This window comes from Pseudacidovorax sp. DMC4, assembly GCF_056314265.1.
Map to the genome: position 1 here is coordinate 282996 of NZ_JBQUYR010000005.1, position 56637 is coordinate 339632.

Consider the following 56637-nt stretch of genomic DNA (forward strand, 5'->3'; position numbering starts at 1 on the left):
CGCGCTCGCCACCGCCTCCTTCCTGCCCATCGTCCGCACCTTCGCGCAGGCCGCAGGCGTCGACGTGCAGACCAGCGACATCTCGGTGGCCGCCCGCATCCTCGGCCAGTTCCCGGAGTGCCTGACCGAAGAGCAGCGCGTGCCGGACAACCTCGCTGCGCTCGGCAAGCTCACGCTCAAGCCCGAAGCCAACATCATCAAGCTGCCCAACATCAGCGCCTCGGTGGCCCAGCTCAAGGCCGCCATCAAGGAGCTGCAGGACAAGGGCTACAAGATCCCCGACTTCCCTGAGAACCCGCAGACCGACGAAGAGAAGGACATCCGCGCGCGCTACAACAAGTGCACCGGTTCTGCCGTCAACCCCGTGCTGCGCGAAGGCAACTCCGACCGCCGCGCGCCCAAGGCCGTCAAGGAATACGCCCGCAAGAACCCGCACAGCATGGCGCCGTGGAGCCAGGCCTCGCGCTCGCATGTGTCGCACATGCACGCCGGCGACTTCTACCACGGCGAAAAGTCGATGACGCTGGACCGCGCCCGCGACGTCAAGATGGAGCTGATCACCAAGAGCGGCAAGACCATCGTGCTCAAGCCGAAGGTGTCGTTGCTCGACCGTGAAGTCATCGACTCGATGTTCATGAGCAAGAAGGCGCTGCTGGCCTTCTACGAGAAGGAGATCGAGGACGCCCGCGAAACCGGCGTGATGTTCTCGCTGCACGTCAAGGCCACCATGATGAAGGTCTCGCACCCCATCGTGTTCGGCCACTGCGTGAAGATCTTCTACAAGGACGCCTTCGAGAAGCACGGCAAGCTGTTCGACGAGCTGGGCGTGAACGTCAACAACGGCATGGTCGACCTCTACAACAAGATCGCGACGCTGCCGACGGCCAAGCAGGACGAGATCAAGCGTGACCTGCATGCCTGCCACGAGCACCGGCCCGAGCTGGCCATGGTGGACTCCGCCAAGGGCATCACCAACTTCCACTCGCCCAACGACATCATCGTGGACGCCTCCATGCCCGCGATGATCCGCAACGGCGGCAAGATGTGGGACGCCAACGGCCGCCTGAAGGACGTCAAGGCCGTGATGCCGGAGTCGACCTTCGCCCGCATCTACCAGGAGATCATCAACTTCTGCAAGTGGCACGGCGCCTTCGACCCCAAGACCATGGGCACCGTGCCCAACGTCGGCCTGATGGCGCAGCAGGCCGAGGAATACGGCTCGCACGACAAGACCTTCGAGATTCCCGAGGACGGCGTCGCCAACATCACCGACCTGGCCACCGGCGAAGTGCTGATGAGCCAGAACGTGGAGCAGGGCGACATCTGGCGCATGTGCCAGGTCAAGGACGCCGCCATCCGCGACTGGGTCAAGCTGGCCGTCACCCGCGCCCGCAATTCCGGCATGCCCGTGGTCTTCTGGCTGGACCAGTACCGCCCGCACGAGGCGCAGCTGATCACCAAGGTCAAGATGTACCTGCATGAGCACAACACGACCGGCCTGGACATCCAGATCATGAGCCAGGTGCGCGCGATGCGTTACACGCTGGAGCGCGTGATCCGCGGCCTGGACACCATCAGCGCCACCGGCAACATCCTGCGCGACTACCTGACCGACCTGTTCCCGATCATGGAACTGGGCACCTCGGCCAAGATGCTGTCGATCGTGCCGCTGATGGCTGGCGGCGGCATGTACGAGACGGGCGCTGGCGGCTCGGCCCCGAAGCACGTTCAGCAATTGGTGGAAGAGAACCACCTGCGCTGGGATTCGCTGGGCGAGTTCCTGGCCCTGGCCGTGAGCCTGGAAGAGCTGGGCATCAAGAACAGCAATGCCAAGGCGAAGGTGCTGGCCAAGGCGCTGGACACCGCCACCGGCAAGCTGCTGGACAACAACAAGGGTCCGAGCCCCAAGACCGGCCAGCTGGACAACCGCGGCAGCCACTTCTACATCGCGCTGTACTGGGCCCAGGCCCTGGCCGAGCAGACCGAGGACGCCGAGCTGGCGGCCAAGTTCAAGCCCCTGGCCGAGAAGCTGGCCGCCGACGAGCAGAAGATCGTCGCCGAACTGGCCGAGGTGCAGGGCAAGCCGGCCGACATCGGCGGCTACTACAAGACCGACCCGGCCAAGACCGAAGCCGTGATGCGCCCCAGCAAGACCTTCAACGAGGACCTGGCCAGCGTCGCTGCCTGATCGGGTTCCGGGCTGCAGTGCAGCCCCGGCCCATCAACGAGAAAGCCGTCGCATGCGACGGCTTTTTTTCGCCCCGCCGAAGCAGCGCGCAGGCGGGCACCCATGAAAAAAGCCGGGCTCTGCCCGGCTTTTTGATCTGACTTGAACAGAGCCAAATCGAGCGCGCAGCAGCGCGCTCGATTTGAATTACATGTCCATGCCGCCCATGCCACCCATGCCACCGGGCATGGCAGGCGCTGCGGACTCGTCCTTCGGCGCTTCGGCGACCATGCACTCGGTCGTCAGCAGCAGGGCAGCCACGGAAGCGGCGTTCTGCAGGGCGGTGCGGGTCACCTTGGTCGGGTCCAGGATGCCCATCTCGATCATGTCGCCATAGGTGTCGTTGGCGGCGTTGAAGCCGTAGTTGCCCTTGCCTTGCAGCACGGCGTTCACGACCACGCTCGGCTCGCCACCGGCGTTGGCAACGATCTCGCGCAGGGGCGCTTCGATGGCCTTCAGGATCAGCTTGATGCCGGCGTCCTGGTCGGCGTTGTCGCCCTTGATGTCACCGACGGCTTGCTTGGCACGCAGCAGGGCCACGCCACCACCGGCCACCACGCCTTCTTCCACCGCGGCACGCGTGGCGTGCAGGGCGTCTTCGACGCGGGCCTTCTTTTCCTTCATTTCGACTTCGGTGGCAGCGCCGACCTTGATCACGGCCACGCCGCCGGCCAGCTTGGCCACGCGCTCTTGCAGCTTCTCGCGGTCGTAGTCGCTGGTGGCTTCCTCGATCTGGATGCGGATCTGCTTGACGCGGGCTTCGATGTCGGCCGCGGCACCGGCGCCATCGATGATGGTGGTGTTTTCCTTGCCCACTTCGATGCGCTTGGCCTGGCCCAGGTCGGCCAGGGTCACCTTCTCGAGCGACAGGCCCACTTCTTCAGCGATGACCTTGCCGCCGGTCAGGATGGCGATGTCTTCCAGCATGGCCTTGCGGCGGTCGCCGAAGCCAGGTGCCTTGACGGCCACGACCTTCAGGATGCCGCGGATGGTGTTGACCACCAGGGTCGCCAGCGCTTCGCCGTCGACTTCTTCGGCAATGATCAGCAGCGGACGGCCGGCCTTGGCCACGGCTTCCAGCGTGGGCAGCAGGTCACGGATGTTGCTGATCTTCTTGTCGAACAGCAGGACAAACGGGTTGTCCAGCAGTGCGGCCTGCTTCTCGGGGTTGTTGATGAAGTAGGGCGACAGGTAGCCGCGGTCGAACTGCATGCCTTCGACGACGTCCAGCTCGTTGGCCAGGCTCTTGCCGTCTTCGACGGTGATCACGCCTTCCTTGCCGACCTTGTCCATCGCGTCAGCAATGATCTGGCCGACGTCGGTGTCGCTGTTGGCCGAGATGGAGCCGACCTGGGCGATTTCCTTGGAGGTCGTGGTGGCCTTGCTGGACTTCTTCAGCGCTTCGACCAGAGCGGCGACCGCCTTGTCGATGCCGCGCTTCAGGTCCATCGGGTTCAGGCCGGCGGCCACGTACTTGGAGCCTTCGCGCACGATGGCCTGGGCCAGCACGGTGGCGGTGGTGGTGCCATCACCGGCGTTGTCGCTGGTCTTGGAGGCCACTTCCTTCACGAGCTGGGCGCCCATGTTCTGCAGCTTGTCCTTCAGCTCGATTTCCTTGGCCACGGACACACCGTCCTTGGTCACGGTGGGGGCGCCGAAGGAGCGCTCGAGCACCACGTTGCGGCCCTTGGGGCCCAGGGTCACCTTGACGGCGTTGGCGAGGATGTTCACGCCTTCGACCATGCGTGCGCGGGCGTCGCCGCCGAAGACCACGTCTTTTGCTGCCATTTTGTGTTTCTCCTAGATCCGGGGATTGATTACTTCTCGACGACCGCGAACAGGTCGTCTTCCTTCATGACCAGCAGCTCTTCGCCATCGACCTTGACGGTCTGGCCGGAGTACTTGCCGAACAGCACGCGGTCGCCGACCTTGATGTTCAGGACGACGAAGTCGCCCTTGTCGTTGCGCTTGCCGGGGCCGACAGCGAGGACTTCACCCTGGTCCGGCTTCTCGGCGGCGTTGTCGGGGATCACGATGCCCGAGGCGGTCTTGGTTTCGCTTTCAACGCGCTTGACGATCACGCGATCGTGCAGAGGACGAAGTTTCATTAGGAATCTCCTGGAAGAGGGACGGAATGAGGGTTGTGCGGCGGGGCAGCGAGGCCCTGCCATCCACTTGGCGCCGGTGCTGTTAGCACTCACCGCCAGCGAGTGCTAATCATAAGGACTTTTGGCGGCGTTTCAACAGGGCGCGGGCCTACAGCGTGTCTGGACGGCAGCCGGCAAGTCAGGACTTGACTATTCGTTGCGAACAATCGGGGCTGTTGAATCCATTAATTGTTCGCGTGATGGAAACGTTCCGGCCACGGCTTGGCACGCAGTAACGCGGCTTTGCGGGCGCATCATTCATTCCACGGCGCCGATGAAACCCCAAGCGCCGCCACCGCTCGGCGACGACCCGTCGCCCCGCAGGCTCTCAGTGGGTGACCCATCCTCGCTACAGAAAAGGACAACATCATGACCAAGACTTCCAAGACCCTCGCTGCCGCCGCGCTCGCCCTGTTCGCCGCCGCCGGTGCCGTTCATGCCGAGGAATACGAAGGCGTGCTCCAGTTCAACTCCAACCTCAGCCGCGCCGAAGTGCAGACCCAGGGTGTCGCTGCCGCCCATGGCCCCGATCTCTACGCCGAAGGCGCCCTGGCCCACACCACGCCGGTGATGAGCTCGCCGCGCCTGCGCGCCTCAGTGCAGGCCGAAGCCGTTGCGGCCGCCCATGCGCCCGACCAGAACGTGCAGGTCGGCTCGCGGGGCGACCAGCGCTTCTTCGCCGGCATCGCTCCGAGCACCGTGGTCGGCGGTACCACCTGGGCGATCCGCGGCAACACGAGCGCTGCCCAGCAAGGCGCTGAATAAGCCCACCCTGCGCGGGGAGGCCAGAGGGGCCGGCCCGTGTCTTCCTTCATAGGCGCCTGCGGGCGCCTTTTTCAATGGCGGCCACCATGCATTCCCACAGGCGGCGCCAGCCCATGCCGCAGCGTCAGCATCACGTCAACTTAGAATAAAAATTGTTCTCAGTTGTATTGTTATGAGGATCGCTTGTCCATGCCTTTCGACGCATCGTTGCCGTCTCCGCGCCGCCCAGGGGTGGTCCAGAGTGCCTGGGTACTTCTGCTGAGCACGGCCGCAGCCTCGGCCCAGGTACCCGCGGTTTCATCGGCTGCGAACACCTTGCCGACGGTGCGTGTCGATGCCGAGGCACCGGCCGAGACCGCCACCTCGCCGGTCATCGGCTACCGCGCCACGCGCAGCGCCACGGCCACCAAGACCGACACCCCCCTGGCCGAGACGCCGCAATCCGTGACCATCGTGACGCGCGACCAGATCGTGGACCAGGGCGCCACGAACCTGCAGGACGCGCTGGGCTATGCCGCTGGCGTGCGCTCGGACGCCTACGGCCTGGACTCGCGCAACGATGCCGTGCGCGTGCGCGGCTCGACGCCGGACGTCTACCTCGACGGCCTCAAGCAGGCCTACGGCTACTACACCAGCACCACCCGCACCGACCCCTACACGCTCGAGCGGCTGGAAGTGCTGCGCGGACCTTCCGGCATGCTCTTCGGCGCCGGCACGGCCGCGGGCGTGGTCAACATGGTCAGCAAGCGGCCGCTGTTCGAGACGCAGCGCGAAGTGGGCGTGCAGTTGGGCAGCTGGAACCGCCGCCAGCTGCAGGCCGACCTGACCGGCCCGCTGAATGCCGAAGGCACGCTGGCCTATCGGCTGATCGCCGTGGCCCGCAAGTCCGACACGCAGGTCGACCATGTGCCGGACGACCGGCAACTGCTTGCGCCCTCGCTCACCTGGCGGCCCACGGCCATGACGTCGCTGACCCTGCAGGGCCTGTGGCAGCAGGACAAGAGCGGCAGCTCGTCGCAGTTCTTCCCGTGGCAGGGCACGATCCTGCCCAACCCGAATGGCCGTTTGCCCACCGACCGCTTCATCGGCGAGGCCGGCGACCACTACGACAGCACCCGCCGCACTTTCGGCTGGCAGTTCGAGCACCGCTTCAACGACCAGTGGGCCGTGCGGCAGAACTTCCGCGTGGCGCGCAACGTGAACGACGCGCACTACAGCTACGGGGACTTCTTCACCATCCCCGGCGGCTGGGGCGCGGACCCGATCGGCCAGCGTCGGCTGGGCCGCTACACCGACAGCAGCCTGACCCGCAACCAGATCGCCAACCTCGACAACCATGTCGAGGGCCGCTTCGCCACCGGCGCGCTGCAGCACACGCTGCTGCTGGGCGCCGACTTCTCCCGCCAGCACGAGCGCGTGTGGAGCGGCACCAGCTACAGCACCATCGACGCCTACGCACCGGTGTACGGCAACGTGCAGTCGCCGGTGCGTGCGCCGCTGCCGCGCACCGAGCAGCGGCAGTCCGGCATCTACGTGCAGGACCAGATGAAGCTCGGCCGCTGGACCTTCGTGGCTGGCCTGCGCCACGACAGCACCCGCAGCCAGTCCGACGGCAGCGAGGCGCAGCGCGACTCGGCCAACACAAGGCGCTTCGGTCTGCTCTACGGCTTCGACTCCGGTTGGGCGCCGTACCTGAGCTATGCCGAGTCCTTCACGCCGCAGTCGCCGCGCCTGGGGCAGACCTTCAGGCCCTTGCGGGGCGAGCAATGGGAGGCCGGTGTGCGCTACGAGCCGCCGGGCCGATCATTGGCCTTCAGCGCCGCCGTCTACGACCTGAAGGAAAAGAACCAGATCGTCCAGACCCTGCCCAATGTCTTCGACCAGTTGGGTGTCACCCGCACGCGCGGCGTGGAACTGGAGGCCAAGGGCTCGTTCACGCGCGACCTGGATGTCGTGGCCCACTACAACTACACCGACCTCGATCCGCTGCTGGAGGGCCTGCCGCGCCACCAAGCGAGCGTCTGGGCCAAGTACCGCTTCGCCATCGCGGGCACGCCCGGCTTCTCGGCCGGCGCGGGCGTGCGCTACATGGGCAGCTTCCGCGACACCTCGGGCGGCGCCGCCGGGCCGCAGATCCCGTCGGTGGCGCTGCTGGACTTCGTCTTCGCCTACGAGACCGACCAATGGCGCTATGCCCTCAATGTGAACAACGCGACCGACAAGGTGTACTACAGCACCTGCCTGTCGCGCGGCGACTGCTGGTGGGGCGCCCGCCGCAACATCGTGGCCAGCGCCACCTACCGCTTCTGATCGGCATCGCCGGGACCCCACGATATGCGCATGGACAGCAAGACCATCAAGACCTGGGCCTGGGTGCACAAATGGAGCAGCCTCGTCTGTACGGCGTTCATGCTCCTGTTGTGCCTCACGGGCCTGCCGCTGATCTTCCACCACGAGATCGGCCACCTGCTCGGCACCGAGGTGGAGGCACCGAAGATGCCCGCCGACACGCCGCGCGTGAGCCTGGACCGCGCGCTCGAAGTGGCGCGCGCCCAGCATCCGGACCGGGTGGTGCAGTTCGCCTCGCACGACGAGGACAGCGAGGACATCTGGTTCGTCACCCTGACGCCGACGCCCGCGCCCACCGACGATTTCCGCTCGGTGGCGGTGGACGCGCGCACCGGCCAGGTGCTGGCCCAGCCGCGCTTCGACCAGGGCTTCATGTGGATCATGTTCAAGCTGCACGTCGACCTGTTCGCCGGCCTTCCGGGCAAGCTCTTCCTGGGACTCATGGGCCTGTTGCTGCTGGTGGCGCTGGTCAGCGGCACGGTGCTGTACGCGCCCTTCATGCGCAAGCTCGAATTCGGCACCGTGCGGCGCGACAGACGGCCGCGCGCCAAGTGGCTGGACCTGCACAACCTGCTGGGCATCGTCACCCTGACCTGGGCCTTCGTGGTGGGCGCCACGGGCATGATCAACACTTGGGCCGACCTGGTGATCAAGTACTGGCAGCACGACCAGCTGAGCGCGCTGCTGGCGCCCTATCAGGGTCAGCCGCTGGTGCCGGTGGCCGAGCGCGCGCCGCTGCAGCGGGCGCTCGAGGCCGCCAAGGCCCAGGCGCCGGACAAGCGCCTGTCCTTCATTGCGTTCCCGGGCACGGCGTTCTCGAGCCCGCACCACACCACCTTCTTCCTGCGCGGGCAGGAGCCGCTCACCTCGCGGTTGCTGCAGCCGGTGCTGGTGGATGCGCGCACGGCAGAGGTCACCGCGGCGCCGAAGCTGCCGTGGTACGTGACGGCGCTGCTGGTGTCGCAGCCGCTGCACTTCGGCGACTACGGCGGCATGCCGATGCAGATACTGTGGGCGCTGCTGGACATCGCGACCATCATCGTGCTGGGCAGCGGGCTGTACCTGTGGCTGCGCAAGGGCGATCCGGCGCATGTGCACCGGTCACAAGGCAAGGCGGGCGCCGCCTCGGCCGGGACCGAATGCCCCGCGTCCCTGCAGCCGCAGCCCGTGCAGGCACGCACGCGCCTGGAGTCCCCGCGATGAGGGCCCGTCCGGCGGATGCCACGGGGCATCGTGGGGCGAGCGTCGCCGATGGCGCTCCAGCGAATCCCGGCGCCGACCATCGACCCTGGGGCGGCATGTGGGGCTGGCCGCTCGTCTTCGGCGTCTCGACCGCCATCGGCCTGGTCTCTTCGCTGTTCAGCGATGGCGGCTTTGGCGACTGGCTGGGCTGGCTGACCCTGGGTGCGCCCGTGGCCGCCTGCCTCTGGTGGGGCTGGCTGCGGCGTTGAGTCGTCTCGATCGATCACCGCACGAGGTGTACGCGGCCGCGCCACCGTCGTGTGTGCCATTGCGCCACAAGGTTGTCCGGCCACGGCAATAGGCGCCTGCACCGACGCGGCCGGGCGTCGGCCTCCCGCAGAATGCCCGCCCATGAACACATGGCGCATGGCGAAGACGGTGGGGGTGGTGGTGGCGACGGCCCAGGCGGGGGTGGCCGCCGCGCAGGTGTCGGTGGCCGGACAGCTGCCCGAGGTGACGGTGAGCACGCCCAGCGGACCACAGCCGGCGTTTGCCGTGCCGGGCTCGGTGGACCGCGTCGAGGGCGCCGATCTGCGCGACAACCGGCTGGGCGCGCAACTGAGCGAAGGCCTGGGCGCCGTGCCGGGCCTGCAGATCCGCGACCGGCAGAACTTCGCGCAGGACCTGCAACTCTCCATCCGCGGCTTCGGCGCCCGCTCCACCTTCGGCGTGCGCGGCGTGCGGCTGTATGTGGACGGCATTCCCGCCACGCTGCCCGACGGGCAAGGCCAGACCTCCAACATCGACATCGCCTCGCTGGAGCGCATCGACGTGCTGCGCGGGCCGTTCTCGGCCCTGTACGGCAATTCGTCCGGCGGCGTGGTGCAGGCCTTCACGGCGTCGGGCGAGGCACCGGCCAGCCTGTCGTACAGCGTGGCCGGCGGCAGCAACGGCACCTGGCGCACGGGCCTGGTCGGCAGCGGCAAGCAGGGCGCCGTCGACTGGCGGCTCAGCGCGAGCCGCTATTCGACCGATGGCTGGCGCGCGCATTCGGCCGCGCAGCGCGACCTGGCCAATGGGCGCGTGGGCATCGACCTCGACCAGGGCGGCAAGCTCACGCTGGTGTTCAACCGCGTGACGGTCGATGCGCAGGATCCGCTGGGCCTGACCGCGCAGCAGTTCGCCACCGCGCCGCGCAGCGCCGATGTGGCGACGCAGTACAACACCCGCAAGACGGTGACGCAGAGCCAGGCCGGCATGGTGTTCGAGCAGCCGCTGGGCGCGCAGCAGTCCGTGCGGGTGATGCTGTACGGCGGCGAGCGCGGCACGACGCAGTACCAGTCCATCCCGCCCTCGGCGCAGCAGAACCCGCGCCATGCCGGCGGCGTGATCGACCTGGACCGCCACTATGCGGGTGCCGATCTGCGCTGGACCGGCAAGTTCGATCTGGCGGGCCGGCCCTTCGAGCTGGTCGCCGGCCTGGGCTACGACAGCCTGCGCGAATGGCGGCGCGGCTACGAGAACTACCTGGGCAGCGCCGCGCAGCCGATGCTGGGCGTGCAGGGCCGCCTGCGCCGGAACGAGCGCAACGAGGTCTTCAACGTCGACCCCTATGCCCAGGCCACCTGGCGCTTTGCGCCCGACTGGTCGGCCGAATTCGGCGTGCGTCGCAGCCGCGTGCACTTCGATTCGCAGGACCGCTACATCACCGCCGCCAATGGCGACGACAGCGGCACCGCCGCCTACAGCCGCACGCTGCCCGTGGCCTCGCTGCGCTGGACGCCGATACGGGACCTGGCGCTGTATGTGTCCGCCGGCCGCGGCTTCGAGACGCCGACGCTCAACGAGCTCTCGTACCGGTCGGATGGCGTGGGCGGCCTCAACTTCGGGCTGCGCCCCTCGGTGAGCGACAACGTCGAGCTGGGCGCCAAGGCCCGGCTGGCCGGTGGCATGCTCACGGCGGCGCTGTTCCAGACGCGGACCCAGGACGAGATCGTCACCGACACCAACGTCGGCGGCCGCTCCACCTTCCGCAATGCCGGGCGCACCAGGCGGCAGGGCGTGGAACTGGGCTGGCAGCACGAGACCGAGGACCACTGGCGCACGCAGCTGGCCTACACCTGGCTCGATGCGCGCTACCAGGACGCCTTCTGCACGCCCTCTCCCTGCAGCGCTGCCAACCTCGTGCCGGCCGGCCGTCGCCTGCCCGGCGTGGCCAGCCAGTCGCTGTATGCGGCCTACGGCTGGATGCCGCCGCAGGGCTGGCGTGCGGGCGCCGAGCTGCGCGCCGTCGCCAAGGTCTGGGCCAACGACCTGAACACCGCCCGGGCGCCGGGCTATGCAGTGGCGGCCATCCACGCGGGTTACGTGCTCAAGCTCGGTCGCTGGGACTTGAATGCCTTTGCCCGCATCGACAACCTGTTCGACCGGCGCTACGCCGGCTCCGTGATCGTCAACGAAGGCAATGCGCGCTATTTCGAGCCGGCGCCGGGACGGACGTGGACGGTGGGGATGGGCGGGACGTACAGCTTCTGACGCTGCGGTTCGCGCAGCGCTTCGGCAGGAGCGCCGTAGCCGATCTGTCCGCACAAAGAAAAAAGCCGCCGGGGCGACCCGGCGGCTTTCTTCATCGGGGGCGCAGGGAAGGGGGCGCCGATCAGTGCGCCTCCGCCTGCCGCGCCGCGGCGATGCTCGCCGCCTCGTCATGCCGCGCGCCGTTCAGGAACAGGTTCAGCACCACCGCCGTGATCGAGGTCAGCAGGATGCCCGACTCGATCAGCGGATGGATGCCGTGCGGCATCCACTGCTTGAAGTTGGGCGCCAGCAGCGGAATCATGCCGATGCCGATGGAGACGGCCACGATCATCGCGTTGTGGCGGTTGGTCTTGAAGTCCACGCCGCTCAGGATGCGGATGCCCGTGGCCAGCACCATGCCGAACATCACCAGGCCCGCGCCGCCCAGCACCACGGTGGGCAGCGACTCCACCAGTGCCGCCATCTTGGGCAGCAGCCCCAGCACGATCAAAATCACGCCGCCGGCCACGCAGACGAAGCGGCTCTTCACGCCGGTCACCGCCACCAGGCCCACGTTCTGCGAGAAGCTGGTGTAGGGAAAGGTGTTGAAGATGCCGCCGATCAGCGTGCCCAGGCCGTCAGTGCGCAGGCCGCGGGCCAGGTCCTGCTGGCCCACCTTGCGGTCGGTCATCTCGCCCAGCGCGAGGAACATGCCGGTCGACTCGATCATCACCACGATCATCACCAGCGTCATGGTGAAGATCAGAACCGGGTCGAAGATCGGCATGCCGAAGTGGAAGGGCAGCACCACGTCCACCCAGGCGGCCTTGGCCACCTTGTCGAAGGTCATCAGGCCCATGGCCGCCGCCGCGATGGCGCCGATGACGATGCCCAGCAGCACCGAGATGTTGGCCACGAAGCCCTTGGCGAACTTCACGATCAGCAGGATGGACACCAGCACCAGCGCCGAGATGCCCACGCCGGAGAGGTCCGCGTACTTGGGGTTGGGCACCGTGGGCATCAGCGCGATGCCCTTGGGCGCCGGTGGCAGCGAGGAGCCGGGCGACGTGACATCGGCCAGCCACTTGGCATAAGCCGGATCGACCACGGCCGGAGCCGTCGGGCCCACCGGGTTGCCGAAGATCCAGTTGATGCCCACGCGCATGAGCGTAATGCCGATGACCGCGATGATGGTGCCGGTCACCACCGGCGGAAAGAAGCGCAGCATGCGGCTGACCAGCGGCGCGATCAGGATCGAGACGATGCCCGCGCCGATGATCGAGCCGAAGAGCAATTGCGCCCCGGCCTGGCCCGGGTTGCCGTTGGCGATGGCCACCATCGGCGCCACCGATGCGAAGGTCACGCCCATCATCACCGGCAGGCGGATGCCGAACCACTGCGTGGCGCCCAGCGCCTGGATCAGCGTGACCAGGCCGCAACAGAAGAGGTCGGCCGAGATCAGCAGCGCCACCTCCTGCGGGCTGAGCTTGAGCGCACGGCCCACGATCAGCGGCACGGCGACGGCGCCGGCGTACATCACCAGCACATGCTGCAGGCCCAGCGCGGCCAGCTTGCCACTGGGCAGCTTCTGGTCGACGGGGTGCACGGACAACGAAGCAGACGAACTCATGGGGACGAACTCCTCGCCCTCAATCGTGGGGCTGGCGCGAAGCATAGAGAAAGCCAAAAATCGTCAAAGACGGTCAATCCGATAATTCAATCGCGTCCTTCGATCAATGGGCGCGGAAAGGGCGGTTTCCCTTGGCAATCAAGTCTTCCTTGCCGGAGCTCAGGGTTTTCCTGGCTGTGGCCGAAAGCGGCCATTTCACGCGGGCGGCGGAGCGACTGGGCATGTCGCAGTCCTCGCTCAGCGCGGCGCTGGGCAAGCTGGAGCGGGAACTTGGCGCGCGCCTTTTCGACCGCCACACGCGCGCCTGCCGCATGACCGACGCCGGTGCGGCGCTGCTGCCGGCTGCGCGCCGGCTGGTGGCGGACTGGGACCACCTGGTGGCCGACGCGCAGGACTTCGGCCGCTTCGCTCGCGGCCGGGTGGCGGTCGCGGCGCCCAACGCCCAGTGCGCGCTGCTGCTGCCGCCGGTGATCCGCGCCTTCGGCGAGTCGCATCCCGGGGTGCGGGTGGTGCTGCACGATGTGCCCGAGCACGAGGTGCACGCCCTGGTGCGCAGCGGCGCGGCCGACCTGGGCATCGCCACGCAGACCGATGCCCGCACCGACCTGGTGGCCTCACCACTGCAGTCGGACGAGTTCGTTGCGGTGATGGCGCCCGACCATCCGCTGGCCGCGCGCCGGTCGCTGGAATGGTCGCAGCTGGCGCGGTCGCCGGTGATCGGCTATCTGCCCGGCAATCCGGTGCGCACGCTGCTGGAGGAAAAGCTGGCCGCCCGCGGCATCGCGCTGGACTATGCCTTCGAGATCGCGCTGCCCTGGACCATGATGGGCCTGGCCCGCGAAGGGCTGGGCGTGGCCGTGGTGACGATGGCGCTGCGGCCGCTGGCGGTCTGGCATGGGCTGGCGGTGCGCACCGTAGGCCGGCCGCAGGTGGCGCGCATGCTCACGCTGCTGAGGGCGCCGGCGCATTCGCCGTCGCCGGCGGTGGCGGCCTTTCGGGAGCAGCTGATGGCGGCGACGGGTGCGCGGCTTTGAGCCAGCCTCAGGCGCCCTCGGCGGCGATGCCCACGCCCAGAAGCCCTTCGAGCAGTGCCGCATCCTGCGCCAGCGTTGCGCTCGGCCCTGAATGCACCACCGTGCCGCGCTCCAGCACGATGGCCTCGTGCGTCATCTCCAGGGCCAGCACCGGATGCTGCTCGACCACCACCGAGGCCAGGCCTTCGCCCTCGCACAGCTGGCGGATGGCGGCGGCCAGTTCCTCCACCACGATGGGCGCCAGGCCTTCCATCGGTTCGTCCAGCAGCAGCAGCGAGGGGTTGGTCATCAGCGCCCGGCCGATGGCCAGCATCTGCTGCTCGCCGCCGGAGAGCTGATGGCCCTGGTTGCCGCGGCGTTCGCGCAGGCGCGGGAAGAGGCCGTACACGCGCGCCAGCGTCCACGCGCCCGGCCGCGCGATCACGCGCAGGTTCTCCTCGACGGTGAGCGAGGGGAAGACCTCGCGCTCCTGCGGCACCCAGCCCAGGCCGGCGCGGGCGCGGCGGTGCGGCGCCCACTGCGTGATGTCCTCGCCCTGCCAGCGGATGGCGCCGCGCGTCACACGCGTGTGACCCATCAGCGTCTCCAGCAGCGTGGTCTTGCCCACGCCGTTGCGGCCCAGGATCGCCAGGCTGCGGCCGGGTGCGAGCGAGAAGCTCAGCCGGTCGAGCACCACCGCCTGGCCGTAGCCGGCGACCACGCCGTCGAAGGCGAGTTGCGCGGTCTCAGCCATGGGCGGGCTCCTGCGTGCGGGCGCCCGGCAGGTGCGCATGGGCGCGGCCCAGGTACACCTCGCGCACCCGCGGGTCGGCGGCGATCTCGGCGGGCGTGCCCTCGGTCAGCAGTTGGCCGGCCACCAGCACCGAGATGCGGCGGGCGAAACGGAAGACGAGCTGCATGTCGTGCTCGATGAACAGCACCGCCACGTCGGCGGGCAGCGATGCGACGGCGTCGAAGATCTCGCCGCTCTCGTCCTTGGGGACGCCGGCAGCGGGCTCGTCCAGCAGCAGCACGCGCGGGCGGGTGGCCATGGCCAGGGCGATTTCCAGCAGGCGCTGCTTGCCGTAGGCGAGCTCGGCGACAGGCACATGAGCCAGGTCGCCCAGCCGCAGCAGGGCCAGCAAGCGCTCGGCCTCGTCATGCAGCGGCCGGTAGCGGCCCATCGGCTTCCACCACACGGCGCCGATGCGCTCGCGCTCGGCCAGGGCCAGCAGCACCGACTGCAGGGGTGTGAGACGCGGGAAGAGGGCGTTGATCTGGAAGGTGCGGGCGAGGCCGCGGCGCACCCGCGCATCGGGCGACCAGGCGGTCACCTCCTGCCCGTCCAACTGCACACGGCCTTCGGAGGGCTTGAGCACGCCGGTCAGCAGGTTGATCAGCGTGGTCTTGCCGGCGCCGTTGGGGCCGATGAGCGCATGCCGATCGCCAGCCGCGAGCGACAGGTTGACGCCCGCCACGGCCTGGAAGGCGCCGAAGCGCACGCCCAGGTTGTCCGTCTGGAGCAGCAGGGGCGCCGCGCTCATGTCGTTTCTCCCACTGGCTTGCGACGCCTTTGCGTCAGCCGGGCCAGCAACCCCATCAGCCCCCCGCGGCCCACCAGCACCGCAGCGATCAGGAACAGCCCCAGCCAGAACATCCAGTACTGCGGATTCATGTCGGCGAAGCGGTCGTGCACCAGCATGTAGACCACCGCGCCCAGCATGCCGCCATAGAGCCTGCCCGTGCCGCCCAGCACAAGGATGATCAGCACCTCGGCCGAGCGGTTGAAGCCGATGGACTCGATGCCGACGAACTGCGTGGTCTGCGCCAGCAGCGCACCGGCGATGGCCGCCACGCCGGCGGAGAAGGCATAGGCCATGCGCAGCCGCGCATCCACCGGCGTGCCCAGCGCCAGCATGCGCTTGCGGTTGTCGTGGATGCCGCGCAGTGCCATGCCGAAGGGCGAACGCAGCACCCGCCGCACCACCAGGAAGACGGCCAGCACCACTACGAAGCTGTAGACGAAGGCCGTGCGGCCGAAGAAGTCGAACTCGAAACTGCCCAGCAGCGGCGACACCGCCATGCCCTGCAGCCCGTCGGTGCCGCCGGTGATGGCAGACAGCCGGTTGGCCAGCTCGTAGAGCAGCACGCAGACGGCGATGGTGATCATCAGCCGCGCCAGGTCGGTGCCGCGCACGACCAGCCAGCTCAGCAGCCAGCCCAGCGCCAGGCCGACGGCCAGCGCCACGGCCAGGCCGCTGATCGGCTCGCCCCAGCCATGCTTGGCCAGCAGGCCGGCCGCATAGGCGCCGGCGCCGAAGAAGGCGGCATGGCCCACCGTGAGGATGCCCGCGTAGCCCAGCGCCATGTCCAGCGACACGGCGAAGAGGCCGAAGATCAGCACCTGACTCATCAGCGTGAGCTGCTCGGGCATCAGGAAGAAGCAACTGGCCAGGACCGCCCAGAAGGCGACTTCGGCCGCAAGCTGAGGTCGCGGCGCGCTCATGCCGTCACTCCCTTGCGCACCACCAGGCCGTGCGGCCGAAGCAGCAGCATCACGATCATCACGCCATAGATCAGGAAGGCGCCCGCCTGCGGCAGGTAGTACTTGCCGGCCACGTCGACGATGCCCACCAGCAGCGCCGCGGCGAAGGGGCCGGTGATGGTGCCGGCCCCGCCCACGCACACCACCAGCAGGAAGTACACGAGGTACTTCAGGGCAAAGCCGGGCTCCAGCCCCAGCACGCCCAGGCTCAGCGCGCCGCCCAGGCCGGCCAGGCCACAGCCCAGCGAGAAGGTCAGCAGAAACAACCGCTGCACATGGATGCCGGTGCCGGCCGCCACGCGCTGGTTGTCCACCGCCGCGCGCACCATGGCGCCGTAGCGGGTGCGGCCCAGTGCCAGCAGCAGCGCGGCCAGCACCGCCAGGCCGCAGCCGATCAGGAACAGGCGGTAGCGGCCCAGCCCCACGCCCGCCACCTCGACCTGGCCCTGCAGCCACGGTGGCAGCGTGAAGGGCTGCAGCGTGGGCCCGAAGAGCCAGGTGAAGGCCGCGATGGAGACGAACACCAGGCCGATGGACAGCAGCACCTGATCCAGCGGATGCGCGCGGTAGAGTCGCCGGTACAGCAGCCACTCCAACACCGCGCCCAGCAGCGCCGAGGCCACGAAGGCCGCCAGCAGCGCCAGGCCGAAGCCCACGCCGTGGGCATTCATCAGCACCGCCGCCGCATAGCCGCCCGCCATGGCGAAGCTGCCGTGCGCCAGGTTGACGAAGTTCATCAGCCCCATGGTCACGGACAGCCCCACCGCCATCAGGAAGAGGAGCATGCCGTAGGCCACCCCGTCGAAAAGCACGACCGCCATCTGCCGCTGTTCCTCCGCGCGCCGCCGGCTCGCCTTACTTGGCTTCCTTGGCCGGGTCCTTCACGCGGTCGAACTTGTCGAACTCCACGTTGACCAGCTGGCCGTCCTTGGTCTTCTCGACCTTGCGGATGTAGACCGTCTGCACGATGTCGCGCGTGGCCGGGTCGATCTCGATGGGGCCGCGCGGGCTTTCGAAGGCGACACCCTTGAGCGCTTCCATCACCTTGTCGCCCGAGGCCTCGGCGCCCGCCTTCTTGTAGGCCAGGTCGATGGCCGTCATGGCGTCGTAGGCGGTGATGGCGAAATAGCTGGGGCGCAGCTGCGTGCCGAACTCGGCCACGAAGTCCTTCACGAACTTCTCGTTCTTGGCCGACTTGTGGGCATAGGAATAGTGATGCGCCGTCACCAGGCCCAGGGCCACGTCGCCGGTGGCCTGCAGATAGCTGTCGTCGGTGGCCTCGCCCGTGGCGAAGAGCTTGATGCCGGCTTCTTCCATGCCGCGCTCCTTCCAGACCTTCAGGAAGGCCGGCGGCATCACGCCCGAGGGAAAGAAGAAGAACACCGCCTGCGGCTTGGCGTCCTTGATGCGTTGCACATAGGCCGAGAAGTCGGGGTTGTTCATGGGCGTGCGCACCTCGCCCACCACCTTGCCGCCGCCTTCGGTGAAGGCCTTCTTGAAGGCCGTTTCGGCATCGGTGCCCGAGGCATAGTCGGCCACCACGGTGTAGGCCTCCTTGACGCCGTTCTTGAGCATCCAGCGGGCCATCGGGTCGGCCATCTGCTGCACGGTGAAGGAAACGCGCGCCACATAGGGCGAGCTGGTGGTGATGCCGGACGAGGCGGCATTCATCACCACCACCGGCACCTTGGCCTGTGCTGCCACGGCGCCCACGGCATAGGCATTGGGGCTGAAGTCCAGCCCGGTCAGCACGCTGACCTTGTCGCGCACGATCAGCTCCTGCGCGATGCGCTTGGCGGCATCGGGCGCGGGGCCGGCCGTGTCCTTCTTGACGATCTCCACCGTCCGTCCGGCGATCTTGCCGCCATGCTCCTTGAGGTAGAGCGCCACCCCGGCATCGAACTGCCGGCCGTAGTCGGCATAGGGCCCCGAGTAGGTGGCGATCAGCCCGATGCGCAGCGGCTCCGCCGCCTGCGCGGCAGCGCCCATGAGCCCCAGGCAGGCGAAGGCGATCGCGCCCAGGGCGCTTCTCTTGGTGACGGTCATCGCGGGTTCCTCGTGATTAGAAAAAGGCAGAAAAGCAACGTGCAGGCCGAACAGCAGTTGGCCGCGGAGCAGGCCATGCGGGTGCACTCGCGGAACTGGCTTCGCCAGGCCGCGGAGTGCGCCCCCTTGAGGGGGGATTCGGCTACACGAAGTGAGCAAGAAACGGGGGTGGGCCTAGTACATATCGAAATACTCGCGGTGCTCCCATTCGGAGACCTCCAGGTTGAACCGCGCGATCTCCGCCTGCTTGATGTGGCAGTAGTAGTCCACGAAGGTGCGGCCGAAGCGCTCGACCAGCACCTCGTCGGCCTGCAGCGCGGCCAGCGCATCGCCCAGCGAGCGGGGCAGCGGCTCGGCCGGCGTCTCGTAGGGCGCGTCGGCGCTGGGGCCGGGGTCGAGGCGGCGGACCATGCCATCGAGGCCGGCGTGGATCTGCGACGCCAGGTACAGATACGGATTGGCCGTTGGCTCCCCCACGCGGTTCTCGATGCGGGTGCCGGCATCGCCCGGGCCGCCCAGCACGCGCAGCATGGCGCCGCGGTTGTCCCGCGCCCAGATGGCCCGATCGGGTGCCAGCGAGAAGGGCCGATAACGCCGGTAGCCGTTGATCGTCGGGCAGGCCAGCACCGAGGCGCCCACCGCATGGGCCTTGAGGCCGGCCAGCCAATGCATGCCCAGCGGGCTCAGGTCTTCCGCGCCTTCTTCCGGGATGAACGCGTTGACGCCATCGCCGCGCCGCCGCAGCGACTGGTGCAGGTGCCAGCCGCTGGACATCACGTTCGGAATCTTCGGCCGGCACATGAAGGTGGCGTGCCAGCCCTGCCGCTGGCAGATCTGCTTGATGGCGCTGCGCAGCAGCACCATGGTGTCGGCGGGTGTCAGCCCCGTGGTGGGACCGAAGGTGAGCTCGAACTGGCTCGGCCCGAACTCGATCTCCAACGAGCGCAACGGCAGGCCCAGCGCGATGAGCTGGTCGTGCAGCACCTGCATCACCGCATCGACGCGGTCGTAGCGCAGCTCGGTGAGGTACTGGTGGCCATGCGACAGCAGCGACACGCGCGGCGGCTCGCCGGGCTGGCCCGAGTCGGCCAGGCCCATGCGCGCATCGTCGAGCTGGAAGACGTGGAACTCCACCTCCAGCCCGGCGACGAAGTCCAGGCCCTCGCGGCCCAGTTCATCCACCGCCTTCTGCAGGATGCGCCGCGTGGCGAAGGGACAGGGGCTGCCGTCGGCCATGTAGGCATCGCACAGCACCCAGCCGGTCTTCTTGGCCCAGGGCAGGATGCGGAAGGTGCCGGGGTCGGCCACCAGGGTGAAATCGGCGCCGCCCTGCAGACCGGGCAACGCGAAGCCGCCGCCGGCGCTGAAGACCGGAAACACCGTCTTGTGCGAGGTGTCCTTGGCCAGCAGGGTGGTGGTGAGGTTGACGCCGCCGCGCAGCGTGCTGCGCGCTTCGCTGGCCACCAGGGTCTTGCCGCGCAGCAGGCCGTGCTGGTCGGGCCAGGCGAAGCGCACCACGTCCACCTCGCCGCTGGCCAGGCGCCGGTCCAGCTCGGCGGCCTGGCGGGCCTGCTCGTCGGTCCACAGGCCGTGGCGGTCCACGAAGCTCGCCATGGCGCTCAGCCCGCCTGGCCGTTGTTCAGCCGGGCGGCGGCCCAGCTGCTCTTGAGGCGGCGCTCTCGGTCGGCCTCGCGCCAGTAGGCGTCGTTGTCGCTGCCGCGGTCGTTCACGCCGTCGATGGAGGGCGGGCCGCTGAAGGCGGCAGCTTGGTCGGCGCCGATCAGCAGGGGCGCCTCGCGCTCGCCGCGCTGCACGCTCTCGATGGCGCGCACCAGCATGCGGCGGAAGGTGATGATGCCCTTGTCGGTGGCGCCCAGGTGCTCGCGGCTGCGGTCCTGGATGGGGCCCTGCGATTCGCAGGCCCACTGGTCGTGCACGTTGATGTCCATGCCCATGCCGGTGAAGGTCTGGCTGGCCTGCTCCTGCACGTCGTAGCCGTACTGGTTGGACTTGTTGCGGCGCGAGACGTAGTCGGGCAGCTCGATGGTGGCCAGGCGCTGCTCGCGCATCTGCTGCTTGTCCACCGGGCCGGTGAAGCTGGTGAAGATGGCATACCAGTAGGTGTGGGTGTCGTCCACCGGCACATGCCACTGGGTGATGGTCATCTCCGCACTCATGGGAATGACGAAGGCCTGCGGGAACATCACGTTGGTCACGCGCACATGGGTGGCCTTTTCATCGAGCTTGCGCAGCGTGGTCAGGCGCATGCCGTACTCGGTGGGCTCGACGGCGATCTCGGGCCGGTCGTATTCGCGCAGTACCTTGGTGATGGGCAGGTCGGAGTCGGCCGAGGCGCCGCGGAACTGCTTGCCGTAGCTCTCCGACGTGTCTTCGTCCTCGAAGAAGCGGTGCAGGAAGGAGGCATGGGCCGGGTCCATGCCCACCTCCAGCGCCTGCAGCCAGTTGCATTCCCACAGGCCCTTGAAGGCGAAGGTGTGCGTGCCGGGTGCGACGAAGCAGTCGAACTCCGGGAAGGCCGGCGGCTCGCCCGGGCCGATGTATGCAAAGACGATGCCCGAGCGCTCAACCACCGGGTAGGCGCCCTGCTGGATGCGCGTGCACATCTTGCTGCCCACGGGCTCGGCGGGCGTTTCCAGGCACTGGCCGGTGGCGTCGAACAGCCAGCCGTGGAAGGGGCAGCGCAGGCCGCCGTCCTCCAGCCGGCCGAAGGCCAGATCGGCACCGCGGTGCGGACAGTCGCGGTCGAGCAGGCCCAGGCGGCCGGTCTCGTCGCGGAAGAGCACGAAGTCCTGGCCCATCAGCTTGACGGCCTTGAGCGGGCGCGGGCCGTCCAGTTCTTCCAGCAGCGCGACGGGCTGCCAGTAGCGCCGCAGCAGTTCGCCGGCCGGCTTGCCGGGGGCGACGCGGGTCATGAAGTCGTTCTGTTCCTGGGTGATCATGGGTTACTCCATCGAAGGTCTGCACTTCGTTGTATGCAATTGCATGCAGTGTCGGGCCGATCCTTGTGTTCCGTCAATGGCGCGTGTCTGGCCCGGCTGCAAGATGCCGGAGCATTTTTCCCTTTGTTGGTGAGGATGGAGCGAGGGAATGCACCAGCGCCGGGCATCACTGCCGTCGCCCAGGCGATCCTTCTTCTGCATGCAACTTGCGCGCCAAGGTGCGCCATGGGCATGCCGCTGCACGCCGGCGCCTAGAATCCGCCGCAGCTTCGGAACTGCGCCATGGACTCCCAACAATCACGCGTGCTCGTCCAACTCCGGGACATGATCCTCAAGGGCGAATTCGGCCCGGGCGAGCGCCTGGCGGAGATCCCGCTCTCGGAGCGCCTCGGCGCCTCGCGCACGCCGGTTCGGCTGGCGCTGGCGAGCCTGGAGCATGAAGGGCTGATCGAGCCCTCGCCCTCAGGCGGCTACCAGATGCGGGCCTTCACCTCGCGCGAGATCGCCGACGCCATCCGCGTGCGCGGCGTGATCGAGGGCTTCGCGGCCCGCCTGCTGGCCGAGGATGGCGCCTCTCGCCAGCTGTTGCGCCAGCTGCACGACTGCCTGGACGAGGGCGACCGTGCCGTCAACAAGCCCACCATGGAGCTCGACGACTACGCCGCGTACGTGGAGATGAACGACCGCTTCCACCGCCTGATCCTCGAAGGCTGCGGCAATGCGGCCGTGCTGCGCACGCTGGAGATGCTGGCCAGCCAGCCCTTTGCCGCGCCCAGTGCCATGCTGCCCATGCAGTCCTCGATGGAAGAAGGGCAGCAGTGGATGCGCCAGGCCCACCGCACCCACCATGCCCTCGTGCAGGCCATCGAGCGCGGCCAGGGTTCGCGCGCCCAGGCGCTGGGCGAGGAGCATGTGGAAATCGCCCGCATGAACCTGGACTACGCACTGGAGCGGCCCGACCTGGCCGCGCAACTGATGCCCGGCATGCGCCTCGTGGCCGGCAGCCGCGGCCGGAGCTGACAACCGTCGCTCAGCCCGCGGCAGCCCGCGCCGCGCGTTGCTGAAGCAGTTGGACGAACGCGAGGGCCGGCGGCGACAGCGCCAGCCCCCGGCGCTGGTAGATGTAGTAGGGCCGCCGCATCTCCGGCCCCCGCAGCTCGATGAAGCGCAGGCCGAAGTTGTCGGCGAAGGACCGCGCATAGTCCGGCACCGCCGCCAGCCCGGTGCCCACGCCGACCAGCGCCAGGGCGGTGGTCAGGTACTCCACTTCGGCGGCGGTCTGCAGCGAGAGCGAGGCATCGTGCGCATGCAGGTGCCGCTCCAGGTGGCGGTTGAACTCGCTCGAATAGAGCACCCAGCGCTCGTTGCGCAGCTCGTCCCAGGCCACGGCCTTGCGCCCGGCCAGCGGATGGCCGGCGGCGCAGACCAGGCGGATCGGCACGTCCATCAGGAAGGTGCGGGCCACGTCTTCGCCGGTGGGCCGCTCGGGCCCCACACCCAGTTCGGCATCGCCACGGCGCACCGTGCCGACCACCGCATCGGCCGTGGCGTCCGCCATGCGCAGGCCGATCTCGGGATGCGCCGCCTCGAACTCGCCCAGCACGGCCGCCACCCAGGTGCAGGCCAGCATCTGCGGCGCCACGACGCGCAGCAGGCCGGTGCGCAGCGAGCGCAGGTCCGAGGCGCCTTCGGCCATCTGCTGCAGGTCGTCCAGGATGCGTCGGGCCAGCGGCAGCAGCTGGCGGCCGGCCTCGGTCAGCGTCACGCTCTGGCCGCGGTCGAAGAGCGGCAGGCCCAGCGCCTCTTCCAGCTGCTGTACCAGCATGCTGACGGCCGACTGCGTGAGGTTGACCTGCCGCGCTGCGGCCGTGAAGCTGCCCGCGCGGGCGACGGCGGCAAAGGCGCGCATCTGCCGCAGGCTGAGGGCGTTGAGGGTGGGGGAGGGCTGCACCAGCGTGGAACGGGCAAGGCGATGGGAAGCGGCCGATTATCAGAAGTCTTGATGGGCCCATGAAAAGAATTGGCTGGCTTGATGGCCGACAAGCTTTCCAGAATGCCGGCCCATGCACATCGCCGTCATCGGAACCGGAATCGTGGGCAGCTGCACCGCCGCCTGGCTGCAGCGCGACGGCCATCGCATCACCTTCGTCGACCCGCAGGAAGCGGGGGAGGCCTGCTCCTTCGGCAACGCCGGCTCGCTCTCGCCCAGCGCCTGCCTCCCCGTGGGCATGCCCGGCATGTGGAAGAAGGTGCCGCGCTGGCTGCTCGACCCGCTGGGGCCGCTGACGGTGCGCTGGGCCTATGCGCCGGTGGTGCTGCCCTGGCTGCTGCGGATGCTGCGGCATTCCTCGCGCGAGGAGGTCACGCGCATCGCCACCGCGTTGCGCACGCTGCTGGCGCCCATCTTCGACAGCTACGAGCCGCTGCTGGCCCATGCCCAGGCCCAGCATCTGGTGCGGCGCAGCGGCTGCCTGTATGTCTTTTCCTCGCGCGAGACGGCGGCGCAGTGGGCCTGGGGCATGGAGCTGCGCCGTTCGCTCGGCGTGCAGATGCGCGACGTGGAGCAGGACGAGCTGGAGGCGCTGGAGCCGGACCTCAAGGGGCGCTTCCGCTTCGGCATCCTCGCGCCGGAGAACGGCTCGACCACCGACCCTTCCGCGCTGGTGAAGGCGCTGCATGCCCAGTGCCTGGCCGACGGCGCGACGCACCTGCGTCAGCGCGTCACCGGCTTCGAGCGGCAGGGCAGCCGCGTCACGGCCGTGAAGCTGGACGCGGGGGCGCCCCTGGCGGTGGACGGCGTGGTCGTGGCCGCGGGTGCCTGGTCCGGCCGGCTCGCCGCCGCGCTGGGCAGCCCGGTGATGCTGGAGACCCAGCGCGGCTACCACGTCACCGTGCAGAGCTCCAACCTGCAGCTTCGCCACACGGTGATGGCGGTGGAGCACAACCTGATGGTCAACCCCATGGCCATGGGTCTGCGGCTGGCGGGCACGGTGGAATTCGCCGGCCTGGCTGCCGAGCCCAACCTGGCCCGGGCCGACGCGCTGCTGGCGCAGGGCCGGCAGCTCTTTCCGCACCTGGACACCTCGGCCTTCACCCGCTGGATGGGCCATCGGCCCTGCCTGCCCGACAGCCTCCCGGTGGTGGGCACGGCGCGCAGCGCCGACAACGCCTGGCTGGCCTTCGGCCACGGCCACATGGGCATGTGCATGGGCGCCACCACCGGCCGCGAGATCGCGCACCTGGTGGCCGGCCGGCCCACGCAGGTGGACCTGATGCCCTTCTCGCCGGAGCGCTTCCGGTGATGGCAGCGCCCTGGTCGCTGGGCGTGGACATGGGCGGCACCTTCGTCGATGCCGTGGCGCTGCACGAGGACGGGCGCAGCGTGGCGATCAAGCATCCGCGTGCTGGTCGGCGTCTGGCCGAGCCGGTGGTGGAGGCGATCGATCGGCTATGCGCAGAGGCAGGCATCGCGCCGGCCGAGGTCGGCCGGGTGGTGCATGGCTCCACCGTCATCACCAACCTGCTGCTGGAGCTGGACCGGCCGCCCATCGCCTTGCTGCTGACGCGTGGCTTCGGCGATGTGCCGGTGCTGGCGCGGCAGGATCGGCGTGCGCTGTACGAGCCCGTGATCGCGCCAGCGGTGCCCGAGGCGGCGCTCTTTCCGCAGCCGCTGCGCTTCGAGATCGGCGGGCGCATCGATGCCGGGGGCCGCGAGGTCGAGCCGCTGGACCTGACGGCGCTCGACGCCGCCGCAGACGCCATCGCGGCCGCGGGCGTGCAGGCGGTGGCGGTCTGCCTGCTGTTCTCGCACCGCAACCCTTCGCATGAGCAGCAGGTTGGTGAGCTGATGCGGGCGCGTCTGCCGCATCTGCACGTCTCGCTCTCGCACGAGGTCGACCCGGCGCCGCGCGAGTTCGAGCGCGCGCTCACCACCGCGCTGGATGCCTACGCCAAGCCGCTGGCGGCCGGCTACCTGCGGGCGCTGGCCGAGGCGCTCTCCGCCCGTCGGTTGCCTGCACCGATGCTCATGCATTCCGAAGGCGTGGTCCGGCCCTGGCAGGACCTGGCCGCGCGGCCGATCGGGCTGGCCATGTCCGGCCCCTGCGCCGCCCTGCGCGGCGTGGCGGCCTGCCTGGACGAAGGCGCCCGCCGTGGCGCCCTGCTCACGCTGGACGTGGGTGGCACCAGTGCCGACATCGGGCTGCTGCACGGCGGCCAGTCGGCCTTCGCCGAATCGCTGGAATGCGGCGGGCTGGGCATCCGCCAGCGCTGCGTGGACATCGCCTCCATCGCCATCGGCGGCGGCAGCGTGCTTCAGGTGCTGGCGGGCGGGGCGCTGCGCATCGGCCCGCGCTCGCAGGGCGCCTGGCCGGGGCCGGCAGCCTACGGGCAGGGCGGCACCTTGGCGACGCTGAGCGATGCACTGTGCGTGCTCGGCCGTCTGCCTGATCGGTTGGCGGGCGGACTGGCGCTGGACTGCCGTGCCGCCGAGGCCGCGCTCGCGCGCGACGTGGCCGTGCCGCTGGGCCTGCCGCTCGCCGAAGCGGCCGAGGCCGTGGTGCAGGCGGCTGCCGCGCACATGGCCGAGGCACTCAAGACCCATGCCTTCCAGCGCGGGCTGGATCCAGCGGACGCGCTGCTGGTGGCCGTGGGCGGCGGCGGCGCGCAGCATGCCGCGGAGGTCGCGGCGCTCGCCGGCATGGCCGCCGTGCGCGTGCTGCCGCAGGCGGGCGTGATGGCCGCGTTGGGCATGGTACGCGGCCCTGCGGAGTCGGCCACGAGGCCATTGCGCACGGTGCGCGAGGCCTGGGCCGGCATCGCGCCGGAGGGCCATGGTCCGGCTGCGCTCTTTGCGCCGATGACCACGGTCTGGGTGCCTGCTGGCTGGCGCTGGCGGATCGAGGGCGATGGCAGCCTGCAGCTGGCGGTGTCGTCATGAGATCGCCGCGCTGCATCCGCTTTTCAGCGTTCACCGGCCAATGCCGCGAGCGCGCCCTTTCGTTCGCCCGGGAGTGCCCCAGCCGCTCCTCTCCCCTCGCGGGAGAGGGGGCAAGACCGCGTCTCGCTGCCTGTGCAGAAGGTGCCGCCCGATGACCCCGCACGCCGACCCCGCCATCGCCCTGCGCATGGAGCCCTTGCGTCTGGCTCTGCAGGGCGCGGCCGACCGCATGCAGTCGGCCATGATGCGCGCCGCCGTCTCTACCATCGCCCGCGAGGGCGGCGACTGCGCGGCGGCGCTGTTCCTGCCCGACGGCCGCCTGCTGGCGCAGGCGCGTTCGCTGCCGTTGCTGCTGGGCTCGCTGATCCCGGCCGTGGCCGGGGTGCTGGCGCGCTTTCCGGCCGGCGCCATGCGCAACGGCGATGTCTATCTGCTCAACGACCCGTGGTCGGGTGGCACGCACCTGCCCGACATCGCGCTGGTGCATCCCGTCTTCGACGGCCGCGAACTGATCGCCCTGGCGGCCACCAGCCTGCACCACCAGGATGTGGGCGGCATGGCGCCGGGCTCCATCCCGCCCGACGCGATCGAGATCCACCAGGAAGGCCTGCGTCTGCCGCCCGTGCGCTGGCGCGATGCGGCGGGCGTGCTGCCCGACATCGACGCCATCCTGGGCGCCAACACGCGCACGCCCGCCAACCTGCGCGGTGACCTCGAGGCGCAGTGGACGGCGCTGGCCCAGGGCGCGCGTGAACTGCGGCAGATCGCCCGCCACACCGGCGAGCGCTTCGCGGCCGTGTGCGAGGCATTGCTCGCCCAGTCCGCCGACATGACCCGCGCCGCGCTGGCCGCCGTGCCCGATGGCGAGTGGCACTGGCACGACGCGCTCGATGGCGACGGCGAGGGTGCCGAGCCCATCGCCATCGCCGTGCGGCTGCACAAGCATGGCGAAGCGATCACGCTCGACTTCGAGGGCAGCGCGCCGCAGGTGCGCGGACCGCTCAACGCGTCCGCGGCGGCGATGCTGTCGGCGGCGCTGTTCTTCATGCGCACGCTGGCGCCGCAGGCGCCCAACAACGCGGGCTGCCTGGCACCGCTGACGCTGCGGCTGCCGCCGCACAGCGTGGTCAATCCCGATTGGCCGGCCGCGGTCAACGCCCGCACGGCCACCGTCAAGCTGGCCTGCAACGCCATCCTCGGCGCGTGGGCCCAGGCCACGGGCGCGCAAGGCGAGGGCGTGGCCCCGCATGCCGGCGTGGCGACCGTGCTCGCGCTCAGCGGCACGCGCGGCGACGGTGAGCGCTGGATGTTCACCGAGATCATCGCCAGCGGTGCCGGCGCCAGCTCCACGGCGCCGGGCCGCGCGGGCGTTTCCACCGACGTGGGCAACGCGCGCAACACGCCCATCGAGGTGATCGAGGCCGAAGCGCCACTGCGTGTGTTGCAGTACGCCATCCGCCGCGGCTCCGGGGGCGCGGGCGCGCAGGCCGGCGGCGACGGTGTGCGGCGCGAATACCTGCTGCTCGACGGCGAAGGCTGGATCGCCTACCGCGGCGAGCGTCACCGCAGCCAGGCCCGCGGCGCCCAGGGCGGCGGCGCGGGTGCCAGCGCGTCGGCACGCCTTCTGCATGCCGACGGGCGCGTGCAGCCGCTGGCCGCGCGCAGTCGCGTGCGCTGGCAGGCCGGTGATCTGCTGTTCATCGAGACCGCAGGCGGCGGCGGCTGGGGTGCGGTGGCCGCCACTGCAGGCACCCCGTCGCCGCCGCCGTCTTCGTTGCTTTCCCCGTCGTCTTCCTTCCATCCCGACCCACGCCAGGAGTGCCCATGAACCGAACGTCCTTCTCCCTTCGTCGCCGCGCTGGCCTGGCCCTGGTGGCGACGCTTGCGACCGGTGCTCTGCTGGCGCCGGTCCTCGGCCAGGCGCAGGGCGCCTATCCGAACAAGCCCATCCACATCGTCGTGCCCTTTCCGCCCGGCGGCAGCACCGACGTGCTGGCGCGGCGCATCGGCGACAAGTTGGCCAGTGCCTGGGGCCAGCCGGTGGTGGTGGACAACCGCGCCGGTGCCGGTGGCACCGTGGGCGCCGACTACGTGGCCAAGTCCGCGCCGGACGGCTACACGCTGCTGATGGGCGTGACCGGCAGCAATGCCATCGCGCAGGCGCTGTACGCCAAGCTGCCCTATGACGTGGTGAAGGACTTCGCGCCGGTCTCGATGGTGGTGAGCGCGCCGCTGGTGCTGGCCGTGAATCCCGACGTGAAGGTGCGTACGGCGCAGGAGTTCCTGGCGCTGGCCAAATCGAAGCCGGGTGGCCTGAGCTACGGCTCGGCGGGCAACGGCACGTCGATGCACCTGACGGGCGAGATGTACAAACAGGCGGCGGGGGTGTCGATGGTCCACATCCCTTACCGCGGCAGCGCGGGCATGCTGACGGACCTGATGAGCGGGCAGATCCAGGCCACCTTCGGCGACGTGCTGGTGCTGATGCCGCAGATCCAGGCGGGCAAGCTGCGGGCGCTGGCGGTCACGTCGAAGACGCGGCACCCGATGCTGCCGGACGTGCCGACGCTGGACGAGGCGGGCCTCAAGGGTTTCGAGGCCCTGTCGTGGCAGGGGCTGTTCGCGCCTGCCGGCACGCCGCCCGAGGTGGTGGAGAAGCTGAGTGCCGAAGTGAACAAGGCGGTGCGTTCACCGGACGTGCGCGAGTACTTCGCCTCTCGCGGTTTCATCGTCGAGGGCACGACGCCGGCGGCCTTCAAGGCGCTGATCGAGGCCGAGGTGAAGAAGTGGACGCCGATCGTGAAGTACTCGGGGGCGCGGGCGGATTGAGCTTTGGTGCGACTGCTGAGTTTGGCAAGGACGGTGATGGTCGGGTTGGTCTACCTTGGCAACCGCTGCGTTGCGCAGGCGTTTCGATGCCTCTTGCCTTTGATGCAGTCCACCGACAGATGCCCGCGGATGTGGCTTTTGAGTGGGGTTTCCGGGCGCTGGGCGCTCCGCCAGCCCCGGCCCGCCCGGCCGCCTCGCCCACAGGCTGCGCCGCTCGCTGAACGCTCGCGGAGCCTGCGGTGCTCGCCGGATGAGCGCGCGGCGTAACTCGCTGCGCTGCCTGCCGGCAGCTCCGCTCAAACAAACGCCGCGAGTCGGTCACGACCGGCCCGCGGAGGCCGCGGGCCTCGCTCATCCGGCTGCGCGCCTCGGCGCATCCTGAGGGCGAGTCGGCCGGGCGGGCCGGGGCCGGCTCCAGGGTGATCGGGTGGACGTGGCCCCTTTGCCGTTCTTCGAACACCTTCAGGGCGGGCCGATACCTGTTCAAGTCGGGAGTTGGTGGACTGCCCAGCGACCACGCTCTTCAATCAACCGTGAAGCCCCGGCGGGAGCGGCCCCCAGGGCGCGGCCGTTGGGCGTGCCGAGGCGCGCAGCCTGGCGAGTGAGGTGCGCGAACATCGCGCACCGGCCGTCTCTGACTCGTGGCGCTTGTCCGAGCGGAGCGCGTCAGCGCGCAGCGAGTTGCGCCACGCACTCGCCAGGCGAGCACCGCAGGGGACCCCGAGCGTTCAGCGAGGGGCACGCACATCGGCCGCGCCCTGGGGGCCGTTCCCGCCGGGCGCCTTCGCGGAGACAACGGTCCCCCGACCCCGCGCGCGTCCCCGGCGAATGCCCTCGCTTCGTGCGTGTGCGTGACGAGTGGCGAGTTGCCCCCATGAGCCAAAGGGCGCCTGCCCAGCAGCCGAACGGCCTCACGCAGAAAGCCCCAAAACAAAACGGGGCCCCGAAGAGCCCCGTCACTCACTCAGCGGAGGAACCGGATCACAGCCCCGCAGCCGCCTTCAGCGCAGCCGCCTTGTCCGTGCGCTCCCACGTGAACTCCGGCTCCTCGCGGCCGAAGTGGCCATAGGCGGCGGTCTTGGCGTAGATGGGACGCAGCAGGTCCAGCATCTGGATGATGCCCTTCGGACGCAGGTCGAAATGCTCGTTGACCAGCGCCGCGATCTTGTCGTCCGAAATCACGCCCGTGCCTTCGGTGTAGACGGTGATGTTCATCGGCTTGGCCACGCCGATGGCATAGGCGACCTGCACCTGGCACTGGCGCGCCAGGCCCGCAGCCACCACGTTCTTGGCCACGTAGCGGGCCGCGTAGGCGGCCGAGCGGTCCACCTTCGACGGGTCCTTGCCCGAGAAGGCGCCGCCGCCGTGCGGGCAGGCGCCGCCGTAGGTGTCCACGATGATCTTGCGGCCCGTCAGGCCGCAGTCGCCCTGCGGACCGCCGATGACGAAACGGCCCGTGGGGTTGATCAGGTAGCGCGTCTCCTGCAGCCACTCCTTGGGCAGCACCGGCTTGATGATCTCCTCGATCACCGCCTCGATGAAGCTGGCCTTCATCTTGGTGGGCGTCTCGCTCTGGTCGGGGTGGTGCTGCGTGGAGAGCACCACGGTGTCGATGCTGTGCGGCTTGCCGTCCACGTAGCGCATCGTCACCTGGCTCTTGGCGTCGGGACGCAGGAAGGGCAGGCGGCCGTCCTTGCGCAGCTGGGCCTGGCGCTCGACCAGGCGGTGGGCGTAGTAGATCGGCGCGGGCATCAGCTCGGGCGTCTCGTCGCACGCATAGCCGAACATCAGGCCCTGGTCGCCGGCGCCGGTGTTCAGGTGGTCGTCGCTGGCATGGTCCACGCCCTGGGCAATGTCGTTGGACTGCTTGTCGTAGCAGACCATGACCGCGCAGCCTTTGTAGTCGATGCCGTAGTCGGTGTTGTCGTAGCCGATGCGCTTGATGGTGTCGCGCGCGACCTGGATGTAGTCGACATGCGCGTTGGTGGTGATCTCGCCCGCGAGCACCACGAGGCCGGTGTTGGTCAGCGTCTCGGCGGCCACGCGCGAGCGCGGGTCCTGTTCGAAGATGGCATCGAGGATCGCGTCCGAGATCTGGTCGGCCACCTTGTCCGGATGGCCCTCGGACACCGATTCGGAAGTGAAGAGAAAGTCGTTCGCCATGTTCGAGAAAACTCCTGCGTGAAGGATGCGGACCGGGCGTTTGCCGGCAACCTCGGGAGTCTCTGGCGAACGCTTTAGCAGTTGGGTTTAACGTCGCCCTGCAAGTAGTCCTGTAACTCGGCGACAATTTCGATTCTATTCATGCCGGTCCCAGCCCGCTGGGCCGCGCGTCGGTTTTCCACCCACCCGTTTGTCCGACAACACCTGATGATCGCGTTGTTTCGTCTGCTTGCCCGTGCGCCGCTGCCGCTGATGCATGCGCTCGGCGGGCTGCTGGGCTGGCTGGTCTGGGCGTTGGCGTCGGACTACCGGCGGCGTTTTCGCGCGAATGCCGCGCAGGCCGGCCTGACGCCCGAGCAATGGCGCCCGGCCATCGCCGCCGCCGGCCGCATGGCCGCCGAACTGCCCTGGCTCTGGGCCCGCCCGGCGGGCGAGAGCGTGCTGCCCCGTGTGCGCCAGTGGACGGGCGACGAGGCCCTGGGCGCCGCGCTGGCATCGGGCCGCGGCGCCATCGTCATCTCGCCGCATCTGGGCTGCTGGGAATTGCTGGGCCAGGCCCTGGGCGAGCGCTTCCTGGCCAGCCACGGGCCGATCACCGCGCTGTTCCGTCCCCCACGCAAGCCGTGGATGGCGGCGCTGATGGAAGGTTCGCGCGACCGGCCCGGCCTGCACATGCTGCCCACCGACGTGTCGGGCGTGCGCGGGCTGATGCGTGCGCTCAAGAAAGGCGGCTACACCGGCATCCTGCCCGATCAGGTGCCGCCGACGGGGCAGGGCGTCTGGGCGCCCTTCTTCGGTCGGCCCGCCTACACCATGACCCTCGTGCCGCGCCTCGCGCAGCTGACCGGCGCCCAGGTCTTCCTGGGCGTGTGCGAGCGGCTGCCGCGCGGCCGTGGCTATGCCGTGCACCTGCAGCCGCTGGATGCGCCGGCCCTCTCCGACCCCAAAGCCGCCCCCGAAGAGGCCGCCACCGCCATGAATCGAGGCATCGAGCAATTGATCCTGAGCCTGCCCGGGCAATACGTCTGGGACTATGCCCGCTACAAGGCGCCGCGCGCCGAGATGGAGACGGCGCGATGAGTGTTTCGGCCCGGCTGGGCATCGGCTTCATGCGTGCGCTGGCCCGATTGCCGCTGCCGGTGGTACGTGGACTGGGCGCGGCCCTCGGCCCGGTGCTGCACGCTCTGGCCAAGCCCCGCCGCCATGTGGTGGACGTCAACCTGGCCCTGTGCTTCCCCGAGAAGACGCCCGAGGAGCGGCGCCGCATCGCGCGCCAGACCTTCGTGTACGTCGCCCAGGCCTGGTTCGACCGCGCCTGGCTGTGGCATGCGCCGGCCGAGGTGATCCGCCAGCGCGTGACGCTCAAAGGCGCGCTGGACGAGATCGACGTGGGCGAGCAGCCCACCATCCTCTTCGCGCCGCACTTCTACGGCCTGGATGCCGCCGCCACGCGGCTGACCATGCACACGCCCAAGCAGTCCACCACCATCTACACCACGCAGCGCAACCCGGTGATGGACGAATGGACGCGCGAGGGTCGCACCCGTTTCGGCAACGTGACGGTGCTGCACCGCATGGACGGCGTGAAGCAGATCGTGGCCAACCTGCGCCGCGGCGGCCTCTTGTATCTGCTGCCGGACATGGACTTCGGTCCAGCACACACGGAGTTCGTGCCTTTCTTCCACACGCTGGCGGCGACCACGCCCTCGCTGTCGCGCTTCTCGCGGCTGGCGCGCGCCAAGGTCGTGCCGGTGCTGTCGCGGCTGACCAAGGACGGCTATGAGATCGAGGTGCTGCCGTCCTGGCAGGACTTTCCGACCCATGACGCCATCGCGGACACGGCGCGCATGAATGCGCAGCTGGCCGAGTGGATCCGCACGATGCCCGCGCAGTACTACTGGGTGCACCGGCGCTTCAAGACGCGGCCGCCGGGCGAGCCCTCGGTGTACTAGGGAGGAACGCTGCTTCCAGGCTTCGACAGGCTCAGCTCGAACGGTCTTCGTTCACAGGCTCAGCCCGAGTCTTCGTTCGACTGGACGTCCCTGCATGCAAAGGCTGCTTCTCAGGCCGGATGGCGCCGGATGAAGGCGCCGATGCGTGCCATCACCAGTTCAGGCTGCTCGTGCACCACCCAGTGCGTGGCGCCTTCCAGCCGCTCGACCTCGAGCTGGGGCACGTAGTCCCCCAGGCCATCGAGCAGGCCTGGGCGCAGCGCGATGTCGGCCATGCCCCATAGCACCAGGGTTGGGATGTCCACCGTCACGCGCTCGCGCGGGATGTCGGGAATGTCGGCGCCAGGCTTGAGCGGCGTGACGCGGTAGAGGTTGCAGGCGCCCACCAGTCCCTGCGACCACACATCCCGGTACTGCGCCTTCACGTCCTCGGTGAGCCAGTCGGCATTGCCAGCACCGGCCTGCATGGACGACAGCATGCCGAAGAGGCGCGCGAAGTCGTCGCGCGCCAGCACCTCCTCGCTGCCGGGGCGCGCCAGCCAGTTCATGTAGGCGCTGGCTTCCTGCTGCTCGGAGCTGTTCTTCAGCTCGCGCGCGAAGGTGCCGGCATGCGGCGAATTGATGATCACGAGCCGGCCGATGCGCTCGGGCATCGCGTTGGCCATGCCCCAGCCGAAGGCGCCGCCCCAGTCGTGGGCGATCAGCGTGTCGATATGCCCGCCGGCCGATTCGCTCTCGGCCAGGGCGCGCAGGTCCTGCATGAGGCGGTGGGCCTGGTAGGCCTCCACCTCCGCCGGCGCGCTGGAGCGTTCGAAGCCACGCAGGTTGGGCGCCACGCAGCGATAACCGCCGTTCTCCGGCCGGGCGAAGTGCGCCAGCAGCGGGTCCCAGATGAAGGCCGCCTCCGGAAAGCCGTGGAGGAAGAGCATCAGTGGCCGCCCCGGCTCGCCCGCCGCGCGACAGCTGAGCGTGATGCCGTGCGGCAGCGCGCGTTCGAAGGTCTGGATGTTGGTCATCGCACATGTCTCCTGTCTGTGGGGCCGGACGACATGCGCGGTCGGGCAGGCGCGTCAGGCGGCGTCGGGGTGCGTCCAGCGCCAGATGATCTCGGCTGCCTCGTCCACACCCTGCTTCTTGAGGGCGGAGAAGAGTCTGACCTCGCCGCCGCCGGCCTGCAGTCGCGCAATCGACAGTGCCTTGTTGGCCTCTGCCCGCGTGAGCTTGTCGGCCTTGGTCAGCAGCACCAGGAAGTTCAGGCCCTGCTCCACGCGTGGGCGGATCACTTCCAGCAGCACCTCGTCCAGCTCGGTCATGCCCAGGCGCGGGTCGCACATCAGCACGACACCGGACAGCTGCTCGCGGGTCATCAGGTAGTTGCCCATGACGCGCTGCCAGCGCAGCTTGGCCTCGCGTGGCACCGCGGCATAACCATAGCCGGGCAGGTCGGCCAGCACGGCGTCGTCCACCTGGCCCTTGCCCACGCCGAACAGGTTGATGTGCTGCGTGCGGCCGGGCGTCTTGGACGCGAAGGCCAGCCGCTTCTGCTGGGTCAGCGTGTTGATGGCCGTCGACTTGCCAGCGTTGGAGCGGCCGACGAAGGCGATCTCGGGCAGACCCAGCGGGGGCAGGGTGTCCAGCCGCGGCGAGCTGAGCAGGAAGTGGGCGGTGTGCATCCAGCCCAGGGCGGTGCGGGCGCGCTCGGCAAAGCTGGCGGCGGGTGCGGGCGTCGCAGGGACGGTGGAGGCGGGCGGACTGGCGTTCTCCGCCGATCCGCTGGCGGGTGCCGCTGCGGCGTCGGCCGCGTCATCCGCAGGAGAGGGCGGAAAAGTTTGATCCATTCGGTACAGGGTTCTCAAGGAGGCCGTGGAAAGGGAGGGCGATTGTAGAATTGCCCGGTTTTGCGCCAGTCAGCGTACAAGTGAAGAAGCCCACGATATGAAGTTGTTCGCGCCTTATCTGCTTGCTGCCGTGCTGGGGACCGTTCTGGGGGGAACGGCCATGGCGGCAGATGCTCCGGCCACCGCGGCCAAGCCCGCCAAGCCGGATCCGGCCAAGGGCGATACCCTCTTCACGACAGCCCCGTCCAATGGTGTCGCCTGCGCCTCGTGCCACAACGCCGACGGCAATTCGGCCATCGCCGCCAACCCCAAGCTGGCGCAGCAGCATCCCGAGTACATCCTCAAGCAGCTGCACGAGTTCAAGTCCGGCAAGCGCAAGAGCGCGATCATGCAGCCCATGGTCGCCAACCTGAGCGAACAGGACATGCGAGACATCGCATGGTTCCTGGGCAGCAAGACGGTCAAGCCCGGCTTCGCCAAGGAGAAGGACCTCGTCGTGCTGGGCGAGCGCATCTACCGCGGCGGCATTGCCGACCGCCAGGTGCCCGCGTGCGCCGGTTGCCACAGCCCCACCGGCGCCGGCATCCCCGCCCAGTACCCGCGCCTGGGTGGCCAGCATTCCGACTACACGGAGGGCCAGCTGAAGGCCTTCCGTGATGGCATCCGCGCCAACAGCCCGCAGATGACGGGCGTGGCCGCCAAGATGAACGACCGCGAGATCAAGGCCGTGGCCGACTACATTGCCGGCCTGCGTTGACTTAACGCAAGTCAAAAAACCGTCGAACCAACCGCCGACAATCCAACTCAACAAGGGCGGGCCGATCCCTGGGGATCGCCCGCCCTTTTTCCTGCCCATTGCTGCCTTCCGTCATGAGCGTCTCCACCCACGGCCTTCGCCTTCGAACCGGCTCGCAGTCCTTGCGCGCCGCCGTGGAGCTGCTGTCGTCGATGCGCTTCGCCATCGCGCTGCTGACGGTGATCTGCATCGCATCCGTGATCGGCACCGTGCTCAAGCAGCAGGAGCCGATCAACAACTACATCAACCAGTTCGGGCCCTTCTGGGCGCAGGTGTTCCGCAGCGCGCGGCTGGACACCATCTACAGCGCCTGGTGGTTCCTGCTGATCCTGGCCTTCCTGGTGATCAGCACCTCGCTGTGCATCGCGCGCAACACGCCGCGCATCATGAGCGACCTGCGCAGCTACAAGGAAGACCTTCGCGTGCAGGGCCTGAAGGCCTTCGGCCTGCGCGCCGAGACGGTGTTGGCCGAGTCGCCCGACGCCGCCGCCAACCGCATCGGCCAGCAACTGGTTGGGGGCGGCTGGAAGGTCAAGCTGCAGAAGCGCGAGACGGCCGGCGCGCCGGCGGGCTGGATGGTGGCGGCCCGTGCGGGCGGCGCCAACAAGCTGGGCTACATCGCGGCCCACGGCGCCATCGTGCTGATCTGCCTGGGCGGCCTGCTCGACGGCGACCTGATCGTGCGTGCACAGACCTGGCTGGGCGACAAGTCGGTCTACACCGGCGGCGGCATGATCGCGGACGTGCCCGCGCAGCACCGCCTCGCGCCGACCAACCCGACCTTCCGCGGCAACATCCTGGTGCCCGAGGGCGCGCAGTCGTCGGTGGCCATCCTCAACCAGGCCGATGGCGTGCTGCTGCAAGAGCTGCCCTTCGCCATCGAGCTCAAGAAGTTCATCGTCGACTACTACGCGACCGGCATGCCCAAGCTCTTCGCCAGCGAGGTGGTGCTGCACGACCGCGCCAGCGGCGAGACCAAGACTGCGCGCATCGAGGTCAACCATCCCGCGAGCTGGAAGGGCATCGAGATCTACCAATCCAGCTTCGACGATGGCGGCTCGCGCGTGAAGCTGCGCGCAGTGCCCATGGGCGCGGCGGCCAAGCCCTTCGAGGTCGAGGGCACCATCGGCACCAGCACCGAGCTGACCAACGGCAAGGACAAGCTCACGCTCGAATACACCGCGCTGCGCGTGATCAACGTCGAGAACTTCGCCGGCGCCAACGGCGGCAGCGGGGCCGACGTGCGCAAGGTGGATCTGGTTGGCAGCCTTGAGTCGCGTCTGGGCGCGGCCCACAAGGTGGACAAGCCCAAGGAGCTGCGCAACATCGGCCCGAGCATCGGCTACAAGCTGCGCGACGCGGCCGGTCAGGCGCGCGAGTACCAGAACTACATGGTGCCGACGGTGATGGAGGAGGGCGCGCCGCCGGTCTTCCTGCTGGGTGTGCGGGAGCAGCCCGACCAGCCTTTCCGCTACCTGCGCGTGCCCGCCGACGACGAGATGGGCACGGCGGGCTTTACCCGCCTGCGCGAGGCGCTGGCCGACCCGGCCGTGCGCGCCCAGGCCGTCGACCGCTACGTGGCCCAGGCCATCGGCCCCGATCGGCCGGAGCAGGCGCAGCAGCTGCGTGCCTCGGCCCTGCGCGCCATCGGCCTGTTTGCCGGTGCCGAGCAACTGCAGGCCGGCACGGCGCGCGCGGATGGGCGCAATGCCTCCGGCTGGCAGGCCATCGCCGAATTCATCGACCAGCAGGTGCCCGGAGCCGAGCGCGAGCGCGCGGGTCAGATCCTGGTGCGCGTGGTCAACGACGTGCTCTTCGAGCTGCTCAACCTGAGCCGCACGCAGGCGGGTCAGCCGCCACTGCAGCGCGACGAGAAATCCCAGGCTTGGCTCACGCAAGCCGTGCTCTCGCTGAGCGACGCCGCCTTCTACCCAGCGCCCGTGGCGCTCATGCTGACCGACTTCACGCAGGTGCAGGCCAGCGTCTTCCAGGTGGCCCGCGCGCCGGGCAAGAGCGTGGTCTACCTGGGCTGCCTGTTGCTGATCGTGGGCATTTTTGCCATGCTCTACGTCCGCGAGCGGCGGCTGTGGGTGTGGCTGGCGCCCCGTGCCGACGGAACCGGCGCCGAGGCGTCGATGGCCCTCTCGGTCAACCGCCGCGGCCTGGACACCGACAAGGAATTCCACCGCCTGCGCGAGCGCCTGCTGGGCCTGCCCCCGGCCGACACGCCTTCTTCTGCGGAGACACCATCCCGATGAACACCGTCACCAGCACCACCACGCTGAGCCTCAACGAAGGCTGGTTTTCCCGCCGCAGCCTGACCGACTGGTTGTTTGCCGCCTTCGTGCTGGCGGGCGGGCTGTTCGCGCTGGCGCGCTATCACGGCGCGATGGACGGGTACGAAAAGGCAATCCTGCTGGGCACGCTGCCGGCGCTGGTGTGGCTGGGCTGGTTCTGGCGGCCGCTGCAGCGCCTGGGCGTCGTGGTGGCCGCCGCCTCGGTGCTGGCCATCGTGAGCTACCAGGGCGACCTGGCGCGGGCTGACACCGTGTTCTGGCTCAAATACTTCATCTCCAGCCAGTCGGCCATCCTGTGGATGAGCGTGCTCTTCTTCATGAGCACCGTCTTCTACTGGCTGGGCTTTTTTGCCAGCGGTCAATCCGACGCCATGGAGCGCATCGGCTCGCGCCTGGCCTGGGCCGCCGTGACAATGGCGCTGATCGGCACCATGGTGCGCTGGTACGAGAGCCACCAGATCGGTCCCGACATCGGCCACATCCCGGTGAGCAACCTCTACGAGGTCTTCGTGCTCTTCTGCTGGATGACGGCGGCCTTCTACCTCTACTACGAGGAGCGCTACCGCACCCGCGCGCTCGGCGCCTTCGTGATGCTGGTGGTCAGCGCCGCGGTGGGCTTTTTGCTCTGGTACACGCTGGTGCGCGGCGCGCACGAGATCCAGCCGCTGGTGCCGGCCCTGCAGAGCTGGTGGATGAAGCTGCACGTGCCGGCCAACTTCATCGGCTACGGCACCTTCTCTCTGGCGGCCATGGTGGCCTTCGCCTACCTTATCAAGCAGCAGGCGGCCGAGACCCGCTGGTGGCGCCTGACACCCATCTGGCTGCTGGGCGCGGCGCTGTGCTTCGTGCCCATCGCCTTCCGCCAGCGTGGTGTGGCCGAGGCGGGCGGCAGCTACTGGGTGGGCTATGCGCTCATCTCTGCGCTGATCGCGGCCGGCATCCTGCTGGGCCGCCGCCGCATCGCCGCCCGCCTGCCGGCCTTCGAGGTGCTGGACGACGTGATGTACAAGGCCATCGCCGTCGGCTTCGCCTTCTTCACCATCGCCACGGTGCTGGGCGCGCTGTGGGCCGCCGACGCCTGGGGCGGCTACTGGAGCTGGGATCCGAAGGAGACCTGGGCGCTGATCGTCTGGCTCAACTACGCGGCCTGGCTGCACATGCGACTGGTCAAGGGCCTGCGCGGCACGGTCGCCTCGTGGTGGGCGCTGGTAGGCCTGGCGGTGACCACCTTCGCCTTCCTGGGCGTCAACATGTTCCTGTCGGGCCTGCACAGCTACGGCACGCTGTAGGCCACGGCCGCCGGCCCGCGTGCCGGCCCAGCCCCACCCGCGGCGGGGGCAGGGCTTTTGGGGCAGACTGAAATCCAGGTGGAGCCCGCCTGCGTAACCAAATGGACGTGGGCACCGAACTCCTCAGGGTCCACCTGTGTCCCACCGCCTGCGAAAGGGCTCCCCCATGCTGATCCGTTCCCGCGATGACGGCTTCGTTCATCCCATCTCCAGCGAAATCACGCCGCGCGCGGTGTACGAACAGCGCCGGCAACTCCTGCGCCTGATGGCGACCGGCGCCGCTGGTGCGGCCCTGGCCGGCTGGGCCGGCCGCGAGGCGATGGCGCAGGCCCAGAACTCCGGCGGCAAGCTGGCTGCCTTGCCGGGTGCCAAGTCGAACGTGGCGGGCGCGCAGGTGATGGAAAAGGTCACCGACTACAAGGACGCGACCACCTACAACAACTTCTACGAGTTCGGCACCGACAAGGCCGACCCGGCCAAGAACGCCCACACCCTCAAGACCCGGCCGTGGACGGTCGAGGTCGAGGGTCTGGTCAAGAAGCCCGGCAAGTACGGCATCGAGGACTTGCTCAAACTTTCCGCGCAGGAAGAGCGGGTCTACCGCCTGCGCTGCGTCGAGGGCTGGTCGATGGTGATCCCGTGGGTCGGCTATTCGCTGGCCGAGCTGATCAAGCGGGTCGAGCCGCAGGGCAATGCCAAGTACGTGGAGTTCGTGACGCTGGCCGATCCGAAGACCATGCCCTTCGTCGGCTCGCGCGTGCTCGATTGGCCCTATGCCGAGGGCCTGCGCATGGATGAGGCCATGCATCCGCTGACGCTGCTGACCTTCGGCATGTACGGCGAGGTGCTGCCCAACCAGAACGGCGCGCCGGTGCGCATCGTGGTGCCCTGGAAGTACGGCTTCAAGTCGGCCAAGTCCATCGTCAAGATCCGCTTTGTCGAGAAGGAGCCGGGCACGGCCTGGAACAAGGCGGCGGCCAACGAATACGGCTTCTATTCCAACGTGAATCCCGAGGTGGACCATCCGCGCTGGAGCCAGGCCACCGAGCGCCGCATCGGTGAGCCCGGCGGCCTGTTCGCCAAGCGGCGCAAGACGTTGATGTTCAACGGCTACGAGGCGCAGGTCGGCCAGCTCTATGCGGGCATGGACCTGAAGAAGTTCTACTGATGGCGACGGCTGCACAGGCGGGCCGCAGGCCGGCAGCCCGGCCCGCGGGCGGTCACGGGCTCAACCGGCTGCTGATGCATCCGGTTGCCAAGCCGGCGGTGTTCGTGCTGTGCCTGCTGCCCTTCGCGTGGCTGCTTTATGGCGCCGTGGCCGACCAACTCGGCGCCAACCCGGCGGAGTACCTGCTGCGTGCCACGGGCGACTGGGCCCTGCGCTTTCTCTGCATCGTGCTGGCCGTGACGCCGCTGCGCGTCATGGCCAGGCTCACCGCGATCGCGCGCTGGCGCCGCATGCTGGGGCTCTTCGCCTACTTCTACGTGGTGGTGCACCTGCTGTGCTACTCGTGGTTCGACATGGGCTTCGACCTGCCGGCCATCGTGGCGGACATTCCCAAGCGGCCCTTCATCCTGGTGGGATTTGCGGCCTTCGTGCTGCTGACGCTGCTGGCCGCCACCTCCTTCAACCGCGCGATCAAGGCGCTGGGCGGCAAGCGCTGGCAGCGGCTGCATCGCCTGGTCTACCTGTGCGCCGGGCTGGGGCTGCTGCACTTCTTCTGGATGCGGGCCGGCAAGAACAACTTCGGCGAGGTCGGCATCTACGCGGTCGTCATTGCGGTGTTGCTGGGCTGGCGCGTGTGGCATGCAGTTGCCACGCGCAGAGCAAGCGCCACGCGGTAGCGCCATGAAAGAAGGCGGCCTGGGCCGCCTTTGTCATGTCAAAGCAGTTGCTCTGCGCGCAACTGGTCTTCCACCGTCTCGCGCCGGCGGATGAGTCGGGCCTCGGTGCCACTGACCAGCACTTCGGCCGCGCGGCCGCGGGTGTTGTAGTTGCTGGCCATGCTCATGCAATAGGCCCCGGCCGAGAGCACGGCCAGCAGGTCGCCGGACTGCACCGCGAGGTCGCGGTCGCGGCCCAGCCAGTCGCCGCTTTCGCACACCGGGCCGACCACGTCGTAGCGCACCGGCTCGGCATCCGCCTTCAGCACCACCGGTTCGATGCGGTGGAAGGCCTCGTACATGGCGGGCCTGGGCAGGTCGTTCATGGCTGCGTCGACGATGCAGAAGTTCTTCTCTTCGCCGGGCTTGGTGTAGAGCACCTCGGTCAGGCAGACGCCTGCGTTGCCCACCAGCGAGCGGCCGGGCTCGATGACCAGCTTGCGGTCGCCGAAGCCACGGGCGTCCAGCCGGGCCAGCAACTGCTGCCACAGCGCATCGGCGGCGGGTGGCGTGTCGCCGTTGTAGTCGATGCCCAGGCCGCCGCCGAAGTCCAGATGCTGCAGCCGGATGTCCTGGGCCTCGATGGCCTGCACCAGGTCGAGCACGCGCTCCAGCGCATCCAGGTAGGGCGAGGCCTCGGTGATCTGCGAGCCGATGTGGCAGTCGATGCCGACCACGGCCAGCCCCGGCAGCGACGCGGCATGCCGGTAGACCTCGACCGCGCGATCGTGGGCGATGCCGAACTTGTTGCCCTTGAGGCCGGTGGAGATGTACGGATGCGTCTTCGCGTCGACGTTGGGATTGATGCGCAGGCTGACCGGCGCGCGCTTGCCGGCGGCCACGGCCACTGCGCTCAGCACGTCGAGCTCGGCTTCGCTCTCGACGTTGAAGCAGGCGATGCCGGCGTCCAGGGCCTGGCGCATCTCGGCGCGGGTCTTGCCCACGCCGGAGAAGATCACCTTGCGCGCATCGGCGCCTGCCGCCAGCACACGGGCCAGTTCGCCGCCGGAGACGATGTCGAAACCGCAGCCGGCTTCGGCGAAGACGCGCAGCACGCCGAGCGAGGAGTTTGCCTTCATCGCATAGCAGACCAGCGCGTCGCGACCTTCGAGGCCGCGGCGGTAGGCGGACAGCGCATCGAGCATCCACTGCTTGGAATAGACGAACAGCGGCGTGCCATGTTCGCGCGCGAGCGCCTGCAGGTCGGCCTGTTCGACACGCAGCGTGCCGCCCTCGCGGGCAATATGGGGTTGGCCCGGCAGCACGGTGCCGGCGAAAGCGGGAGAGGCGGTCATTGACGGGAAGCGGGAGCCGAGGTGGAGGCCGGTGCGCTGGCGGCGTCGGCAGGTGCTGGCGCGGCCTTGTTGCCGGAGCCGGTGAGCACCTGCGGCAGGGTGGCGCGCTGGGCGGCAGCGGGCTCGGTCGGCAGGTAGAGCGCGCCCCGCTGGCCACAGGCCGACAGGGCGGCGAGGGCCGCGAGCGCAAAGGCCTTGGCGAGGTGGCGCAAGGGGGCGCTCACTAGAATTTGCCGAGCATTCAACATCGCGAAATTTTATCCAGTCATGACCGACGCCCAGTACCTCGATCTCGCGGAATCCGCCCTGGCAGCCATCGAACGCAGCTGCGACCAGATCAACGAGAACACCGACGCGGACATCGACAACCAGCGGGTCGGCGGCATGATCACGCTGACCTTCGCCAACCGCAGCCAGGTGGTGGTGAACCTGCAGCCGCCGCTGCACGAGATCTGGCTGGCGGCCCGCACCGGCGGCTACCACTTCCGCCACGACGGGCAGCAGTGGGTGGACACCAAGACCGGCGAGGAGCTCTTTGCCCGGTTATCGCAGGAGTGCAGCCTGCAGGCGGGCGAGCCCCTGGGCTTCAGGGCGGGCTGAGCCGCAGGCGCCCCGGCGGGCCTCCGGCCGCGTCGGGGCAGCCGGGAAGCCCGCGGCCGCCGGCCTAGTTGCGGAACAGGTCGAGGATCCGGTTGCGCTCTTCGCCGCCCGAGGGGGCGCCGGCCGGGTGGGTGCTGCCGTCGATGCCCGGCACCGTCACGGGCTCGACGCCCAGCGTGCTCACGGCCCGGCCGGGCGTGTAGTCGTCGTAGTAGACCTCGCCGCCGATGTTGACCACCCCCGGCGGCGACTGAATCTCGCTCACCGGCACGCCCTTGAGGGCGGTCTGCATGAAGCTGATCCAGATCGGCAGGCTCAGGCCGCCGCCCGTCTCACGGTCGCCCAGCTTGCGTGGCGTGTCGTAACCCATCCACACCACGGCGGTGAGCGTAGGCTGGAAGCCGGCGAACCAGGCGTCCAGCGAATCGTTGGTGGTGCCCGTCTTGCCGTAGAGGTCGACGCGCTTGAGCGTGGCCTGGGCCTTGGCCGCGGTGCCGCCGCTGGCCACGGACTGCAGCAGGCTGTCCATGATGTAGGCGTTGCGCTGCGGAATGGCGCGCGAGGTCTCGCCCCGCAGCGGTGGCTGCACATCGACCAGCACCCGGTCCTTGTGGTCGGTGATGCGGGTGATCAGGTAAGGATTCACGCGGTAGCCACCGTTGGCGAACACCGAATAGGCGGCCGCCATCTGCATCGGCGTGACCGAGCCTGCGCCCAGCGCCATCGGCAGGTAGGCTGGGTGCTTTTCACGCTCGAAGCCGAAGTTGGTGATCCAGTCCTGCGCGTAGCGGGTGCCGATGGACTGCAGCACACGGATGGACACCATGTTCTTGGACTTCATCAGCGCCCGGCGCAGCGGCATCGGGCCCTCGAAGTTGCCGTCGTAGTTCTTCGGCTCCCAGGGCTGGCCGCCGGTGGTGCCGGCATCGAAAAACAGCGGCCCGTCGTTGACCACGGTGCTGGGCATGAAGCCCTTCTCCAGCGCGGCCGAGTAGATGAAGGGCTTGAAGCTGGAGCCTGGTTGCCGCCACGCCTGCGTCACGTGGTTGAACTTGTTCTTGCCGAAGTCGAAGCCGCCCACCATCGCCTTGATGGCGCCGTCGCGCGGGTCCATGGCCACGAAGGCGCCTTCCACCTCGGGCAACTGTGTGATCTCCCAGGTCCCCTTGGCCGTCTTGGCGACGCGGATGACGGCGCCGCGGCGGATGCGCACGTTGGGCGCCGCCTTGTCCGACAGGCCCGACTGGGCCGGGCGCAGGCCTTCGCCGCTGATCTGCAGTTCTTCGCCACTGGCGCGGACGGCGGTCACTTCCTTGGGGCTGGCCTTGAGCACCACGGCCGACATCACGTCGCCGTTGTCGGGATGCTCGGCCAGCACGTCGTCCACGGCCTCGTCGAGCTCCTTGGGGTCACTCGGCAGGTCGATGAACTTCTCGGGGCCGCGATAGATCTGGCGCCGTTCGTAGTCCATGATGCCGCGGCGCAGGGCCGAGTAGGCCGCCGATTGCTGCGACGCGACCAGCGAGGTGTAGACCTTCAAGCCGCGCGTGTAGGTGCTGTCGCCGTACTGCGCGTACATCAGCTGGCGGACCGTCTCGGCCACGTATTCGGCATGCAGCCGGTCAGGATCGTTGGCGTTGCGCAGGTGCAGGCGCTCGGCACGGGCCTCCTTGGCCTGCGCCTCGGTGATGAAGCCGGCCTCGACCATGCGGTCGACGACGTAGAGCTGGCGCGCTCGCGCACGAGAGGGGTTGTTGACCGGGTTGTTGGCGCCCGGTGCCTTGGGCAGCCCGGCCAGCATCGCGGCCTCGGCAATGGTGATGTCCTGCAGCGGTTTGCCGAAGTACGACTCGGACGCAGCGGCGAAGCCGTAGGAGCGGTTGCCCAGGTAGATCTGGTTGAGGTAGATCTCGAGGATCTGGTCCTTGCTGAGCTGGTGCTCCAGCTTGAAGGCCAGCAGGATCTCGTAGATCTTGCGGGTGAGCGTCTTCTCGGAGCTGAGGTAGACGTTGCGCGCCACCTGCATGGAGATGGTCGATGCGCCCTGGCTCTTCACCCGGTTGAGGTTGGCGAGGCCGGCGCGGATCACGCCCTTGTAGTCCACCCCGCCGTGGTCGTAGAAGCGGGCATCTTCCGCCGCCAGCACCGCCTCCTTCATCACCTTGGGCACGGTGGCGATGGGCGTGAGGTTGCGGCGCTCCTCGCCGAACTCGCCGATCTGGATGCCTTCCGCGGAGAAGACGCGCAGCGGCAGCTTGGGCCGGTAGTCGGCGAGTTCCGAGACGTCCGGCAGGTTGGGATAGGCGACAGCCAGGGCCACTGCCCCCACCAGCAGCGCGCTGGCGACGGCGGCACCCGCAATGCCCAGCATCCACAGGAGGATGCGCGTGGTCCAACGCAGCCAGGCGTGCCCGGGAGGGCGCTTCTGGGCCTTGTCTTCTCGGGGGGAGGGCGCCGGCGCGCGTGAGGAGGGGGGCATGGGGCGAGAGGCTCTTGGGGCCGCGGATTATAAAAACCGGGTCGCTTCTCACCCCTGGTTACACTGATCGTTACTTTGGGTTGAGGATGCGGCGGTGTGCCTTCGTATTCTTTTAACAACTAATGCAATTTCGTTAAAAAAAGCCGACGGCGGCTGTTGGTGCGTGGGGCGTTGCGCTGATAGCATCTATTCACACGCATTTTTTGCCAAGTGTTACAAGCACGTGAACGGCTGAGCGTCCTCCGATGGCCCTTGGATCACTTTTTCGTCGACAGCCGCCGCCTCTTCTGGGCCTGGACGTCTCTTCGTCCAGTGTGAAGCTGGTGGAACTCGAGCGCAACCCCGCAGGCAAGCTGGTGCTCCTGCGCTGCGCGATCGAGCCCCTGGAGAGTGGCTGGATCACCGACGGCAACGTCGAGAAGTTCGACGAGGTGGCCGAAGCCGTCCGTCGGGCCGTCCGCAAGAGCGGCGCCAAGACCCGGAATGCCGCCCTGGCGCTGCCGCCGTCGGCCGTGATCACCAAGAAGGTGATCCTGCCGGCCGGCCTGAGTGAGACGGAGCTCGAGGTCCAGGTCGAGTCCGAGGCCAACCAATACATCCCCTTCTCGCTGGACGAGGTCAGCCTCGACTTCTGCGTCATGGGCCCGAGCCCGGGCAGCCCCGAGGACGTGGAGGTGCTGATCGCCGCCTCCCGCAAGGAGAAGGTGCAGGACCGCCAGGGTCTGGCGGAGGCGGCCGGTCTGAAGGCGGTGATCCTGGACGTGGAGTCCTTCGCTTCCCGGCTCGCCGCGGCGCGGCTGATCGAGCAACTGCCCGCCCAGGGCCGCGACGCCGTCGTCGCGCTGTTCGAGGTGGGAGCCAGCACCACGAGCATGCAGGTGCTGCGCAACGACGAAGTGCTGTACGACCGCGACCAGGCCTTCGGCGGCGCGCAGCTCACCCAGCTGATCGTGCGCCAGTACGGCTTCTCGGCCGAGGAGGCCGAGGCCAAGAAGCGCAGCGGCGACCTGCCCGAGGACTACGAATCCGCCGTGCTCAAGCCCTTCGTGGCCAGCATCGCGCAGGAGATCGCGAGGGCGCTGCAGTTCTTCTTCACCAGCACGCCGCACAACCGCGTGGACTACGTGCTGCTGGCCGGCGGCTCCGCGGGGCTGCCGGGGCTCACCCATGCGGTGACGCGCCAGACCTCCTTCGCCTGCTCGCTGCTCAATCCCTTCGAGGGCATGGAGTTCGATTCGGGCGTGCGTGCCAAGCGGCTCCAGCGCGAGTCTGCCTCCTACCTCACGGCCTGCGGGCTGGCGATGCGGAGGTTCCTGCAGTGATCCTGATCAACCTGCTGCCGCACCGTGAGGCGGCCCGCAAGCGGCGCAAGGAGAACTTCTATGCTTCGCTGGGCGCAGCGGCCCTGGCCGGTGGCCTGATCGCCGGCGTGGCCTTCCTGTACCTGCAGGCACTGATCCTCGACCAGCAGACGCGCAACGCGCTGCTGAGTTCGGAGATCCAGAAGCTCGACACCGAGATCAAGGAGATCGCCACGCTGCAGGCCGAGATCGCCGGGCTGCGCGCGCGCCAGAAGTCGGTGGAAGACCTGCAGGGCGACCGCAACCTGCCCGTGCACCTGCTCAATGAGCTGGTCCGGCAGCTGCCCGACGGCGTCTACCTGACCAGCATGCGCCAGGAAAACCAGACCGTGACGTTGCAGGGCGCGGCCCAGTCCAACGAGCGGGTCTCGGAGTTGCTGCGCAACCTGGGCAACAGCAGCCCCTGGCTGGTCAAGCCCGAGTTGGTGGAAATCACTGCGGGCGTGGTCACGCTCAGTCCCCGGGATCAGCGCCGGGTGTCGAATTTCACGATGCGCGTGGGCGTGCGCCGTCCGACGGAGGCCCAGAAGCCGACGTCGCCGGCGCCCGCGGCATCGACCAAGGGTTGAAAGGGCGAGCGGAGATGGCGTCGCGCATTTCATTGCCACGCGCGGATGTGGGTGCGGCACTGCGCGCGGCCGCGCGGCAGTTCCGTGGCCTCGATCCCAACGATCCGTCCCGCTGGCCGGCTGTGCCGCGCTACGCCCTGTGCGCCGTCGTCGCGGCGGCGGTGGTGGTGGTGCTGTGGTTCGTCTGGCTGGGTGGCGTGGACGAGGAGTACCAGGCCGACCTCGGTCGTGAGCAGTCGCTGCGCGAGGACTACCGGACCAAAGTGGCGCGGGCCGTCAACCTCGAGCAGCTGAAGAAGCAGCGCGAGCAGGTGCAGCAGTACGTGCTCGTGCTCGAAAAGCAATTACCCAGCAAGGCCGAGATGGATGCCTTGCTGTCCGACATCAACCAGGCCGGCCTGGGCCGCAGCCTGCAGTTCGAGCTCTTCCGCCCGGGCCAGGTCGAGGTGCGTGACTACTACGCCGAGCTGCCGATCGCCGTGCGCGTCACGGGGCGCTACCACGACATGGGTGCCTTCGCTGCCGACATTGCCAACCTGTCGCGCATCGTGACGCTCAACAACCTGTCCATCGTGCCCCAGAAGGACGGCGGCGGGCTGACCATGGACGCCACCGCCCGCACCTACCGCTACCTGGATGCCGACGAGCAGGCCGCGCAGCGCAAGGCGTCCGCCGCCCAGGCCAAGAAATGATGAAGAAGACCGGCCTCCTGCTGCTGGCCTGTTCGGCAGCCGTCCTGCTCACCGGCTGCCTGGGATCCGATCAGGACGACCTGGTGGAGTGGATGCGCCAGGAACGCGCCAACGCCAAGCCGCGCATCGAGCAGATTTCCGAGCCGAAGAAGTTCGTGCCCCAGGCCTACACCGAGACCGGCGCCGTCGAGCCCTTCGACAACCAGCGGCTGCTGCAGGCCCTGCGACGGGACAGCACGAGCCCTGCCGTGCGCTCGGACCTGATCGCGCCCGAACTCAACCGGCCCAAGGAGCCCCTGGAGGCCTATCCGCTGGATTCGATGGCCATGGTGGGCAGCCTCAAGCGCGGGGGTCAGCAGATGGCGCTGGTGATGGTGGACAAGCTGCTCTACCAGGTGCGGGTGGGCAACCACCTTGGACAGAACTACGGGCGCGTGATGCGCATCGACGAGACGGAGCTGGCCTTGCGCGAGATCGTGCAGGACGCCGCGGGTGAATGGATCGAGCGCACGGCGACGCTGCAGCTGCAAGAGAGGTCGAAATGAAGTCATTGGTCAGCACTCCCGCACTGGGTTGGCTGCGGCGCGCGGGCATGGCGATGCTCTGCCTGGGAAGCATGGCGCTGGCGCAGGCGCAGAACGCGATCCAGGCCGTGACGGGCTCGGTGCAGTCGGGCTCGGAGGTCGTGCGCATCGACTTCGCCCGGCCGCTCGCCGCGCCACCCACCGGCTTCACCGTCCAGAACCCGGCGCGCATCGCGCTGGACTTTCCGGCCACCACCAATGCCCTGGGCCGGTCCTCGGTCGACGTGAACCAGGGCAACCTGCGGTCGGTGAACGTGGTGCAGGCGGCCGATCGCACGCGGCTGGTGCTCAACCTGAAGCAGGCCACGGCCTATCGCACGGACATCCAGGGGAGTTCGCTGCTCGTGGTGCTCAGCCCCGCGCCCGGCCAGGCGCTGGCCGCGCCGGCCCAGCAGTCCTTTTCCGAGAACTTCAACCGCGACAGCCAGCCGCTGCGCGACATCGACTTCCGCCTGGGCCCGGACAACACGGGCCGCGTGATCGTCGAACTCGCCAACAACCAGGTCGGTGTGGACGTGCGCCAGCAAGGCCGCGCGCTGGTGGCCGAATTCACCAAGTCGACCCTGCCCGAGGGCCTGCGCCGACGGCTGGACGTGACGGACTTCAACACGCCGGTGCAGTTCGTCAACGCCCAGCAGGTGGGCGATCGCGTGCGCCTGACCATTGACGCGCGCGGCGACTACGAGCACAGCGCCTACCAGAGCGACAACCAGTTCGTGGTCGAGGTGCGCGCCCGCAAGGTCGACCCGACCAAGCTGACCCAGGGCGTGGGCTATACCGGCGAGAAGCTGTCGCTGAACTTCCAGAACATCGAGATCCGCTCGCTGCTGCAGGTCATCGCGGACTTCACCAACTTCAACATCGTCACCTCCGACTCGGTGACCGGCTCGCTGACCCTGCGCCTGAAGGATGTGCCCTGGGACCAGGCGCTGGACATCATCATGCAGGCGAAGAACCTGGGCATGCGCAAGAACGGCTCGGTGCTGTGGATCGCGCCCAAGGACGAGATCAACGCCAAGGAGAAGATGGAATACGAGGCCAAGGCGGCCATCGAGAACCTGGAGCCGCTGCGCACCCAGTCCTTCCAGCTCAACTACACCAAGGCGATCGTGATCGCCCAGGGCCTGACCGGCACCGGCACGGCCGCCGGCGGCGGTGGGGGGGGCACGGGGACTGCCACGCGCATCCTGAGCGCCCGTGGCAGCGTGATCGCCGAATCGCGCACCAATCAGCTGTTCGTCTCGGATGTGCCGTCCAAGCTGGCCCAGGTGGCCGAGCTGATCCAGAAGCTGGACGTGCCGGTGCGCCAGGTGATGATCGAGGCGCGCATCGTCGAGGCCACCGACACCTTCGGCAAGTCGCTGGGCGCGCGCCTGGGTGGCAGCTTCATCAACAGCCGTAGCTCCTTCGGCACCTATCCGACCGTGACCGGCGGTGGCACCACCTCCACCAGCACCACCACGGGCGGCACCACCACGACCACGTCGACGACGACCAGCCCCACCGTGAGCTTCGGCACCGCCACGCTCAACAACTTCATCAACCTGCCCGCCGGCGACGCTGGCGGCACGGGCAATGCAGCCGGGGCTTTCACGCTGGCGCTGTTCAACTCCAGCTTCTCGCGCATGCTGAACCTGGAGATCTCGGCGCTCGAGGCCGACGGCAAGGGCCGCGTGATCTCCAGCCCGCGCGTCATCACCGCCGACCAGACCAAGGCGCTGATCGAGCAGGGCGAAGAGATTCCCTACCAGCAGGCCACCTCCAGCGGCGCAACCTCGATCTCCTTCCGCAAGGCGGTGCTGAAGCTCGAAGTGACGCCGCAGATCACGCCCGAGGGCAACATCATCCTGACGCTGGACGTGAACAAGGACTCCCGCGGCGTGAACACCTCGGCCGGCCCCGCCATCAACACCAAGCATGTGCAGACCGAAGTGCTGGTCGAGAACGGCGGCACGGTGGTGATCGGCGGCATCTTCGAGCTGACCGAGACCAACGACGAGTCGCGCATCCCGGTGCTGGGCGAGGTGCCGGTGGTCGGCGCCCTGTTCCGCAAGCGTGATCGCGTGTCGAACAAGACCGAAATGCTGGTGTTCATCACGCCGAAGATGATCACCGACCGCAACGCCGCGCGTTGATGTCGGCCGAGGCTTTGCCGGGCAGGAGCACCCGGCAGGGCCGCTGATACACTGCCGCGCGTTTTCGCATCCTGCGGGGGCCACCAGGCTCCTGCGCATCTTCGGCTTCCGTGTCCTCCTCCCAATCCATCGCCCTGGTCGGCATGCCCGGCGCCGGCAAGTCGGCGGTGGGCAAGGAACTCGGCCGCCGCCTGCAGCGTGCCTTTGCCGACAGCGACGTGGTCATCGAGCAGCGCATCGGCTGCTCGATCCGCGAGTACTTCGAACGCGAGGGCGAGGCCGCCTTCCGTCAGCTCGAAGAACAGGTGCTCGCCGAGCTGGGCGAGCAGGGCGCCGGCGTGGTGGCCACGGGGGGTGGCATCGTCATCCGGCCGGCCAATCGTGCCTGCCTGCAGCAGTCCTTCCGTGTCGTCTACCTGCACGCGGCGCCTGAGGATCTGTACCGCCGCCTGCGCCACGACACCAAGCGGCCGTTGCTGCAGGTGGCCGATCCGCTGGCCCGTCTGCGCGAGCTCTATGCGGCGCGCGACGGGCTCTACCGCGAGGTGGCCCATGTCGTCGTCGAGACGGGCCGTGCCTCGGTCGGTGCCGTGGTGACGGACGTCCAGCGGCAGCTGCAAGCAGCCTCCGAAGGCTGAAAGACAGAGGCCGCCCTCTAAACTCGGGGCATGGCCGCTACCCCATCCCTTGCGCCGGCCGTCGAGCAAGTCCGCATCGACCTTGGCGAGCGCAGCTACCCCATCCTGATCGGCGCCGGCCTGCTGGCCGAGCCCGCCACCTACGCCGCGCTGCCGGCGGCATCGGCCGCCGTGATCGTGACCAACACCACCGTCGCGCCGCTCTATGCGCAGCAACTGCGCGACACGCTGGCCGGCCGCTTCGCCACGGTGCGCGTGGTCGAACTGCCCGATGGCGAATCGCACAAGAACTGGGAGACGCTGCAGACCATCTTCGATGCACTGCTGGCCGCCCATTGCGACCGCCGCACCGTGCTGTTCGCGCTCGGCGGCGGCGTGGTGGGCGACATGACCGGCTTCGCCGCCGCCTGCTACATGCGCGGCGTGCCCTTCGTGCAGGTGCCGACCACGCTGCTGGCGCAGGTCGATTCGTCGGTGGGCGGCAAGACGGCCATCAACCATCCGCTGGGCAAGAACATGATCGGCGCCTTCTACCAGCCGCAACTGGTGGTGTGCGACCTGGAAACGCTGCGCACATTGCCGCCGCGCGAGGTGTCGGCAGGGCTGGCCGAGATCATCAAGTACGGGCCCATCTACGACATGGGCTTCTTCGACTGGATCGAGGCGAACATCGAGGCGCTGGTGGCGCGTGAACCCGCCGCCCTGGCCCATGCGGTGCGCCGCAGTTGCGAGATCAAGGCGGCCGTGGTGGGCCAGGACGAGCGCGAGTCGGGCCTGCGCGCCATCCTCAACTTCGGCCACACCTTCGGCCATGCCATCGAGTCGGGCCTGGGCTATGGCGAATGGTTGCATGGCGAGGCGGTGGGCTGCGGCATGGTGATGGCGGCGCGTTTGTCGCAGAAGCTGGGCGGCGTCGATGCCGCCTTCGTCGAGCGGCTGACCGCGCTGGTGCGCCGCGCCAGCCTGCCGGTCGTGGCGCCGGCTCTGGGCGCGCAGCGCTACCTCGACCTGATGCGCGTGGACAAGAAGGCCGAGGCCGGCGAGATCCGCTTCGTGGTCATCGACCGGCCGGGCAGCGCCCTGATGCGCCCGGCGCCCGATGCCCTGGTGCGCGAGGTGCTGGCCGAATGCGTGGCAGCCTGAGCGTGCGCGCCGGCAAGGCAGGGCGATGAGCGCGCCGGCCTGGGCCAGCGACCCCACCCGCAGCCGCGGACGTCGCTTCGCCGAGCCGCCCGCGCCCACGCGCGACGACTTCCAGCGCGACCGCGACCGCATCGTCCATTCGACGGCCTTCCGCCGGCTGGTCTACAAGACGCAGGTCTTCCTCAACCACGAGGGCGACCTGTTCCGCACCCGGCTCACGCATTCGCTGGAGGTGGCGCAGCTCGGCCGCTCGGTGGCGCGCTCCCTGGGCCTGAACGAGGATCTGGTCGAGGCCATCGCCCTGGCGCACGACCTGGGCCACACGCCGTTCGGCCATGCCGGGCAGGATGCGCTCAACGGCTGCATGGCGGAGCATGGCGGCTTCGAGCACAACCTGCAGAGCCTGCGCGTGGTCGACGCGCTGGAGCACCGCTACCCCGGTTTCGACGGCCTGAATCTCTGTTTCGAGACGCGCGAGGGCATCCTCAAGCACTGCTCGCGCGCCAATGCCGAGGGGCTGGAGGCGCAGGAGCCCGGCGGCATCGCGCGGCGTTTCCTCGATGGCACGCAGCCCGGCCTCGAGGCGCAGCTCACCAACCTGGCCGACGAGATCGCCTACAACGCCCACGACATCGACGATGGCGTGCGCTCGGGGCTGTTGCGGCTGGAGGCGCTGCAGGAGGTGCCGCTGTTCGAGCGCCACCGCCGCCAGACGCTGGCCGAGCACCCGGCGCTGGACGATCGCCGCCTGCTCTATGAGGCCATCCGCCGAATGCTGAGCGAACAGGTCTACGACCTGATCGATACCACGCGCGCCGCGCTCGCGCAGGCCGATCCGCAGGACGCCGAGGCGGTGCGGCGGCTGCCGCCCCTGGTGCGCTTCAGCGAGGACATGCGCGGCCAGTCGGTGGCACTCAAGCGCTTTCTCTTTGCCAACCTGTACCGCCATCCGCAGGTCACCCGCACGACAGGGCGGGCGCAGGACGTGGTGCGCGACCTGTTCGCGGCCTATGTGCAGGGCGACCTGAGCCTGCCCGAACGGCACGCGCGGCGCCCCGACCGCCACCGTGCCGTGGCCGACTACATCGCCGGCATGACCGATCGCTTCGCCGTGCGCGAACACGAGCGGCTGACGGGCCGGCCGTGGACGGACGAATGAACACGGCCGCGCCCGTGTCCCGTCACGCCGCCTTCTTCGTGGTCTTCGGTGGTGTGAGCGCCGCCATCCATCTGGGCAAGCTGCCGCCTGCGTTGCCGGCGTTGCACGACGAACTGGGGCTGTCGCTGGTGCAGGCCGGCTTCCTGCTGTCGGTGCTGCAGTTCGCGGGCATGGGGTTCGGCCTGCTGGCGGGCGTGCTGGCCGACGGTCTGGGCGCCCGGCGCTGCATGCTCATCGGACTCGGGCTGCTTACCGGCGCGTCGGCGGCGGCGGGTGCCTGGGGGCAGATGGGCATCGGCTTCGGGGCCATGCTCGCGCTGCGCGTGGTGGAAGGGGCGGGCTTTCTGCTGGCGGTGATGCCCGGGCCGGCGCTGGTGCGGCGGCTGGCGGTGCCCGGCACCGAGAAGGCGGCGCTGGGCTGGTGGGGCGCCTACATGCCCCTGGGGGTGTCGCTCGCGTTGCTGGCGGGGCCCGTGTTCCTTCACGTCGCGGGCTGGACGGGTTGGTGGCAAGGCGCCGCGCTGGTGTCCGCCATGGCCATGCTGGGGCTGATCCATGCCGTGCCGGCCGATGGGGGGCGCCCCGCACCCGCTGGCGCTGGCTGGTCGTCGCGCCTGGGCCTGACGCTGCGCGAGCCGGGCGCCTGGCTGGTGGCGGGCGCCTTCTGCGTCTATGCGGCGCAGTGGATGGCTGTGATCGGTTTTCTGCCGACCATCTACGCGTCGGCCGGCATGCCGGCGGCCTGGATGGCGCTGCTCACCGCGGTCGCGGCCGCCGTCAACATCGTCGGCAACGTGTGCGGCGGCCGCCTGCTGCAGCGCGGGCACGCGCCGCAACGCCTGCTGGTGCGCGGTTTTCTGGTGATGGCGCTGATGGCTGCCCTGGCCTTCGCCCAGATCGGCAGCGGCGATCTGGTCTGGGCGCTGCCCATGCCCGTTCGCTACCTTGCCGTCTGCGTGTTCTCGCTGGCGGGCGGCATGGTGCCCGCCACGCTCTTCCTGCTGGCGGGACGCGTGGTGCCGCAGGCGGCCTCCACCACGGTGGGGCTGATGCAGCAGGCCTCGTCGCTCGGCCAGTTCCTGGCGCCCCCCGTCGTGGGCTGGCTGGCCCAGCGCGTGGGAGGCTGGCACTGGACCTGGGTGTTCGCGCTCGGCTGTTCGCTGGCGGGCATGCAGATGGCCCGTTGGCTGGGACGGCGCGCCCAGGCTGGCGCTTGAGAAGGGCGCAGACAATCGGCGGATTGCAGGGCCCGCCGCGGCCCGTGCACACCAAAGGAAATTCTTCATGACCATCGATGCCGCGCAGGCCATCGCCGACACGCGCCGCTGGGTCGACCGGGCGGTCATCGGCCTGCAGCTGTGCCCCTTCGCCAAGGCCGTGCAGGCCAAGGGCCAGGTGCACTACGCCGTCCATGCCGGCGACGACCTGGACCAGCTGGCCGAGCGCCTGTTGGCCGAGGCACAGGCGCTGCGCGAGACACCGGCCGACACCCGCGACACCACCTTGCTGATCGTTCCCCACGCCTTGCACGACTTCTACGACTTCCACGATTTCACCGGCCGCTGCGAGCGCCTGATGCGCCGCGCCGGGCACGAGGGCGAGCTTCAGCTGGCCAGTTTCCATCCGCGCTTCCAGTTCGCTGGCGAGGACGAGGACGCGCTGGGCAATTTCAGCAACCGTTCGCCCCATCCCACGCTGCATCTGCTGCGCGAAGCCAGTATCGACCGCGCGGTCGAGGCCTTTCCGGACGCGGCGGACATCTTCGAGCGCAACATCGACACGCTCGACGCCCTGGGGGCGGCGGGCTGGGCGGCGCTGGACGTGGGTGCCGGGGCAGGGGGGCGGCCATGAAACGCCAGGCAGACAAGGGGCAGCGCGCGGGCGCAACGGGCGTGGCAGACGCGGCGCTGGCCGAGGAGCTGCGGCCTGGCCAGTCGGTCGAGCTGCTCAAGGAGCTGCACATCCTGACCCGCGAGGGCCGGCTCAACCAGGACTCGCGGCGCAAGCTCAAGCAGGTCTACCACCTCTACCAGTTCATCGAGAAACTGCTGCTGGAGCTGCCGGAGGAAGGCGCTGTGGCGACCGTGGCGGACCACGGCGCCGGCAAGTCCTACCTGGGCTTCATCCTGCACGACCTGTTCTTCAAGGCGCGCGGCGGCCATATCTACGGCATCGAGAGCCGGGCCGAGCTGGTCGAGCGCTCGCGGGCGCTGGCCGATCGGCTGGGCTTTGCGCGCATGCATTTCCTGGCGCTGTCGGTGGCTGAATCGGCGACGGCCACCGAGTTGCCGGCGCAGATCGACATGGTCACCGCGCTGCATGCCTGCGACACCGCCACCGACGACGCCATCGCCTTCGGCCTGGCCAAGCAGGCCCGCTTCATGGTGCTGGTGCCCTGCTGCCAGGCCGAAGTGGCGGCCAGCCTGCGGCACAGCAAGGCGCTGTCGCTGGCGCGCACGCCGCTGGCCGAGCTGTGGCGGCATCCGCTGCACACGCGCGAGATCGGCAGCCAGCTCACCAATGTGCTGCGCTGCCTGTACCTGGAAGCCTGTGGCTACCAGGTGACGGTCACCGAACTGGTCGGCTGGGAGCACAGCATGAAGAACGAGCTGATCCT

48 protein-coding genes (2 of these 48 running past the window's edge) are annotated in these 56637 nt (G+C 69.0%); 31 read left to right on the forward strand and 17 right to left on the reverse strand.

Annotated features, from left to right (window positions below; translation table 11 throughout):
• Positions 1 to 2188, forward strand: the 3' portion of a protein-coding gene (locus tag ACT54X_RS11925; RefSeq protein WP_294370639.1) for an NADP-dependent isocitrate dehydrogenase. Its footprint begins 50 nt before the window's first position; the window shows 2188 of its 2238 coding nt (coding positions 51-2238); its start codon lies off the left edge, out of view; its stop codon occupies positions 2186 to 2188.
• A gap of 186 nt (positions 2189 to 2374) precedes the next feature.
• On the opposite strand, the gene groL is transcribed toward ACT54X_RS11925, so the two are convergent.
• Entirely contained in the window at positions 2375 to 4015 is a 1641-nt protein-coding gene (groL, locus tag ACT54X_RS11930) for a chaperonin GroEL (RefSeq protein WP_043113290.1), read from the reverse strand.
• 29 nt (positions 4016 to 4044) lie between these two features.
• On the reverse strand, positions 4045 to 4335 hold the full coding sequence (gene groES, locus ACT54X_RS11935; protein ID WP_017757321.1) for a co-chaperone GroES: 291 nt from the start codon (positions 4333 to 4335) through the stop codon (positions 4045 to 4047).
• Between the two features lie 408 nt (positions 4336 to 4743).
• Here groES and ACT54X_RS11940 point away from each other — a divergent pair, with 408 nt between their 5' ends.
• The 5 genes from ACT54X_RS11940 (at position 4744) to ACT54X_RS11960 (ending at position 11205) form a co-directional block, all read left to right on the forward strand.
• Positions 4744 to 5139: a hypothetical protein gene (locus ACT54X_RS11940; protein ID WP_114802262.1), complete on the forward strand. Its 396-nt coding sequence runs from the start codon at positions 4744 to 4746 to the stop codon at positions 5137 to 5139.
• 189 nt (positions 5140 to 5328) lie between these two features.
• Positions 5329 to 7449, forward strand: coding sequence for a TonB-dependent siderophore receptor (locus ACT54X_RS11945; RefSeq protein WP_354322282.1), 2121 nt, complete (start codon positions 5329 to 5331; stop codon positions 7447 to 7449).
• A gap of 30 nt (positions 7450 to 7479) precedes the next feature.
• Complete coding sequence (locus ACT54X_RS11950) at positions 7480 to 8691, forward strand: PepSY-associated TM helix domain-containing protein (RefSeq protein WP_294370631.1); 1212 nt, start codon at positions 7480 to 7482, stop codon at positions 8689 to 8691.
• On the forward strand, positions 8688 to 8939 hold the full coding sequence (locus tag ACT54X_RS11955) for a hypothetical protein (protein WP_294370779.1): 252 nt from the start codon (positions 8688 to 8690) through the stop codon (positions 8937 to 8939). Before ACT54X_RS11950 ends, ACT54X_RS11955 begins: the two co-directional genes overlap by 4 nt.
• Positions 8940 to 9096: 157 nt before the next feature.
• Positions 9097 to 11205, forward strand: a complete 2109-nt coding sequence (locus ACT54X_RS11960) for a TonB-dependent receptor (protein ID WP_366934701.1) — start codon at positions 9097 to 9099, stop codon at positions 11203 to 11205.
• Between the two features lie 121 nt (positions 11206 to 11326).
• On the opposite strand, the gene ACT54X_RS11965 is transcribed toward ACT54X_RS11960, so the two are convergent.
• A complete protein-coding gene (locus tag ACT54X_RS11965) occupies positions 11327 to 12814 on the reverse strand; it encodes a nucleobase:cation symporter-2 family protein (protein ID WP_294370627.1) in 1488 nt (495 codons plus the stop codon).
• A gap of 149 nt (positions 12815 to 12963) precedes the next feature.
• Here ACT54X_RS11965 and ACT54X_RS11970 point away from each other — a divergent pair, with 149 nt between their 5' ends.
• Positions 12964 to 13848 (forward strand): LysR family transcriptional regulator, encoded by an 885-nt coding sequence (locus ACT54X_RS11970; RefSeq protein WP_354322284.1) that lies wholly within the window; start codon positions 12964 to 12966, stop codon positions 13846 to 13848.
• A gap of 7 nt (positions 13849 to 13855) precedes the next feature.
• Here the strand turns inward: ACT54X_RS11970 and ACT54X_RS11975 are convergent, their stop codons facing one another.
• From ACT54X_RS11975 to ACT54X_RS12005, 7 genes are all read right to left on the reverse strand, one after another.
• Positions 13856 to 14581 (reverse strand): ABC transporter ATP-binding protein, encoded by a 726-nt coding sequence (locus ACT54X_RS11975; RefSeq protein WP_354322285.1) that lies wholly within the window; start codon positions 14579 to 14581, stop codon positions 13856 to 13858.
• A complete protein-coding gene (locus ACT54X_RS11980) occupies positions 14574 to 15371 on the reverse strand; it encodes an ABC transporter ATP-binding protein (RefSeq protein WP_476346687.1) in 798 nt (265 codons plus the stop codon). Before ACT54X_RS11980 ends, ACT54X_RS11975 begins: the two co-directional genes overlap by 8 nt.
• Entirely contained in the window at positions 15368 to 16333 is a 966-nt protein-coding gene (locus tag ACT54X_RS11985; protein ID WP_294370620.1) for a branched-chain amino acid ABC transporter permease, read from the reverse strand. Before ACT54X_RS11985 ends, ACT54X_RS11980 begins: the two co-directional genes overlap by 4 nt.
• Positions 16330 to 17193 (reverse strand): branched-chain amino acid ABC transporter permease, encoded by an 864-nt coding sequence (locus tag ACT54X_RS11990; protein ID WP_294370619.1) that lies wholly within the window; start codon positions 17191 to 17193, stop codon positions 16330 to 16332. The genes ACT54X_RS11985 and ACT54X_RS11990 overlap by 4 nt, the downstream gene beginning before the upstream one ends.
• Positions 17194 to 17227: 34 nt before the next feature.
• Entirely contained in the window at positions 17228 to 18418 is a 1191-nt protein-coding gene (locus ACT54X_RS11995) for an ABC transporter substrate-binding protein (protein ID WP_294370617.1), read from the reverse strand.
• A 174-nt stretch (positions 18419 to 18592) separates the two neighbouring features.
• Complete coding sequence (locus ACT54X_RS12000) at positions 18593 to 20032, reverse strand: glutamine synthetase family protein (protein ID WP_294370614.1); 1440 nt, start codon at positions 20030 to 20032, stop codon at positions 18593 to 18595.
• A gap of 5 nt (positions 20033 to 20037) precedes the next feature.
• A complete protein-coding gene (locus ACT54X_RS12005; protein ID WP_476346690.1) occupies positions 20038 to 21378 on the reverse strand; it encodes an aromatic ring-hydroxylating dioxygenase subunit alpha in 1341 nt (446 codons plus the stop codon).
• A gap of 282 nt (positions 21379 to 21660) precedes the next feature.
• Between ACT54X_RS12005 and ACT54X_RS12010 the strand changes: the two genes are divergently transcribed.
• Complete coding sequence (locus tag ACT54X_RS12010) at positions 21661 to 22398, forward strand: GntR family transcriptional regulator (protein ID WP_234194497.1); 738 nt, start codon at positions 21661 to 21663, stop codon at positions 22396 to 22398.
• Positions 22399 to 22408: 10 nt separating this feature from the next.
• On the opposite strand, the gene ACT54X_RS12015 is transcribed toward ACT54X_RS12010, so the two are convergent.
• Positions 22409 to 23329 carry a LysR family transcriptional regulator gene (locus ACT54X_RS12015; RefSeq protein ID WP_294370607.1) on the reverse strand — a complete coding sequence of 307 codons (921 nt, stop codon included), beginning with the start codon at positions 23327 to 23329 and terminating at the stop codon, positions 22409 to 22411.
• A 112-nt stretch (positions 23330 to 23441) separates the two neighbouring features.
• Between ACT54X_RS12015 and ACT54X_RS12020 the strand changes: the two genes are divergently transcribed.
• From ACT54X_RS12020 to ACT54X_RS12035, 4 genes are all read left to right on the forward strand, one after another.
• On the forward strand, positions 23442 to 24680 hold the full coding sequence (locus ACT54X_RS12020; protein WP_294370606.1) for an NAD(P)/FAD-dependent oxidoreductase: 1239 nt from the start codon (positions 23442 to 23444) through the stop codon (positions 24678 to 24680).
• Complete coding sequence (locus ACT54X_RS12025) at positions 24680 to 26317, forward strand: hydantoinase/oxoprolinase family protein (RefSeq protein WP_294370605.1); 1638 nt, start codon at positions 24680 to 24682, stop codon at positions 26315 to 26317. Before ACT54X_RS12020 ends, ACT54X_RS12025 begins: the two co-directional genes overlap by 1 nt.
• A gap of 151 nt (positions 26318 to 26468) precedes the next feature.
• The gene (locus ACT54X_RS12030) at positions 26469 to 28145 is read left to right on the forward strand and encodes a hydantoinase B/oxoprolinase family protein (RefSeq protein ID WP_476346693.1); all 1677 of its coding nucleotides are present in this window, start codon (positions 26469 to 26471) and stop codon (positions 28143 to 28145) included.
• Positions 28142 to 29146, forward strand: coding sequence for a Bug family tripartite tricarboxylate transporter substrate binding protein (locus ACT54X_RS12035; protein WP_294370602.1), 1005 nt, complete (start codon positions 28142 to 28144; stop codon positions 29144 to 29146). The genes ACT54X_RS12030 and ACT54X_RS12035 overlap by 4 nt, the downstream gene beginning before the upstream one ends.
• Positions 29147 to 30127: 981 nt before the next feature.
• Here ACT54X_RS12035 and metK read toward each other — a convergent pair.
• Positions 30128 to 31309, reverse strand: coding sequence for a methionine adenosyltransferase (gene metK / locus ACT54X_RS12040; RefSeq protein ID WP_058644196.1), 1182 nt, complete (start codon positions 31307 to 31309; stop codon positions 30128 to 30130).
• A 207-nt stretch (positions 31310 to 31516) separates the two neighbouring features.
• Between metK and ACT54X_RS12045 the strand changes: the two genes are divergently transcribed.
• Both ACT54X_RS12045 and ACT54X_RS12050 read left to right on the forward strand, forming a co-directional pair.
• Complete coding sequence (locus tag ACT54X_RS12045) at positions 31517 to 32389, forward strand: lysophospholipid acyltransferase family protein (RefSeq protein ID WP_476346696.1); 873 nt, start codon at positions 31517 to 31519, stop codon at positions 32387 to 32389.
• Entirely contained in the window at positions 32386 to 33261 is an 876-nt protein-coding gene (locus ACT54X_RS12050) for an LpxL/LpxP family acyltransferase (protein ID WP_294370598.1), read from the forward strand. The genes ACT54X_RS12045 and ACT54X_RS12050 overlap by 4 nt, the downstream gene beginning before the upstream one ends.
• A gap of 110 nt (positions 33262 to 33371) precedes the next feature.
• Here ACT54X_RS12050 and ACT54X_RS12055 read toward each other — a convergent pair whose 3' ends face one another.
• Together ACT54X_RS12055 and yihA are read right to left on the reverse strand one after the other, a co-directional pair.
• Positions 33372 to 34277, reverse strand: coding sequence for an alpha/beta fold hydrolase (locus ACT54X_RS12055; RefSeq protein ID WP_294370596.1), 906 nt, complete (start codon positions 34275 to 34277; stop codon positions 33372 to 33374).
• 54 nt (positions 34278 to 34331) lie between these two features.
• On the reverse strand, positions 34332 to 35099 hold the full coding sequence (yihA, locus tag ACT54X_RS12060; RefSeq protein ID WP_476346699.1) for a ribosome biogenesis GTP-binding protein YihA/YsxC: 768 nt from the start codon (positions 35097 to 35099) through the stop codon (positions 34332 to 34334).
• A gap of 97 nt (positions 35100 to 35196) precedes the next feature.
• On the opposite strand from yihA, the gene ACT54X_RS12065 reads away from it, so the two are divergent.
• The 5 genes from ACT54X_RS12065 to ACT54X_RS12085 all read left to right on the forward strand — a co-directional run bounded on the left by ACT54X_RS12065 (position 35197) and on the right by ACT54X_RS12085 (position 41326).
• Positions 35197 to 35856 (forward strand): c-type cytochrome, encoded by a 660-nt coding sequence (locus ACT54X_RS12065; RefSeq protein ID WP_294370594.1) that lies wholly within the window; start codon positions 35197 to 35199, stop codon positions 35854 to 35856.
• A 113-nt stretch (positions 35857 to 35969) separates the two neighbouring features.
• The gene (locus ACT54X_RS12070; RefSeq protein WP_294370592.1) at positions 35970 to 38153 is read left to right on the forward strand and encodes a cytochrome c biogenesis protein ResB; all 2184 of its coding nucleotides are present in this window, start codon (positions 35970 to 35972) and stop codon (positions 38151 to 38153) included.
• Positions 38150 to 39481, forward strand: a complete 1332-nt coding sequence (gene ccsB, locus ACT54X_RS12075) for a c-type cytochrome biogenesis protein CcsB (protein WP_476346702.1) — start codon at positions 38150 to 38152, stop codon at positions 39479 to 39481. The genes ACT54X_RS12070 and ccsB overlap by 4 nt, the downstream gene beginning before the upstream one ends.
• 166 nt (positions 39482 to 39647) lie before the next feature.
• Positions 39648 to 40649 (forward strand): protein-methionine-sulfoxide reductase catalytic subunit MsrP, encoded by a 1002-nt coding sequence (gene msrP / locus ACT54X_RS12080; protein WP_294370588.1) that lies wholly within the window; start codon positions 39648 to 39650, stop codon positions 40647 to 40649.
• On the forward strand, positions 40649 to 41326 hold the full coding sequence (locus ACT54X_RS12085; RefSeq protein ID WP_294370586.1) for a protein-methionine-sulfoxide reductase heme-binding subunit MsrQ: 678 nt from the start codon (positions 40649 to 40651) through the stop codon (positions 41324 to 41326). The genes msrP and ACT54X_RS12085 overlap by 1 nt, the downstream gene beginning before the upstream one ends.
• A 38-nt stretch (positions 41327 to 41364) precedes the next feature.
• Here ACT54X_RS12085 and lysA read toward each other — a convergent pair whose 3' ends face one another.
• Both lysA and lptM read right to left on the reverse strand, forming a co-directional pair.
• Positions 41365 to 42660 carry a diaminopimelate decarboxylase gene (gene lysA, locus ACT54X_RS12090; RefSeq protein WP_294370585.1) on the reverse strand — a complete coding sequence of 432 codons (1296 nt, stop codon included), beginning with the start codon at positions 42658 to 42660 and terminating at the stop codon, positions 41365 to 41367.
• Positions 42657 to 42872, reverse strand: coding sequence for an LPS translocon maturation chaperone LptM (gene lptM / locus ACT54X_RS12095; protein ID WP_476346705.1), 216 nt, complete (start codon positions 42870 to 42872; stop codon positions 42657 to 42659). Before lptM ends, lysA begins: the two co-directional genes overlap by 4 nt.
• A gap of 55 nt (positions 42873 to 42927) precedes the next feature.
• Here lptM and cyaY point away from each other — a divergent pair, with 55 nt between their 5' ends.
• On the forward strand, positions 42928 to 43260 hold the full coding sequence (gene cyaY, locus ACT54X_RS12100) for an iron donor protein CyaY (RefSeq protein ID WP_294370581.1): 333 nt from the start codon (positions 42928 to 42930) through the stop codon (positions 43258 to 43260).
• A 64-nt stretch (positions 43261 to 43324) separates the two neighbouring features.
• Here cyaY and ACT54X_RS12105 read toward each other — a convergent pair whose 3' ends face one another.
• Positions 43325 to 45739 (reverse strand): penicillin-binding protein 1A, encoded by a 2415-nt coding sequence (locus ACT54X_RS12105; RefSeq protein WP_476346707.1) that lies wholly within the window; start codon positions 45737 to 45739, stop codon positions 43325 to 43327.
• 245 nt (positions 45740 to 45984) lie between these two features.
• On the opposite strand from ACT54X_RS12105, the gene ACT54X_RS12110 reads away from it, so the two are divergent.
• The 11 genes from ACT54X_RS12110 to ACT54X_RS12160 form a co-directional block, all read left to right on the forward strand.
• Complete coding sequence (locus tag ACT54X_RS12110) at positions 45985 to 47061, forward strand: pilus assembly protein PilM (RefSeq protein WP_294370580.1); 1077 nt, start codon at positions 45985 to 45987, stop codon at positions 47059 to 47061.
• Positions 47058 to 47669, forward strand: a complete 612-nt coding sequence (locus ACT54X_RS12115) for a PilN domain-containing protein (RefSeq protein WP_294370577.1) — start codon at positions 47058 to 47060, stop codon at positions 47667 to 47669. The genes ACT54X_RS12110 and ACT54X_RS12115 overlap by 4 nt, the downstream gene beginning before the upstream one ends.
• Positions 47670 to 47683: 14 nt before the next feature.
• Complete coding sequence (locus ACT54X_RS12120) at positions 47684 to 48361, forward strand: type IV pilus inner membrane component PilO (protein WP_114802285.1); 678 nt, start codon at positions 47684 to 47686, stop codon at positions 48359 to 48361.
• A complete protein-coding gene (locus ACT54X_RS12125; RefSeq protein ID WP_294370766.1) occupies positions 48361 to 48906 on the forward strand; it encodes a pilus assembly protein PilP in 546 nt (181 codons plus the stop codon). Before ACT54X_RS12120 ends, ACT54X_RS12125 begins: the two co-directional genes overlap by 1 nt.
• Positions 48903 to 51080 (forward strand): type IV pilus secretin PilQ, encoded by a 2178-nt coding sequence (locus ACT54X_RS12130; protein ID WP_294370572.1) that lies wholly within the window; start codon positions 48903 to 48905, stop codon positions 51078 to 51080. The genes ACT54X_RS12125 and ACT54X_RS12130 overlap by 4 nt, the downstream gene beginning before the upstream one ends.
• A gap of 110 nt (positions 51081 to 51190) precedes the next feature.
• Entirely contained in the window at positions 51191 to 51718 is a 528-nt protein-coding gene (locus tag ACT54X_RS12135) for a shikimate kinase (RefSeq protein ID WP_294370568.1), read from the forward strand.
• Between the two features lie 30 nt (positions 51719 to 51748).
• Positions 51749 to 52861, forward strand: a complete 1113-nt coding sequence (aroB, locus tag ACT54X_RS12140) for a 3-dehydroquinate synthase (RefSeq protein ID WP_476346710.1) — start codon at positions 51749 to 51751, stop codon at positions 52859 to 52861.
• Between the two features lie 25 nt (positions 52862 to 52886).
• Positions 52887 to 54020, forward strand: a complete 1134-nt coding sequence (locus tag ACT54X_RS12145) for a deoxyguanosinetriphosphate triphosphohydrolase (protein ID WP_476346712.1) — start codon at positions 52887 to 52889, stop codon at positions 54018 to 54020.
• 14 nt (positions 54021 to 54034) lie between these two features.
• Complete coding sequence (locus ACT54X_RS12150) at positions 54035 to 55237, forward strand: MFS transporter (protein WP_476346713.1); 1203 nt, start codon at positions 54035 to 54037, stop codon at positions 55235 to 55237.
• Between the two features lie 67 nt (positions 55238 to 55304).
• Entirely contained in the window at positions 55305 to 55871 is a 567-nt protein-coding gene (locus ACT54X_RS12155) for a DUF1415 domain-containing protein (RefSeq protein ID WP_294370562.1), read from the forward strand.
• Positions 55868 to 56637, forward strand: partial view of a class I SAM-dependent methyltransferase gene (locus tag ACT54X_RS12160; protein ID WP_294370560.1) — the 5' portion only. 148 nt of this gene lie beyond the right edge of the window; only the first 770 of its 918 coding nucleotides appear in the window; the start codon lies at positions 55868 to 55870; the stop codon falls past the right edge of the window. The genes ACT54X_RS12155 and ACT54X_RS12160 overlap by 4 nt, the downstream gene beginning before the upstream one ends.

Coding starts and splice junctions, on each gene's coding strand:
- groL (WP_043113290.1), bottom strand. CDS start 4,015: ATGGCAGCAAAAGACGTGGTCTTCGGCGGCGACGCCCGCGCACGCATG.
- groES (WP_017757321.1), bottom strand. CDS start 4,335: ATGAAACTTCGTCCTCTGCACGATCGCGTGATCGTCAAGCGCGTTGAA.
- ACT54X_RS11940 (WP_114802262.1), top strand. CDS start 4,744: ATGACCAAGACTTCCAAGACCCTCGCTGCCGCCGCGCTCGCCCTGTTC.
- ACT54X_RS11945 (WP_354322282.1), top strand. CDS start 5,329: ATGCCTTTCGACGCATCGTTGCCGTCTCCGCGCCGCCCAGGGGTGGTC.
- ACT54X_RS11950 (WP_294370631.1), top strand. CDS start 7,480: ATGGACAGCAAGACCATCAAGACCTGGGCCTGGGTGCACAAATGGAGC.
- ACT54X_RS11955 (WP_294370779.1), top strand. CDS start 8,688: ATGAGGGCCCGTCCGGCGGATGCCACGGGGCATCGTGGGGCGAGCGTC.
- ACT54X_RS11960 (WP_366934701.1), top strand. CDS start 9,097: ATGGCGAAGACGGTGGGGGTGGTGGTGGCGACGGCCCAGGCGGGGGTG.
- ACT54X_RS11965 (WP_294370627.1), bottom strand. CDS start 12,814: ATGAGTTCGTCTGCTTCGTTGTCCGTGCACCCCGTCGACCAGAAGCTG.
- ACT54X_RS11975 (WP_354322285.1), bottom strand. CDS start 14,581: ATGGCTGAGACCGCGCAACTCGCCTTCGACGGCGTGGTCGCCGGCTAC.
- ACT54X_RS11980 (WP_476346687.1), bottom strand. CDS start 15,371: ATGAGCGCGGCGCCCCTGCTGCTCCAGACGGACAACCTGGGCGTGCGC.
- ACT54X_RS11985 (WP_294370620.1), bottom strand. CDS start 16,333: ATGAGCGCGCCGCGACCTCAGCTTGCGGCCGAAGTCGCCTTCTGGGCG.
- ACT54X_RS11990 (WP_294370619.1), bottom strand. CDS start 17,193: ATGGCGGTCGTGCTTTTCGACGGGGTGGCCTACGGCATGCTCCTCTTC.
- ACT54X_RS11995 (WP_294370617.1), bottom strand. CDS start 18,418: ATGACCGTCACCAAGAGAAGCGCCCTGGGCGCGATCGCCTTCGCCTGC.
- ACT54X_RS12000 (WP_294370614.1), bottom strand. CDS start 20,032: ATGGCGAGCTTCGTGGACCGCCACGGCCTGTGGACCGACGAGCAGGCC.
- ACT54X_RS12005 (WP_476346690.1), bottom strand. CDS start 21,378: ATGATCACCCAGGAACAGAACGACTTCATGACCCGCGTCGCCCCCGGC.
- ACT54X_RS12010 (WP_234194497.1), top strand. CDS start 21,661: ATGGACTCCCAACAATCACGCGTGCTCGTCCAACTCCGGGACATGATC.
- ACT54X_RS12020 (WP_294370606.1), top strand. CDS start 23,442: ATGCACATCGCCGTCATCGGAACCGGAATCGTGGGCAGCTGCACCGCC.
- ACT54X_RS12025 (WP_294370605.1), top strand. CDS start 24,680: ATGGCAGCGCCCTGGTCGCTGGGCGTGGACATGGGCGGCACCTTCGTC.
- ACT54X_RS12030 (WP_476346693.1), top strand. CDS start 26,469: ATGACCCCGCACGCCGACCCCGCCATCGCCCTGCGCATGGAGCCCTTG.
- ACT54X_RS12035 (WP_294370602.1), top strand. CDS start 28,142: ATGAACCGAACGTCCTTCTCCCTTCGTCGCCGCGCTGGCCTGGCCCTG.
- metK (WP_058644196.1), bottom strand. CDS start 31,309: ATGGCGAACGACTTTCTCTTCACTTCCGAATCGGTGTCCGAGGGCCAT.
- ACT54X_RS12045 (WP_476346696.1), top strand. CDS start 31,517: ATGATCGCGTTGTTTCGTCTGCTTGCCCGTGCGCCGCTGCCGCTGATG.
- ACT54X_RS12050 (WP_294370598.1), top strand. CDS start 32,386: ATGAGTGTTTCGGCCCGGCTGGGCATCGGCTTCATGCGTGCGCTGGCC.
- ACT54X_RS12055 (WP_294370596.1), bottom strand. CDS start 34,277: ATGACCAACATCCAGACCTTCGAACGCGCGCTGCCGCACGGCATCACG.
- yihA (WP_476346699.1), bottom strand. CDS start 35,099: ATGGATCAAACTTTTCCGCCCTCTCCTGCGGATGACGCGGCCGACGCC.
- ACT54X_RS12065 (WP_294370594.1), top strand. CDS start 35,197: ATGAAGTTGTTCGCGCCTTATCTGCTTGCTGCCGTGCTGGGGACCGTT.
- ACT54X_RS12070 (WP_294370592.1), top strand. CDS start 35,970: ATGAGCGTCTCCACCCACGGCCTTCGCCTTCGAACCGGCTCGCAGTCC.
- ccsB (WP_476346702.1), top strand. CDS start 38,150: ATGAACACCGTCACCAGCACCACCACGCTGAGCCTCAACGAAGGCTGG.
- msrP (WP_294370588.1), top strand. CDS start 39,648: ATGCTGATCCGTTCCCGCGATGACGGCTTCGTTCATCCCATCTCCAGC.
- ACT54X_RS12085 (WP_294370586.1), top strand. CDS start 40,649: ATGGCGACGGCTGCACAGGCGGGCCGCAGGCCGGCAGCCCGGCCCGCG.
- lysA (WP_294370585.1), bottom strand. CDS start 42,660: ATGACCGCCTCTCCCGCTTTCGCCGGCACCGTGCTGCCGGGCCAACCC.
- cyaY (WP_294370581.1), top strand. CDS start 42,928: ATGACCGACGCCCAGTACCTCGATCTCGCGGAATCCGCCCTGGCAGCC.
- ACT54X_RS12105 (WP_476346707.1), bottom strand. CDS start 45,739: ATGCCCCCCTCCTCACGCGCGCCGGCGCCCTCCCCCCGAGAAGACAAG.
- ACT54X_RS12110 (WP_294370580.1), top strand. CDS start 45,985: ATGGCCCTTGGATCACTTTTTCGTCGACAGCCGCCGCCTCTTCTGGGC.
- ACT54X_RS12120 (WP_114802285.1), top strand. CDS start 47,684: ATGGCGTCGCGCATTTCATTGCCACGCGCGGATGTGGGTGCGGCACTG.
- ACT54X_RS12125 (WP_294370766.1), top strand. CDS start 48,361: ATGAAGAAGACCGGCCTCCTGCTGCTGGCCTGTTCGGCAGCCGTCCTG.
- ACT54X_RS12130 (WP_294370572.1), top strand. CDS start 48,903: ATGAAGTCATTGGTCAGCACTCCCGCACTGGGTTGGCTGCGGCGCGCG.
- aroB (WP_476346710.1), top strand. CDS start 51,749: ATGGCCGCTACCCCATCCCTTGCGCCGGCCGTCGAGCAAGTCCGCATC.
- ACT54X_RS12145 (WP_476346712.1), top strand. CDS start 52,887: ATGAGCGCGCCGGCCTGGGCCAGCGACCCCACCCGCAGCCGCGGACGT.
- ACT54X_RS12155 (WP_294370562.1), top strand. CDS start 55,305: ATGACCATCGATGCCGCGCAGGCCATCGCCGACACGCGCCGCTGGGTC.